Genomic DNA, 56692 nt, shown 5'->3' on the forward strand with positions numbered 1-56692 from the left:
CTGCAAGGTCACCTCCTGAGGGTCTCACCTGTATCCCTTGTGCCCCGCCCGACGCCCCCGCCGCACCCCGGTTCGGCCGGTGGTAGAACGGCGGTATGTCCGCACCGCCCCCCTCCCGCCCTCCTCAACACCCGCCGCCCACGCTCGTCCAGCCGGCTCCCGAGGCGCCCGCAGCGCCCGCACCACGCCGCCGGCTGTGGTGGCACCGGCTGATATTCGGGCTCTGGTACCGGCCGGTGGAGGTCCTGGACGAGGCGCGGGACCGCAGCGCGTGGAGCGCGGCGGTGCTGCTGTCGTTGATCAGCGGCGGCATCGGGGTGCTGTCGGTGCACGCGTTCCGCGGCCAGTGGGCGGCCGACCGCTCGGCCGCGCTGCAGCTCGTCGGGCTGGCCGAGGCCGGGGTGCTGGCGGCGAGCCTGGCACTGGGCGCGGTGACCCATGCGATAGCCCGCACGCTCGGGGGCAGCGGACGGTTCGCGCCGACCGCGAGCCTGTTCATCGTGCTCTTCTGGGTGACGGACCTGCCGCGGCTGGCGATCGTCGCCTGGCTGCCGACCGACGCCACCTTCGTCCAGGCCGCGACCTGGACGACCTGGGGCTTCGGCTACGTCCTCGCGGTGCTGCTGATACGCGGCCAGCACCACCTGCCGACGGGGAAGTCGGCGCTGTCGGTGACGGTGCAGATGCTGGCCGCACTGGCCCTGCTCAGGCTGGGCCCGGTCCGCTGAACCGGGCCGGCACTCGCTCGCCCGTCCCAGGGGCCGGCCGTTCCGGATCCGGCCCCCGCGGCACCGGTCAGCTGCGGCTGGTCAGCTGCCGGACGAGCTCCTCGAACGCCTCCCGCTCCGCGGCGCTCAGCTCCACGCACTCCGCCGGGGGCCCGGCCGGCCCGGTCTGCCGGGGCACCGAGCAGAGCAGCTCCGGCGGTTCGGGGAGCCGCTCGGGGCCGGGCGTCGCGTACCGCATCCGCATCTCGTGCCGGTCGCGCCGCATGGCCGCCTCGTACCGGCCGTTCCGCAGCAGTCTGACGATGCCGACGACCCAAAGCACGGCCACCGCGAGGAGCACGCCGAGGCCGATCTGCTGCAGAATCGATACGGAGGGGAGCATGCGGTCCTCCAGGACGTATGAGGCGCTGGGCTAGAGCCAGTAGACACCACGCATCCACGGTTACAACAGAGGATCTTGGGACTTAAGTCCCGAAGTGACGCATCTCCTATGACATTTCGCTACATTTCTGGCAGGCCTCCGGGTCCGTACGACTGCGTATACGTACCGAAGAGGCCGACCCGTCAGGGTCGGGGACGTGTCCTTGGACACCCCGGACGCTTCCCCGCGGTGCGGCGGGCCGCCCACGATGGCGGCACATCGCCCGCGACGTGAGGAGCACCGCCGTGCCGCAGCCGCCCCGCCCGCCCGCGTCCCCGCCCGCCCGGGCCCTCGACGGCGTCCTCGTCGCGGACTTCAGCCGGGTGCTGGCCGGCCCGCTGGCCGCCGCGACGCTCGCCGACCTCGGCGCCGAGGTGATCAAGGTGGAGCGGCCGGGCACCGGTGACGACACCCGCGCCTGGGGCCCGCCGTTCGGCCCGGACTCCGGCCCCGAGGACCCGGAAGGAAGCAAGGGCGGCGCTCAGCGGAGCCGTACGGCCGCGTACTTCGACGCCGCCAACCGCTCCAAGCGGGGGCTCGCCCTGGACCTCGGCGATCCGGCCGACGCGGCCGCGGCCCGCGAGCTGGCGCGGCGGGCCGACGTACTGATCGAGAACTTCCGCCCCGGCTCGCTCGCCAAATACGGCCTGGACCACACCGCCACCCGCGCCGCCAACCCGGGCCTGGTGCACTGCACCATCACCGGGTTCGGCTCCGGCGCGGGGGCCTCGCTGCCCGGCTACGACTTCGTCGTGCAGGCCGTCGGCGGGCTGATGAGCATCACCGGCGAGCCCGGCGGCCCGCCCCTCAAGGCGGGGGTCGCCCTGGTGGACGTGCTGACCGCCAAGGACGCCACGACCGGCATCCTCGCCGCGCTGCGGCACCGCGACCGCACCGGCCGGGGCCAGCTGGTGGAGGTCAATCTACTGTCGTCCCTGCTCGGTTCGCTGGTCAACCAGGCGTCCGGCCACCTGGCCACCGGCCGCGACCCGGGCCCGATGGGCAACCGCCACCCGAGCATCGCCCCGTACGAGACGCTGGCCTGCCGGGACGGGCGGCCGCTGGCGGTGGCGGCGGGCAACGACCGCCAATTCCGGGCCCTGGCCACGGCGCTGGGCGCCCCGGAGCTGGCCGACGACCCCCGCTTCGCGCGCAACCAGGACCGGGTGCAAAACCGTAGAGACCTCATCAAAGCGCTGGAGGATCGGCTGGCCTCCGACACCCCGGAGAACTGGACCGATCGCCTGCTCGCCGCCTCCGTCCCCTGCGGCCCGGTCAACACCCTCTCGCAGGCCTTGGAGTTGGCCGGACGGCTCGGACTCGACCCGGTCACCCCCGTCGGCGAGGGCCGGATCCCCCAAGTCACCAGCCCGCTCCGGCTCTCGGACACGCCGGTGACGCCACCGACGGCCCCACCCCGCCTGGACGAACACGGCACCGCGCTGCGAACCTGGCTGTCGGGACCGGCCGACCATCCCCTCCCTTCCGAAATGTGACCTTCGTCACAACATGGCCTGACCCGCAACCAAATCTGCCCGTAGATGCTGTTTACCAGCACGGAAATACACAACACCCCTGTATGGAGCAGCTCGTGACATCGCCGGACACCCCCGCGCCCGATCGGTCCCGCACCCCGCACCAGCTGTTCCCGTCAGCCGAGCAGCAGGTGACCGGCGCCCCGCGCCGCACCCGCCGGATGCGTCGCACGCTCGCGGTGACCGCCCTGCTCGCAGCGGGTGCGCTGGCCCTGTCGGCCTGTGGCGGCGACGCCGAGGCCGGGGGCAACGACGACGGGAAGAACGGCCAGGCGGGCGCGGACGCCGCGGCCAAGAAGGACGCCTCGGCCGCCAAGATCACCGTCTCCTCGAAGGACGGCGCCACCGACGCCAGCATCAACGACACCGGTGTGAAGGTCACCGGCGGCAAGTTGACCGACGTCAAGCTCACCGTCGCCGACACGGGCGCCACCGTGGCGGGCGCCATATCGGCCGACGGCACGTCCTGGAAGCCCGGCGTCCAGCTGGAGCGCGGCACCAAGTACAAGATCACGGCGAACGCGAAGGACGCCAAGGGCCGTTCGGCCACCGAGAACGCCACCTTCTCGACCGTCTCGTCGGCCAACAGCTTCATCGGCACCTACACCCCCGACAACGGCAAGACCGTCGGCGTCGGCATGCCGGTGTCCTTCAACTTCGACAAGGTGATCACCAACAAGAAGGACGTCCAGTCCCACATCAAGGTGACCTCCAGCAGCGGCCAGGAGGTCGTCGGCCACTGGTTCGGCGCCCAGCGCCTGGACTTCCGGCCGGAGGACTACTGGAAGGCCGGCTCCAAGGTCACCATGAAGATCGACCTGGACGGCGTGAAGGGCGGCAACGGCATCACCGGCGTGCAGTCCAAGACGGTGTCCTTCACGATCGGCCGCTCGCAGGTCTCCACGGTCGACATGAACACCCAGACCATGACGGTCAAGCGGGACGGCAAGGTCCTCAAGAGGGTCCCGATCTCCGGCGGCAGCCCCGAGCACCCCACCTACAACGGCCAGATGGTGATCTCGGAGAAGTTCGAGCAGACGCGGATGGACGGCTCGACGGTCGGCTTCGGCGGTGAGTACGACATCAAGGACGTCCCGCACGCCATGCGGCTGTCGTCGTCCGGCACCTTCATCCATGGCAACTACTGGGGCTCCCCGTCCGTCTTCGGCAACTCCGGCACCAGCCACGGCTGCGTCGGCCTGCGCGACAGCAAGGGCGGCGGGGGCGACACCCCCGGCAAGTGGTTCTTCAACGAGTCGCTGGTCGGCGACGTCGTCATCGTGAAGAACTCCCACGACAAGATGGTCCAGCCGGACAACGGCCTCAACGGCTGGAACCTCTCCTGGTCCGACTGGAAGGCAGGCAGCGCGACCTGACACGCGCCCCCACCAAGCAAAGCGGTGGCCGGTCCCGGAAGGGGCCGGCCACCGCTTGCTACCCACCAGCTCGCAGGCCCGCCCCCACCCACCGTCTTCCCGCCCCCCAACGGGACGGGACCGCCAGGTACGTGGGCAGGCAGCCCCAGGGGCTCTACCGCATCAACAGCTCCACCACCCCCGCGAACCCCTCGCTCCCGTGGCCGTCCGCCACCCGCCGCTCCATCAGCGCCAGCACCGGTGCCCACAGCTCCGGGCTCACCCCCTGCGCCCGCGAGACGTCCCCGAGGGCGTCGTGCGAGACCTGCATGGCCAGCGGCGACCCGGTGACCGAGTAGTCGCCGGAATCGATCTGCTCCGCCATCGCGGGCAAGCTGCCGGCCATCGCCTGGATCCAGGGCACCAGCAACGTGCTCGTGAAGCCGGTAACCGACCCGCCCGCCGAGCGGATCAACGCCGCGGCGTGCGCGAAGCCGCCGAACATCCCGTACATCCCGCTCAGCAGCGCAAGATCATTGAGCGGTGCGAGCCCGGGCTCCTCCCCCAGGTAGACGCTCCGCGCGAACGCGTCCAGCAGCCCCCGGTGCGTGTCGAAGGCCGTCCGGGACCCGCTGTACAGCACGAACGCCTGCGGCGTCGCCAGCATCTCCGGTACGGCCATGATGCCGCCGTCGAGGTACTCGCCCCCGAGCGCGGTCACCCGCTCCGCCATCTCCCGGGCTTCCTCGGGCGACCCGTTGGTCACATTGACCACCACCCGCCCCTGCAACCCCGCCAGCCCGCCGGCCTGTTCCAGCAGCGGCCCGACATCGCCGTAATCCAGGATGCAGACGATCACGACGTCACAGCCGTCCACCGCCTCGGCCACCGACCCGGCTTCCCGCGCCCCCCGCGCAACGAGCTCCCCGGCCCTCCCCGGCGTACGGTTCCACACCCGCACCGCATGCCCGCCCGCCACCAACGCCCCGGCCAGCGCACTCCCCATGCTCCCCAGCCCCAGCACCGCAACACCGGTCTTCTCCACCGACACGACAGAACTCCCCCTCCACCTGGGTACTCGCGATCTCTCGCTCTCTCGATCTCTCGATCCGTCGCTCAGTCTTGACCCAGGCAAAAGCAGGAACAAGTACCCACTTTTCAGTGCGTACTTACCTGGAGGTGGCCGACTTACTTTCAGGTGAGTGAGGCGCGGAATCCAGAGCCGGCGCCCACTCCTTCACCCCCGTCAGAGCACGTCCTGCAACAGCAGACACAACCCCACGGCGAGCGGATAACACCCCACCCCGACCAGTACCAGCGCCCGCCGCGAGGCCCGCCGCCCGTACCAGACGAGCCCCAACCCCGCGTGCATCACCACCGCCGCGAGCACGGGAAGGTCCTTGCGCAGCCCATAGGCGAACGCGAAATACAGCCACATCCAAGGGATGAGCACCCCGAAGGCCAGGGGGAGGTACGACCAACCACGCACCTGTCGCTGCAGATATTCGTCGGCCGGGTTGGCGGGCTCCAAAGGCGGTAGATCATTGCCACTGCCACCGAAATTCCTTATCATCGCTACAAACTAACAGCGGGCAATATTCGAGTCAAGAGTAAACCAAAAGGGCACGCGTGGAATTTTCGGTCGAACCGGACGATTTGAACGCATTCGGCAAGCAAGTACAGCGAGCGGCCGATGACGTGGAAGAGGCGCGGGACTACATCAAACGTTCTTGCGAGATGTTCGCTTCTGACGTGGGCCCGATTTCAACGGTGGCGCAGCTGTGGGGCGGCGGACACGAAGACGTCGTAGGGCGCGTCCAGAACACCATGAAGGCGCTGCACAAAATCCTGGCCAGCTCTTCGGAAGAATTGCTGAAATCTGCGAGGCATTACGACACTACGGACCGGGAGGAATCCCGGAAGATGGACGCCACATACCCGGCGTCCAAGCGGTGAGCAAGCAGCGGACGAGGGGACAGGCATGGGATTCGCAGACGTGGCCGAGCCGACCAGCCGCCTGGTGGCACCACATGTCGACGCGGACAAAGACGAGCCGGAGGGCGGGGTCGTCAAGGATCTGCTGTCGTTCGGCGACGTATTGAGTCCGTCCTGGTTGATCAGCAAAGGATTGGAGCTCGCCTTCGACTTCAATCCTGTCGACGAGGCCAAGAAATTGATTGCCGGCGACTGGGTCGAATATGCCCAGTGCGCCAAGGCGTGGAAGGCCATGGGGGATTTCTGCGAGGACCTGTCGAAGAATATCGCGGCCGGAAACAAGACCCTGGACTCCTCTTGGAGCGGAAACGCCGCAGACGCCGCGTATATCTATTTCGAGACCCTGGCCAGAGACCTGGACCAGATGAAAGAATCTTTCGTCGCCCTGAAGGAGAACTACGAGAAAACCTATGAAGAGGTTTGGAATGCCGCCGAGGCGTGTGGCGATTTGCTCAGTGGAATTCTCGACACCGCGGCCCTGGTCGGACTGACGGCGCTGGCCGGGGCCTCAACCAGTTTTACACTGTTCGGACCGGTCATCGCGGCAGGTGCAGTGGCCGGAGAAATCATCGCGATGATCAATATGTGGTCCAAACTGACCACCACCATCAGCGCCCTGCAGACCGCGATCAACGGCTCGGTGGGAATCGTGAGCGGCATCAGCGCGTCGATCGAGAGCAAGACCATCAACTTCCCCGTGCCGGGGCGGGCTTACGACAGCCCGGTGGCGTAGCAGACGGGCGTCGGTGAAGAGGGGAGAGTGCAGTGCAGCATGGCAATGAGCAGCGCGAGGTCGGTGACGAGGAGTTCATGAGCCTGGCGCGCGACGAGGCCAAGGCGAGGATGCTCAGGAAGATCATGCAGAATCTTTCCCGGGGCAACGAGGGCGATCCGCTCACGGAGATGGCCAGGGACGTGATGTCGGGGCGCAAGGGGATCCGGGAGGCCATTCGGGAAGCTCCCCAGGACGAGTCCCTCCTCGTAAGGTTCGAGACCTTTCAGCGGCGCTGGGATTCCCTGTCGGAAAGCGACCGTCTGGCGGCCGAACGCGAGGCCAGGAGCTACCTGGAGGAACAGCGTCAGGAAATCGTGACGGAGCGGGAGGCCTCCCAGCGGGCGAGTTCGACTCCCCCGCGGCACAGCGCCCGGCGCTGAGAGCGCTGAGAGTCCGCGGCAAGCAGGCCGGGGCCCGGGCCGCCCGTGGTGGCGGTCCCGGGCCCCGGTGGGGTGGAGGGTCAGGCGGCGGCCGGGACGGGGTGGTCGGGGGACGGGGTTTCGGCCGGGGTGGTGGGGGTGGGCCTGCGGAGGGTCTTGAGGAGGAGGACCAGGGCGGTGCTGACGCAGGTACCGACGGCGATGGCGAGCAGGTAGAGGAGCGGCTGGCTGATCAGCGGGACGACGAAGACGCCGCCGTGCGGGGCCCGCAGGGTGCAGCCGAAGGCCATCGACAGGGCGCCGGTGACCGCGCCGCCGACCATCACGGAGGGGATGACGCGCAGCGGATCGGCGGCCGCGAAGGGGATCGCGCCCTCGGTGATGAAGGACGCCCCGAGCACCCAGGCCGCCTTGCCGTTCTCCCGCTCCGTCTTGGTGAAGAGCCGCCCGCGGACGGTCGTCGCCAGGGCCATCGCCAGCGGCGGGACCATACCGGCGGCCATCACCGCCGCCATCACCTTCAGGCTGCCCTCGTTGGGGTTGGCCAGACCGCCGACCGCGAAGGCGTAGGCGACCTTGTTCAGCGGCCCGCCGAGGTCGAAGCACATCATGAGGCCGAGCAGCGCGCCGAGGATGATCGCGTTGGCCCCGGAGAGGCCGGACAGCCAGTCGGTCAGCCCCTTCTGCAGTGCGGCGATCGGCTTGCCGACCACCAGGAACATCAGGAAACCGACGAGTGCCGAGGACAACAGCGGGATCACCACGACCGGCATGATGCCGCGCAGCGGTGCCGGGACGTTCAGGCGCTGGATCGTCATCACCACCCCGCCCGCGAGGAGACCGGCGATCAGTCCGCCGAGGAAGCCCGCGTTGATGGTGAGCGCGATCGCCCCGCCGACGAACCCGGGGACCAGCCCTGGCCGGTCGGCCATGCCGTACGCGATGAAGCCGGCCAGCACGGGGACGAGGAAGCCGAAGGCGACGCTGCCTATCTGGAACAGCAGGGCCGCCCAGCTGGCGGACTCGGTCCAGAGGAAGTGGTCGGCGACGGACGGCGCCTTGTTGATCGTGTAGCCGCCGATCGCGAAGGCGAGCGCGATGAGCAGACCACCGGCGGCGACGAACGGAACCATGTAACTGACGCCGGTCATCAGCCACTTGCGCAGGCGGGTGGCGTAGCCGTCGGCGGCGTCGGCGCCCCGGTCCAGTGGCACGGCGGCCCGCGCGGCGGTGCCGGTCCCGCCGATCTCACCGGTCTCGCCCCGGGCGGCCTTCTCCCGTACCTCCGCGATGAGTTCGGCGGGGCGGTTGATGCCCGCCTTCACCCCGACGTCGACGATCGGCTTGCCGGCGAACCGCTCCCTGTCCCGTACCTCGACGTCATGGGCGAAGATCACGCCGTCCGCGTCGGCCACGACCTGCGGATCGAGCCGCTTGAACCCGGCCGAGCCCTGCGTCTCGACGAACACCTCGACTCCGGCGGCCCGTCCGGCCTTCTCCAGCGCCTCGGCGGCCATGTAGGTGTGCGCGATGCCGGTGGGGCAGGAGGTGATGGCGATGAGGCGGAAGGGGGCGGGGGTGGGAGTGGGAGTCGGGGCGGGGGGGGTTTCGGGGGCTGCGGGGGTCTCCGGCTTCGGAGCGGCTTCTGGGGCGGCCTCCGGCTCCGGGGCGGCTGCGGGCTCCGGCTCCCGAGCGGCCGTCGGCTCCTCCGCCGCAGCGGCCTCCCCCGGCTCCTCCGGTGTCTCGCCCCGTATCAGCGCCGCCGTGCGGCCCGGCTCGGTGGCGGAGCGCAGGGCTCCGGTGAAGGACTCGTCCATCAGGTGGCGGGCGAGGGTGGAGAGGATCGACAGGTGGTCCGCGTCGCCGCCGGCCGGGGCCGCGATCAGGAAGATCAGGTCGGCCGGGCCGTCCGGCGCCCCGAAGTCGATTCCGGCGGCACTCCGCCCGAAGGCCAGCGTCGGCTCGGTGACGTGCGCGCTGCGGCAGTGCGGGATCCCGATCCCGCCGTCCAGTCCGGTCGGCATCTGGGCCTCGCGCGCGGCCACGTCCGCGAGGAAACCCTCCAGGTCGGTGACGCGACCGGACGCGACCATCCGCTCGGCCAGCGACCGTGCGGCGGCGTCCTTGGTGTCTGCGGACAGGTCGAGATCGACCAGTTCCGCGGTGATCAGCTCGCTCATCGCGGGCTCCCTTCCGTACCGGCCCGAGCGCCTGCCGGGCGACCGACCCTCGCGAACAACTCGTCGGCGGACCGCAGCACGCGCACACACTCCGCGGCTGCCACCGCCCTGCTTCCGCTCCCCCGGCTACTGCTCCCGCTCCCCCGGTTCTTGATGACGCCCGTCCGCCCGTTCATGACACCGGCTCCGTCAGCGGCCGGTCGTACGGCACGTCATCGGTGGTCATGACCGCCGCGGGAGCGAGATCCCGCGGGGTCGGCATCTGGCTGCCGGGCAGTTGGACGGCGGCCGCGCCGTGCGCCACCGCGGCGGCCAGCGCGGCCTTCCCCTTACCGCCGGCCGCGAGGAATCCGGCCAGTGACGCATCGCCGGCCCCCACGTTGCTGCGGACGGCGGCGACCGGCGCGCTGCCGAAGTGGGTGCCGTCCTCGTCGACCAGCAGCTGGCCGTCCGCGCCCAGGGAGGCGAGTACCGCCCGCGCACCGCGCGCCCGCAGCTCCTCGGCGGCCTTGACCGCCTGGCCCACGGTCGCGAGCGGGCGGCCGACGGCCTGTGCCAGCTCCTCGGCGTTCGGCTTGACGACGTCCGGCCGTTCGCGCAGGGCGGCGGTCAGCGACGGGCCGGACGTGTCCAGGGCGATCCGGGCCCCGGCGCCGTGCGCCCGGGCGACCAGCTCCGCGTACCACTCGGGCGCCAGGCCGCGCGGCAGGCTGCCGCAGCAGGCGATCCAGCCGGCGCCCGCCGACCGCTCGCCGACCGTCGCGAGCAGCGCTTCCGACTCGTCGGCGGACAGCTCGGGACCGGTCGCGTTGATCTTGGTGAGGGTGCCGTCGGGTTCGGCGACCGAGATGTTGGAACGGGTCTGGCCGGCCACCGGTACGCCCACCACCTCGATCCCCTCCCCGTTCAGCAGCGCGGCCAGCGCCGCACCCGCGGGGCCGCCCAGGGGCAGTACGGCGAGGGTGCGGTGCCCGGCGGCGGTGAGCGCCCGGGAGACGTTGACGCCCTTGCCGCCGGGGTCGATCCGGTCCGCGGTGGCCCGGAGCACGGCCCCGCGGTCCAGCGCCGGGATCTCGTACGTCCGGTCCAGACTGGGGTTGGGCGTGACGGTGAGGATCATGGGCGCCTTCGAGGGGCTCACGGGCGTCTCGGAGGGGGCCGTGAGCGTCTCGGAGGGGGGCATGGGTGTCTCGGAGGGGGTCATGCGCGTACTACTTCCGTGCCCGCGCGCTCGATGGCGAGGGCGTCGTCGGGGCTCAGCCCGGTGTCGGTGATGAGCAGGTCCACGTCCGAGAGGTCGCCGAAGCGGGCGAAGTGCCGCTGCTCGAACTTGCCGGAGTCGGCGAGCAGGACGACCCGGCGGGCGGCGCGGATCAGCGCCCGCTTGACCGCGGCCTCCGCCAGGTCGGGGGTGGTCAGCCCGCCGTCGAGGGAGAAGCCGTTGGTCGCCAGGAACAGCACGTCGGCGTTGATCTCGCGGTAGGCGCGCAGCGCCCAGTCGTCGACCGCGGCCCGGGTACGGTGCCGGATCCGGCCGCCTACGAGGTGCAGGGTCAGCCCGGGGTGGTCGGCCAGCCGCGCGGCCACCGGAAGGCCGTGGGTGACGACGGTCAGCTCGGCCTCCAGCGGGATCTCGGCGGCGAACCGGGCGGCCGTGGTACCGGCGTCCAGGATCACGCTGCCGAAACCTCGGTCGCGGGGGGCGCCACCGCCGTGCTCGCCGTTCTCGCTGCCCGGGAGCTCGGCGAGGGCGGCGCGGGCGATGCGCACCTTCTCGTCGGCGGCGACGCCGTCCCGCTCGGCGAGGTCCGGCTCGAAGTCCAGCCGGCCGGCCGGGATGGCGCCGCCGTGCACCCTGCGCACCAGACCGGCCCGGTCCAGCGCCTTCAGGTCGCGCCGAACGGTCTCGGCGGTGACCTGGAACTCCTCGGCGAGCGAGAGCACATCGACCCGCCCGCTCTCACGGGCCAGTCTCAGGATCTCCTGCTGCCGCTCCGGTGCGTACATCGCGTTTATGTCCGTTTCCCTGCCCGAACCTGTGGTTTCTCTGTGATGCTACGCCCACATGATGGCTAAGTAAACAGACTCGGGCGTCGGTCGGACTCAAACAGACATCGACGGGGGGCACCCCAGTAGCAGGGGCGGGCCCCGGCGGGCAGGGGCGGGGGCAGGGGCCGCGCCCGCTCGGCCCCCACGCCTGCACCTGCACCCACACCCACACCCACACCCACACCCGCACCCGCACCCGCACCCGCACCCGCACCCGCACCAAGCAACCGGGCGCCGCAACAAAAAAGCGAGCCCCGACGCCGCGAAGGGCGCCAGGGCTCGTCCTGCTTGCCGGGGAGGGGTTACCGGGGTCGGTCGGGGTTACGCGGCCGCGTCGAACCCCGTGTCGTGCGCCATCCGCTTCAGCTCCAGCAGCGCGTGCTTCTCGATCTGCCGGATCCGCTCGCGGGTGAGGCCGTGCTGCTTGCCGACCTCGGTCAGCGTGCGCTCGCGGCCGTCCTCGATGCCGTAGCGCGCCTTGATGATCGACGCGGTGCGGTGGTCGAGGCGGTCGATGAGGTCCTCCAGCTCCTCGCTGCGCAGCAGCGTGAGGACGGACTGCTCGGGCGAGGCCGCGGAGGTGTCCTCCAGCAGGTCGCCGAACTGGGTGTCGCCGTCGTCGTCCACCGACATGTTCAGGCTGACCGGGTCGCGGGCCCAGTCCAGTACGTCGGTGACGCGGGCGGGCGTGGTGCCCAGCTCGCCGGCGACCTCCTCGGGCTCCGGGTCGCGGCCGTTCTCGCGGTTGAACTCGCGCTGCACCCGGCGGATCCGGCCCAGCTCCTCGACGAGGTGCACGGGCAGCCGGATGGTGCGCGACTGGTCGGCGATGGAGCGGGTGATCGCCTGGCGGATCCACCACGTGGCGTACGTCGAGAACTTGAAGCCCTTGGCGTAGTCGAACTTCTCCACGGCCCGCACCAGGCCCGCGTTGCCCTCCTGGATCAGGTCGAGCAGGGGGAGTCCGGCGCGCGGGTAGCGGCGCGCCACCGCGACGACCAGCCGCAGGTTGGAGCGGATGAAGACGTCCTTGGCCTTGGCGGCCTCCGCGGCCAGCGCCTCCAGCTCCTCGCGGCTGGCACCGGCGGCATTGCCGTCGGTCACCTCACCGTCCAGGATCTGCTGGGCGTAGACGCCCGCCTCGATGGTCTGGGACAGCTCGACCTCCTTGGCGGCGTCGAGCAGGGGCGTACGCGCGATCTCGTCGAGGTACATGCCGACCAGGTCGCGGTCGGCGATCTCCCCGCCTACGGCGCGAACACTGTTGGCCCCGTCAGAAGCGCTGGTGCTTTCCTGACGACGGGCGACGGCACGGGTTGCCATGCGTGTGCTCCCTTTGCGATGAGTCGGTCGCGGGACGGTGGGGCGGGCCGGTTGGTGCACCGACGTGCTGCGACGTGTGCGGTGCGACATGCCGCGTCGCACCGGCTGACGTGCGCCGATACCGGTAGGGCATCGACTGCGATGCTTGCCGAGTGGCCCGTCCGAAGGAAACAACGGCTGGAATCCGGACAGAATTCCCACACGGCGCGGCTATTTTTCTGATCATGCAGTACCCTGCGCCCGCAGCGAGGGAGGTCGTATGCCGTTCGGGCAAGGGGAAGTGCAGGTCAGGGCGGGCGTCGAGGCGGACCTTCCGGCCCTTACGGATCTTTACAACCACTACATCCGTGAGACTCCGACCACCTTCGACCTGGAGCCCTTCACCCCGGAGGAGCGCCGCCCCTGGCTGCTCTCCCACCCTCAAGACGGCCCCCACCGCCTTCTGGTTGCGCAGCTACCCGCAGAACGGGGAAAAAACACCCACAACGGGCCGGGCGGGGACCCGGAGGGTCCGCTCCTCGGCTACGCGACCAGCAGCCCCTTCCGTCCCAAGGCGGCCTACGCCCCGTCCGTCGAGGTCACCATCTACTGCGCGCCGGAGGCCGCGGGCCGCGGCGTCGGCACGCTCCTCTACGAGGCCCTGTTCGAGGCGCTGGCCAAGGAGGACGTGCACCGCGCCTACGCGGGCATCACCCGGCCGAACGAGGCGTCCGTCCGCCTGCACACCCGCTTCGGCTTCCGGCACCTCGGTACGTACACGGAGGTGGGCCGCAAATTCGGCCGTTACTGGGACGTGGCCTGGTACCAGAAGGACCTCGGCTGAGACATGTCCGGCTGAGGACCTCGTGAGCACGCCCCCGTGAGGACTCCTAGCGAGGACGCCTGGTGAGGACGCCTCGTAAGGACACCCTGTGAGAACACCTCGTAAGGCCGTTTCGCCGCTCCGGCCGTAGGGCCCCTTCGCTGCTCCGGTTGACGCGGCGGCCGCCCGGGTGTCGCCTGGACAGAAGACGTGCCCGGCAGGCAGGAAGACGCCTGGGCACGCCGGCATACGGGAGTGGGTCCGGGGAACGCGGGCCCAGGACCAGCGGGGCGATCGAGAGGAGCCCGCCATGGACCAGCACGCACGCCGGCACGGCGCGAGGGCCGCCCGCTCACACGGCACGGTCGAGGGTGAACACGGAGCCACCGCCGGCCCCCACCCCGGCTCCGCGGAACGGGCCTCCGACAGCTCGGGGACCTCACGCCTGGCGGCCATGGCCGAGCGCGTCCCGGCCACCGTCACCTGGCCGCTCATCGCGGCGCTCGCCTTCGGCCTGTTCACGATCTTCCGCACCCACACCGCCGGCATCAAGGGCGGACCGGCCCTGCTGTACGGAGTGGCCGCGGCCGTGGTCAGCGGCGTCCTCGGGCTGCTGGTGGCGCGCTACCAGTCGTCCATGCTCACCGAGACCCGGGCGCTCTCCTACGGCGCACTCTTCGGGCTGTCGATGGGCTGGGTGTACAGCCTGGGCGGCGAGTCACTGCTGAAGTCGTGCATCTTCGGGTTCGTCATGGGCGGGATCATGTTCATCTCCGCTCTCTACCTCTTCCGCGCCCACAGCGCCCGCGAACCACACGGCCGGCACCGCCCGCACGAGGCGCAGGACACCCACCGCCGCCGCCTGCCCGCCGCCACACACTGACCCCGCCACCTGCACGGGGGGGCATGGCCTCAGACCTCACCCACACCCGCAACACCTGGCCCCGCAACGTCAACTGATCGTCAGCGTCGCGTCCTCCGACGTCCGCCGTATCGTGCGCAGCGGCCGCCCCGGCGACCAGGTCTCCACCACCACATACGGACTCTCGATGGACGTACGCACCACCTCGGTCACCTCCGCCCGGAACAGCTGGAACGGCTCGGGCGGACGCACCTCCGCGGCATAGCGCGCGATCAGCTCGGGGTCGGTCACCTCGACCGCCCGCCCGGACACCCGTACGTCCCCCAGCTCCGGCACCTCGGCGTCCTGCCCCGGATTGGCCTGGAGCGAGAAGCGGGGATCGCGCCGCAGGTCCAGGACCTTGCGCGAGCCGTTCATCATCCCCAGCCACAGCTCCCCGTCCCGGAAGTCCGCCTCCAGGCCGCTGAGTCGCGGAGCGCCGTCCCTCCGGAGCGTGGCCAGCACGTGGTGCCGGTCCGCCGCGAAACGCGCCCGCACCCGGCCGGCCAACTCGGGCGCCGCCTCCTCGACCACCGACCAGGCGACCCCGGCGATCACCGCGCCACTTCGACTCGTCATGCCGCCACTCATGCCGTCGCTGATGCCGCCACTCATACCGCTGATGCCGTCACTGATGCCGTCGCTCATGACGTCACTCTCCCCCCGATACCCGACACCTCCTGTCGGGATTTCCGTGCCGGATGGATCGGCGCTCCTGCCAGCCGATCCGCCACTGACTTCAGCGTGCCACCGGCCACTGACAATCACCCCGACCGCGGTCGCTCACCCCCGTGCCCGTGCCTCCATCCCCCGCGCCCACAGCCTTACGACCAGCGCCGTAAGCCGAAAGCCCGTTACGTTCCCGCCCGCGGCCGACCTAGCCTCGCTCCATGGAAACGACGAGCGGCACACTCGACGAGGCGTTACAGCGCCTGCACGCATCCGGCCCCGAATTCAAGGGATTTCTGAGCAACCACGGTCCGATGGCCATCGAAGCGATGGTCCGCAACGGCCAGGCCCGCACCGTCCACCGCTGGCTCGACACCTACGAGCACAAGCTGGAGGACGTACCGGTCGCCAAGGCGCCCATCACCGACGCCAACTGGCAGCAGGCACTCGGCGAGACCGACCGGGTCACCGACTGGACCGCGTACTTCACCACGCGGGTCGCCGAACAGACCTGGCGGGACGTCCTCGCCGAGTGGTGGCCGCGGCTGCTCCCCGGTATCGCGGGCGCCGCCACCCACCCGGTCATCCGCCTGGGCCACGCCGTCCGCAGCCTCCTGACGGAGGGTGAGAACGCGCCGCGGCTGGCGGAGTTCGCGCACGCCCTCGGCTACTGGGCCGCCCGGCACCTGCTGCTCCCCACCGCCGTACGCCCCACGGGCCGCGCCACCCCGGCCGAGGCCCTCGCAGCCGTTCCCCGTATTGCCGACCAGCGGGTGGTGCCGGTCCAGGGATACGCCCAACTCCCAGAGACCCACGGGTGGTTGACGACGACCGAGTCGCTGCACGTCCCCGAGGACCCGGAGGCCGCACGGGAGGGCCTGGCCGCGCTCGTCCGGGCCGCCACCCTCAACTACGGCGACTACGGCCACGGGAACGGCATCATGCTGGTCCACGCCGCCACCGCGCCCAACGCGGTCCTGCGCATCCTGCCCGCGCTCCCCCAGCACCTGTGGGCGCCCTCCTTCACGGTGGCCTGGGCGGCCACCTCGGCGATCACCGCCATCTACGCCGCGGACACCCCGCGCCGGGCCCCGGACGCCGGCTCCCTCACCCCGGAGGAGGTCTTCGCGCGGGCGATCGCCAACGGGAACGAGCATGCGATCAAGTTCGCCGACACCGCGCTGGACGTGGCCGCGGCCTCCGAGGACGGCGACACCCGCGCCCTGTCGGCGGCCCTGAACGCCGTGGCGCTGATCGACGTGGACGACTGACCGGACGAGGCCTTCAGCCGGGTCCGCTCGGCCGTCAGCCGTACTGCAGCGACCGCTTCGCCAGCCCCATCCAGAACCCGTCGATCACACTCCGCCCGCTGTCCAGCTGCCCCTGGGCGTCCGCGGCCCCCAGGGTCACGAACAGCGGCGCGAAGTGCTCGGTGCGCGGATGCGCCAGCCGCCCGGCCGGTGCCTTGTGGACGAAGTCGAAGAGGGCATCGAGATCCTGGGCCTCCAGGGCCTGCCGCCCCCAGTCGTCGAACTCCGCCGACCAGGCGGGCGTGCCGTCGTGGGACTGCCGCAGCGCCGCCAGGTTGTGGGTGAAGAACCCGCTGCCGACGATCAGTACGCCCTCGTCGCGTAGTGGGGCGAGCCGGCGGCCGGTCTCGTACAGGAGGCGCGGATCGAGCGTGGGCATCGAGACCTGGAGAACCGGAACATCGGCGTCCGGGTACATCTCGACGAGCGGAACGTACGCGCCGTGGTCGAGCCCCCTGGCGGGGATGTCCACCACCGGGGTGCCCGCGGTCCGCAGCGTCTTCCGTATGCGCTCGGCCAGCTGTGGCGCACCGGGCGCGGGGTACCGGACCTCGTAGTAGTGGCGCGGGAATCCCCAGAAGTCGTAAACGAGCGGCACGGTCTCGGTGGCGCCGAGGGCGATCGGGGCCGCCTCCCAGTGCGCGGAGATGATCAGCACCGCCTTCGGGCGCGGCAGCTGCGCGGACCAGGCGGCCAGTTGGCCCGGCCACAACGGGTCGTCGGCGAGCGGGGGCGCACCATGGCTGAGGTAGAGAGCCGGCATTACGGACATCACATCTCCACGGCGTCACACTGGCGATAGTCGGTGATACAGAGACATCCGGCCACCGCAGACCAATTACTTGAATCTTCAAGCGTCAGGTTTCAGTCTAACCCCGACGTTGTTAAAATTTAAATAACTCTCCGAGCGGTGAGAGAGTGGATGGTATGAGCAACGAACCCGCAGTCGAGCCGCGTTGGCTCAGTGACGAGGAGCAATTCGCCTGGCAGTGCTACCTCCACGCCACCACGCTCCTGGAGGACCACCTCGACCGTCAGCTGCAGCGGGACGCCGGAATGCCGCATGTCTACTACGGGCTGCTCGTCCAGCTCTCCCGGGCACCGCGGCGCCGGATGCGGATGACCGAGCTGGCCCAGAACGCCAAGATCACCCGTTCCCGGCTCTCGCACGCGATCGCCCGCCTGGAAAAGAACGGCTGGGTGCGGCGCGAGAACTGCCCGTCCGACAAGCGCGGCCAGAACGCGTACCTCACGGACGAGGGCATGCGGATGCTGGAGAAGGCCGCCCCGGGACACGTCGCCGCCGTCCGCGCCGCGATCTTCGACCGCCTGTCGCCGGAGCAGGTCGGCCACCTGGCCGAAATCTGCCAGGTGATGACCGAAGGACTGCAACCCCAAGGCGCCGACCTCCCCTGGCTCCGCTGACCGTTCAGCGAAGCCGGGGAAAGCCGGCGCCCTCGGAAGCGTCCGGAAGCCGGGCCCGCCCCCGTAGGGGTGGGTCACCCGTCCGAGCGAGGTAAGCGGCACGTAGGAGTCCGGTAAGAGTCGAGCGCCGCCGCGTCGGTGGGTGTCGGCGCGGAGCGCCTCAGTGGGCCATCACCGGAACCGGGACCTCGTCCACGTCCTCGGCCGCGTGCTTGCCGTCGGCCGAGGAGGCCACCGGCGAACCGGCGCCCGGACGCCCCGTGTTGATGAGGGTGAAGGCGATCGCGCCGGCCAGCAGCAGGATGCCGACCGCCCACCAGATCGCGGAGGTGTAGCCGTGCACCATCGCCTGCAGCTTGAGCAGGTCGCGGGAGCGCGCACCGGCCGCGTGCGAGGTGGCGTACGCCGTGGTGGCGCTCGCCGCGATCGTGTTCAGCAGGGCCGTTCCGATCGCGCCGCCCACCTGCTGCGAGGTGTTGACCATCGCGGAGGCGACACCGGCGTCGCGCGGCTGGACCCCGTGGGTGGCCAGCGACATCGCGGGCATGAACGCCGTACCCATGCCGAGGCCCATCAGCAGGAAGCCGGGCAGGATCAGCGCCGGGTAGGACGTGTCCAGGTCGATCTGGGTCAGCACCAGCATGCCGGTCGCGGCCACCACGAAGCCGGGGGCCATCAGCAGCCGCGGCCGGATCCGGGTCATCAGCCGGGCGCCGATCTGCGTCGAGCCGGTGATCATGCCGACGATCATCGGCAGGAAGGCCAGGCCGGTCGTCACCGGGGTGTAGCCCTTCACGATCTGCAGGTAGTAGGTCAGGAAGAGGAAGAGACCGAACATGCCGATCACGGCCAGGCCCAACGAGGCGTAGACGCCCGCGCGGTTCCGGTCCGTGACCACCCGCAGCGGCAGCAGCGGGGCCTTGACCTTGGACTCGACCAGGACGAAGGTCAGCAGCAGCACGGCGGCCGCGGCGAACAGTCCGAGCGTCGGGCCGGCCAGCCAGCCGTCGGACTCGGCGCGGGTGAACCCGTAGACCAGCGAGACCAGACCGAGCGTGGCCAGGACGACGCCCGGGATGTCCAGCCGGGAGGGGTTGCGGCTGTCCGCGGGCTCCCGGATGACCAGGTAGGCACCGGTCGCGGCAACCACGGCGAACGGGATGTTCACGAAGAAGGTCCAGCGCCAGTTCATGTACTGGGTGAGCACACCGCCGAGGATCAGCCCCACGGCGCCGCCACCACCGGCGATCGCACCGAAGATGCCGAACGCCTTGGCGCGCTCCCTGGCCTCGGTGAAGGTCACGGCGAGCAGGGAGAGGGCGGAGGGCGCCAGCAGCGCGCCGAAGACGCCCTGCAGTGCCCGTGCGCCGAGCAGCACGCCCTCGTTGGCCGCGGCCCCGCCGAGCGCGGAGGCGAGCGCGAATCCGGCCAGCCCGGTGATGAAGGTCCGCTTCCGGCCCCACAGGTCGGCGACCCGCCCACCGAACAGCAGCAGCCCGCCGAAGGCCAGCGCGTAGGCGGTGATCACCCACTGCTTGTTGACGTCGGTGATGCCGAGGTCCTTCTGGGCGGAGGGCAGCGCGATGTTCACGATGGTCGCGTCGAGGACGACCATCAGCTGGGCGAGGGCGATGAATATCAGCGCTTTCCAGCGCCGGGGATCGACGGAGGGGACGGTTTCAGGCATGGCGGGATCCACCTAGTGGGGCGTGAGCGAACAGGAGCGAAGAACGGGACGGGACGGAACGGGTCAAGCAGAACGGGACGGCAAAGAGAGAAGGTGAGGGGAGGTAACGGGCGGTGCGAGGAGGTGTGGCGCGTCAGGGCTTCCGGCGCCTGAGGTCCTCCAACGTGGCGGCACAGCCGGGGAGTTCGGAACGGGCGGGCGCCTGCAGGCCGTCCAGGAACAGCTGCAGGTGCCGGTGGACGAACTTGTCGAAATCGACACAGGAGCTGCCCGGCAGCGGCCGGGTGAGCTGGGTGATCGCGACCATCAGATCACCGACGGCGATGTCGGTGCGCAGCTGACCGCTGTCGCGCGCCGCGCCCATGAGGGCCTCGACGGCCGCCTCCAGGCGATCGCGCGCGGCGAGCAGATCGGGGTGGTCACGGTCGACGCCGTCGGAGAGCAGGGGGCACAGCGCCCCGATCTTCTCCTCCACCGCAGCGTGGACGAAGCGCCTCAGCGCTCGGAAGGCATCGGACTCCTCGGCAAGGACGGATTCCGCCTGGTCCGCGGTACGGGACATGACGGAGAGCGTGACGTGGTGGATCAACTCCAGGCGATCCGCGAAGTGACGATAAAGCGTCGCATTGCCGACCCCCGCGCGTCGAGCGATTTCATCGAAGGGGACATCGGCCCCGAACTCGACCATCGTCTCGCGGGCGGCCGCGATGATCCGCTCCCGATTGCGCACCGCGTCGGCACGCAGTCGGGGTGACGACGCACCGCACTTCGCCGTCTTGGCGCTCGTGGCGCCGACGCCCACGGCCATCCGACTCACCCCTTCCGACTTCCGACGTCGCACTCCAGTGACTCCGACCAACCGGGGTGAGCCTCCCCGTTTCCGTCGGACGACTGGTTAAACGGGGAACCGCTCCCCGGATATTTCACGTCAGCATGTGACCTGAAGCACACGGGGCGGCAAGTGTGCGGCTCGGCAAGCACACCGTGCGGCAGGCTCACGGTGCGGCGCGCGCCGCCCGCCCCTCGCACCCCTCGCGTCCCCAGTGCCCCGGCTGCCCCCGCTGCCCCCGCTGCCCCCGGGTGGCCCGGTGCCTCCGATTGATGTAACTCCGCGCGCGAGCGATCACCCGGCGCTCCAAGGTGATCGTTATGAAGCTCAAGGTATCCGCGGTGCTGGCCGCCGGCGCGGCCACCGCGGCGGCGGCCATAGCGCTGGGTTCACCCCCCAACGCCGTGGCCATACCTCCCGGGCCCGGCGCCCCGCCCAGCGGCCCCTGCGCGCTGCACGGCATCGACAACGACGTCGCCGAATCGGCCGACACCCCCGCCGGTTTCGCCCGCTCGTCCGGCGTCGTACGGGCCCTGACGCTCTTCATCGACTTCCCGGACGCCCGCGCCACGATGCCGGCCAGCGCCCGCTTCGCCGAGTTCTTCCCGGCCACCACGGACTTCTTCCGCACCAGCTCGTACGGCAGGCTGACCTACCTGCCGATGCCGCTGTTCCGGTGGATCCGGATGTCCCGGCCGCTGGCGGCGTACGGCATCCAGCGCGGCACCAACTTCGACCCGGCCTCGGACGGCGGTTACCACGCGCTGTCGCAGGAGGTCGTGCGCGCCGTCGACCCGATCGTCAACTTCCGCGACTACGACGTCATCAACATCATCGCGGCGCCCAATGCAGGGCCTCCCGCCACCCGTACGGTCCTGTCCGTCACCTTCAGCGGGGGCGACATGGGGATGAAGACGGCCGACGGGGTGCCGTTCCGGAACGCGTCCTTCATCTGGAGCCGGCAGTCGGGCCTGAGCGCCTTCCGGGTCCTCAACCACGAGAACGCTCACAGCTTCGGCCTGCCCGACCTCTACTACACGGACGGCCGCCAGGCGCCGCCACCGGTGGGCCACTGGGACCCGATGGACGAGGACTGGGGACCGAACAACGACTTCGTCGGCTGGCACAAGTGGAAGCTCGGCTGGCTGGCACCCCAACAGGTGCACTGCGCGCCGCCTCACGGGACGCCCGGCGAGCACACCCTCACCCCGGTCTCCACGCCAGGCGGCACCAAGATCGTCGTCATCCCGACCTCGCCGCACACCGCCCTGGTGGTCGAGGCCCGCGGCCGCGGCCTGCTCGAACCCGCGGTCTGCCGGCCGGGCATCCTGATCTACCGTGTCGCCACCGACGTGCCCTCGGGCCGCGGCCCGCTCCGGATCGTGGACGCCACCCCGCACAGCGGCGGCTGCTACCGGGACAGCCCCTACGTCGACCCGGAACTGACCGATGCGACGTTCCTCCCCGGCGAGACCTACACCGACCACGCCACCGGGGCCGCGGTCACCGTCCTCACGGAAAACCAGGACGGCACCTACCGCGTCCGCGTCACCCCCGCCCGCGCCTGACCACGGTGCACCCTCAGGAGAGGTCCCCCTCCTCCTGCCAGTGCTGCCGCCCGATGCTGATCAGCCGCAGCTGGCGGCGCGCCGTCAGCACCACCTGGTCGGCGGCCCCGGGCGCCCCGTCCTCGTCGGCGTCGAGCAGCGCCGCGGCCGTCGTGACCAGCCGGTCCACGTACAGCTCGGCCAGCATCCGGATGTCGTCATCGCGCCATCCCTCCGACACCGGCTGGGACTTGAGCGCCGCCGCGACCTCCTCGGCGAACCGGTCGAGTTCGTCCGCGATGGCCTGCCGTACGGCCCGTACGCCGCCGTGCCGCTCGCGGGCGATGAACCGGATGTGCAGCGGGTACGCCCGTACGTGCCGCTCGACGACCGCGACCGTCCGGTCTATCCGTTCCTCGGCGCCGTCCTGTTCGGCGAGGATCGCCCGCACCATCACATGCAGGCTGCCGAGCGCCTCCTCGACCAGTGCGACGCCGAGTTCCCCCAGGTCCTTGAAGTGCCGGTAGAACGCGGCCGGGGCGATCCCCACCACCCGCGTCACCTCCCGCAGGCCCAGGCTGCTCAGGCTCTGCTCCGCCAACAGGCCGAGCGCCGCGTCGAGCAGCGCCTGACGGGTCTTCTGTTTCTGGGCCTGGCGGACCCCAAGAGTGTGACTCATGCCATCCAGTAAACAACCGTTCTCTTAACTTCTCCACCCATGGACCGCCGTATGCTGGAGGCACTGAGTGAACAAGTGTCCTCCGAGTGGAAAAGGCAGATCATGCTCTTCCTCGTCGCAGCCCTCCTCCTGATGGGGATCATGCTGGGCACCGCGGCACACCTCCCCGTCCCCGTCACCCTCATCGCGGCCGCCGTCATCAGCGGCTGGCTGCTCGTCTTCTTCCTCCGCGAACGCCGCCACAAGACCGAGGTGACCTCCCGATGACCGCGCTCAGCGAAGCCCCGCGGACGACCTCCCCCGCGCCGGCCGCCGCCACCCGCGCCGCCCGCCCGCACGCCGACGGCATGGCCGTGGCCTCCTTCATCCTCGGCCTGCTCGGCACCCTGGTCCTCAACCTCGTCCTCGGCCCCTGTGCCCTGATCCTCGGCGGCCTCGCGCTGGCCCGCGGCACCACCCGCCGCGGCCGCGCCCTCCTGGGCCTCGCCCTCGGCGCCACGGACCTCCTCCTGCTCGCCCTCCTCGTCACCACGGACGGCACGGTGAGCTGGCACATCGCCGGCTGACCCACCCCACAGGGTGGCTCCCGCACCCCCGCCGCGCCCCCGCAACCCCCCTGCCACGACCCCGCCGCGACCACGCTGACCTGCGAAAACGCAAACCTTGCAAGCGTGGATCCCTTATCCGCTAGGCTAGTCGCCGGATCACGCCGTGATCCACGCCTCCGTAGCTCAGGGGATAGAGCACCGCTCTCCTAAAGCGGGTGTCGCAGGTTCGAATCCTGCCGGGGGCACCGCGTATCACCGCTCCGACCTGGAGGTTTCTCCCCAGGGAGGGGTTCTGCTCGGCCAATCAGCACTATCTGGCATGGACTCCGGGCCGGGCTTCTCCGCATCATCGGCCTCGGGCTCCGCTTCGGGGGCGGCGTTCTCGGAGGTGGCGCGTGCGCGCGGTACGAGCCGGGCTGCAGCCTCGGCGATCGCCAGATCCGCCTCGCAGCAGACTCGTGTATGTGTCGGCCGTGATGGTGATCGAGGAGTGGCCGAGCATCTCCTGGATGTCCTTCAGGTCGGCCCCCGCCGCGTGGGCCAAGGTCGCGGCACCGTGACGCAAATCGTGGAGCCGGATTGGCGGGAGACCGATCTCCTCGTACAGCTCGATGAAGCGGCGGGTGACGTTGGCCGGGTGGAGCATCTCGCCGTTCTCACGCGTGAAGACGCGGCCGGTCTCCACCCAGGCGGTGCCCCACTCCTTGCGGTCCTTGTCCTGCTGGGCGCGGTGCAGCTTGAGGGTCTGGACCGTGTCGGAGTCGAGGGCGATGGTGCGCGCGCCGGCATCGGTCTTGGGGTCGTCCCCGTACACCTCCCAGCCGTCCACGACGAGTTGCTTGGCAACGGTGAGGAGACCGGCGTCCAGGTGGGTGTCAGTCCACTTCTGCCCACACGCCTCGCCCCGTCGCAGCCCGCGGAACGCGATCAGGTGGAACAGGGCGTACAGGCGGTCCTCCGCGACATGGTCGAGGAAGAGGCCGGTGTGCTCCGGCGTCCAGACCATCACCGGCGACGGCTTCTCGACCGTGCGCTTCCAGTGAAGGATGCGCTCTTCGGTCCACACCAGCGCCTTGGGGCGCTTACCGGCCTCCAACTCGACACTAGCGGCCGGGTTGAAGGTGATCAGCTGCTGGGCGATCGCGGCGTTCAGCGCGGCCCGCAGCGTGGAGCGGACGCGCTGGCGCGTAGCCGGACCGACGATGCGGCGGTAGGGCTCCATCTCTGCGATAGACGCCTTCATCGCCTTGCGGCGGGCGCGGTGCTCGCGCCCCTTCCAGGGAATCTGGGAGAGGTCCTCGACCGCCTTGCGCCGTGCAGCGTTGGCCTCGGCGATCGCCTCGAACATCTCCGACAGACGGGTGACCCGTAGCCGGTCGAGCCGGTAGTGCCCGATCCGCGGTTTGAGGTGGACGCGGATGTTGCTCTCGTCGCGGCTGATGGCGCTCTGCCGCCCCTTCTTGCCCGCCAACCACATGGCGAGCCACTCGCCGACCGTGAGTCGACTCGTCAGGTCCAGGCCGTGGCTGAGGCGCCTGCGGGTCGCCTCGATGTCCGGCAGCGCGGCCTTCTCGTCGGCCACGTTCTCCAGCAGCGCGGCGATCTGAGCCAGCCCTTCGGCATCGTCGGATTCGGCGAGGCCGAGGAGCGCGCGTATGTGGTCAAGGTCCGCCTGGGCGGCGTTGAGGGTCTCGTAGCCGGCACGGCTGAAGGAACGGCGGCTGCCGTCCTCACGGGGCGGGAGTTCCTGGCGTACCGAGTACGAGCCGTGCTTACGGCTCGTGAGCTTGGGGCAGGTCTTGCCGAGCGGCTTGCCGGTGTGGGGGTCGCGGCAGTAGCAGCGGCGGTGGGTGGAGCCCTTCAAAGAGTGTCCTCCTCAGTGGTGTTGCCGACGGGAGGGTCCACGTCGGCCAGTGCGGTGGGCAGGTGGGGTGGTGTGCCGCCGCCTTCACGGATGGCGATGCGGAGTTGGCGGAGCCGGTACTTGGCGAGTACGGCTTTTTCGGCGTAGTCGGCCTGGGCGCGCTGGGCCTCGTCCCTTTCGGCGTGGGTGGCGGAGGTCTCCGCGTTCCAGCGTTCGCGTTTCTCGCCTTCCAGGGCAGCCAGGGCAACGCGTTGATCGCGGGCGTGGGCGCGGAAGCGGCTGAGCATGGAGTGCTTCGTGTCGCGGTCATCGGTGTTGCCGGTGAACCAGGCCATCCCCTGCCAGGGCGATACGCCTTCCTGGGAGGGGAGTTGGCGGAACTGGTCGACGTATCCGATCGGGTAGAGCAGGCAGATCGGGGGCGTGCGCAGAGCCTTGGCAAGGACCATGACCTCGACCAGGGAGAGGACGGCGCGGCGGCCGGACTCCATGTTGGCGATCACATTGCGGGGGATCGGGTAGCCGATCTCCGCGCAGGCGTCGGCCAGGTCCTGGGCACTCATGCGCAACTCCTAACGGAGGCCATGGCCAGCCGCTGGGGCTACTATCGCCCGCCTCAGCACGTCGGAAATGTTGTCTGGGCTGAGGTGCCCACCCAGCCGTTTGGTGATTGTCGCGACAAGGCTGGCAATCCTTAACGGCACAACCGCCCAGAGGGCTAATCGGACGGCACTCCTGAGGTGAACGCGGTTGTTGGAAGCGCTGTCTACTCGGCCACGTTGCGGCGGAGACGCTCGACTTCGTCCCTGAGCGCGAAGTTCTCCTCCTCCAGTTCGGCCTTCGTGCCGCGACCAGTGGCACCACGACGTGACTCCGTGGCCTCAGACATTGTCTGCAGCGCTTTCGGCGGCTCAGGCCAACGCTCGACTAGGCCACTGAAACTCCGTCGAACCCATGGTATGACCGCTAATTAGTAACCGCATTGCAAGGAGCAGCCAAGGGAGGCTCACCAAGTGCACAACTGGAATGGTCACGCCAAATCTGGCGAGGGAACTGCTAGACCACCAGCGGGCATTTCACCTGCCTCTAATGCCCTCGGATGGAATCAGCCCGTTGCAGGCTCAGCAGGCGAGGTCGACAGCAGAGGCAGCGTAGTCGTCCTCAAGCAGCTGGGGAGCGTCGTCCCTCGCCTGCAGAACGCCAGCGTCGAAGAGCTTGGAGGTCAGCGCCTCGGTCAGAGGCGGGGGTACGGCGTTGCCGATGATGACCTGAACCTCGGTGCGAGTCAGCTCGTAGCGAGGCTTGGCCCTCTCGTCGACGAACTTGAAATAGTCTGGAAAGCCCTGGATACGCGCGGCCTCGTGGGCGGTCAAACATCGGGGGACACCAGGATGGACAAACCGTCCGCGACCCATCGTCGCGAAACCGCTGGTAATGGTCTGAGACGGACGGTCCCACCACAAGCGGCCATACATTGAGGTGTAATTGTGCTTGCCCTGGTGACACTCGGGGCGCTCTTCGTTCGGCAGATTGTGCTCGTCGTTGTCGAAGAGATACTTCATACGCCGCTGGTTATCCGCGTTGGGTATGGCAGCTTCATCGAAGAAAGACTTCGGTCGAACATCGAGCAGGTCGCCGATCGCCCAACGCAGGTCATGAGGTGTGGCATCGTGGTCTTCGATCTGCAGCAGGTCAGCAGCCGAAAAGCCAAAAGGCAGCGCGTCTTCGCGGACGGCCAGTAGTATGTGGCGCTTGCGCGTCTGGGCGACCCCGAGCTTGAGTAGGTCGATACGACTGGTGGCGACATCGTATCCAAGCTTCTTAAGGTGAACGATGGCGCGGGAGACCACCTGCTGCTTGTCATTGACAACGGCCAGCACGTTCTCGATGACGACTGCACAGGGGCGCAGAACCTCTGTGGCGCGAGCCATACGCAGGTACAGCCGGTTCTTGGGATCATCGCGGCGGGTGTGGTTGTTGAGGTTACTGTGCCCCTGGCACGGCGGCCCGCCGATCAGTAGCCCCACCTCACCCACCATGGAGAGAGTCTCGGCCTCCTGAGCGGTCAACGAGGCGCCGAGGTCACCGTCGAAGTAGGACTCGACGGTTCCCTCTCGGACGTTAGCCTTGGGAAAGTTAGCCTTGAAGACCTTCGTGGGAGCTGCCTCGAAGTCAACTGCGAGACGAACTTCGAGCGAGACGCCATGCTTGTGCGCTGCCTGGGCTATGCCGAGGGTGAGGCCACCGCAGCCGGCGAAGAGGTCCACGACTCGCAGGGAGCCGACGCCCTCCTCAAACTTCGGCCGCCGCTTGGCCCGCAAGGGGTACCGCTCACCCACGTGTGACCCCCATCTGCACTTGCTCGTAGAACCGTCGGAACGAGCGGTCATCGTACTCGATCAAGGATGAGCGCGCGCGGTAGACCGAGATACCTTAAGAGTCGCCTGACGTGCCGATCACGACGGTTCTACGCCTCACCTTCCGGCATCACGGGCACCCCGAACGAGCTCGTCAACAGCCATCAGCTGCAGCGCAGTTGCTACCACGGCGTCGACAAGGCCCACGTCCCTCACGTCCTAAACGCGATCGCAGTCAACATCGAGCGCCTCAGCACCAAGCACGACGATCAAGGATCCTCAAGATTCCCGACACAGTCACGCGCTGGCGAACCAGGCGTACTTCGGCGCTATGACATGGCATTTGATCTACCGTTAGGAGCGCTGCCAGCTAGAATTCCGGAGCGCTCCCGGCCCGGTCGACGAAGGACAGCAGCATGCCGCTAGAGGTCAACAAACACGTCCAACGGATACGTCGTTACCAGCCGTTCGACGTCGACACCTCTGAGATGATCTACGAGCTGCAGGCAGACTGGACGCAGTCCCTGTTCCCCGTCGTGACGCTGGACTACCTGCTGAACGCCATCGAGCGACCGACCACGAAGACCATCGTCCTCACCGGGGACGCCGGGCATGGCAAGACGAGCCTGTGCGCCAGCATTCTGGCCGAGCGGATCGATGCCGAGACGATCACACCAGATGTCCGGAAGGCAGTTTTCCGCGAGCTGTCCGAGGCCGGAGACGCCAGCCGCCCTATCGGCCGGACCCGTAGCGGACGCCCGCTGTACATACTCAGGGATCTCAGCGAGCTCAGCCTGCAGGCGGGCGCTCACAAGCTCGTGGAGCTGCTTGACCCTCCTGACGAGGGCGTCGCGATCATCTGCGCAAATGAGGGCCAGCTACGTAAGTGCGTCGCCGAAGACGACAACCACAACAGAGGCGGCACCGGGCGCGCCAAGATTCTAGTGGAGACCCTCACGGGAGGTATTGTCCGCGGGCAGGTCAGCGACCCCGATGGCACAGTCATCGTCATCAACCTCAACTACCAGTCCGTAGCTGCCGACAGTTCCAACGGCGGGCTCATACCTTGGGTACTGAAGCAGTGGACGACGACGCAATGGTCGCGGTGGAAGCCTTGCGAGACCTGTGATGCGCGGAACGTCTGCCCAATCCTGGCCAACCGCAACGAGCTAAGCGATCCCACACGCGGGCCTCAGCGCCGGGCCGCGATCCGAGATGTGTTCGCCGCAGCCGAGCGCACCGGGGCCGTAGTCACGACCCGGCAGGCGCTGTCGGTGACCAGCTACATGCTCACTGGCGGCCTGTCCTGCGAAAACGTCCATGCCAAGTACCAGCGGTCGCACTCGAACAGGTTCTGGCAGGCTCCCCACTTGTACCACCAGGCGCTCTTCGGTGACGGGTTGACCCAGCAACAGCGTCGTCTGGTTCCTGCCTTCTTCGCGCTACGAAAGCTGGACCCGGGCAAGGTTTCCCGTCGCCAGGTCGACGACCGGCTGGACCCGGACACGGCCGGCGACTTCCCTCCCGCGGACGCCAGCAGCTACCTGCAGAAGGTCCGTACGAATCGCGACGTCCAGAAGCAGGCCGAACAGTTGCGGGGCTTGTACACGTTCCTGCGACGAGCTGACTTCTTCAACAGCGACGACAACACGGACCGGTTCGCCCGCATGGGCCTGCAGGCCGGCGACGACTTCGTCCTTGTCCAGGACAAGAACCGGGACCCGGCAGACACCAGGGTGCGAGACCGCTTCCTCAAGGGCCTGGAGGCCGTCCAGGGCATCCACCGGGCGGGGAGCAACCCTGACTTCTTCATACTTGACCCTGCCTTCTTCTCCCACCGCGCCCGCGCGGCCGTGATCTCCCGGCGAGTGCCCAGCAAGGGCGTCGAGGTCGTCGACCAGGTCACCCAGTGGCAAGAGGAAGGCCGCACGGGCGTCACCCCCGAGATGCAGAACGCCGTCGAATGGCTCAACCGGGCCATATACATCCGTATCCCGGCTGTCGCCCCTGACCAGGACGCAGTCTCGGTAGAAGCGGACCTTCTGCGCTTCGAGTTGCTGACACGGTGGGCCGCAGGTCTGCGTAGCGAGGTCCAGCACGAGGCAGAGATCCGCGGCCTGAGTGGATCCTTGGCAGAGCTGGCTGACTCCTCAAACAAGGACGACGAGATCCAGGTACTGGTGGGCGACGTCATGAGAAAGCTCATGATCGACGTCGGCAACAAGATCAGGTCGGTGCGTGCGTGATGGCTGACCGTTCCAAGGCAGAGGTCGTCCTTCGTCTCTTCGGGGTGAATCTCGAACAGCAGGGCCGCGGTTTCTACGTCCCGCTTGAGATGCTCGCGATCGCCCGCGGCGTCTACCTGGCACATAAGGAAGACCCGGAGAAGTTCGCAGGACTCCTGGACAACGGAGCCGACACAGCTTATAAGAGGACCTCGCACGACCTGGCCCGGCGGATAGCGACCAAGGCCCGCATCGTCGAGGGCGACGAGGAACTCGGCAAGGCCGTCGAGCTGGACTCCCCCGAGACGATGGAAACGCTCCACGCCTTGTTCTCGTCCCTGCTGGTCGAGATCCCCGGGCGTCGTAGCCAGCCCAGTTGGTTCGGCGCGCACATCTATCCGTTCGTCGGTGAGCTCATCCACTACGACGCAGTCGAACGGCGAATCAAGCAAAGCGATGCCTCCCCCAAGAAGAGCGCAAAGAAGCGCAAGCAGGCCGACAAGGTCGCTGCTGGCATTAACGCTCCGAGTATCGAGCGCTACCTCTTCCGCGATGGTGGCAGCTGGGCCTACAAGGTCTTACGCAGCGACTCTGAGCCTGACCGCAAGGAAGCGACCCGACAGGGCCTGCGCGATCTCGTGCAGGACAGCGGCACCCCGCTGGGCAACCTTGCCAAGGCCCTCAGCGCGCACGACTTCGACTACGACGAAGCACCCGTGGAGGGCTCAGACGCAGAAATCAAGCTGCACGAGGATCTCAGCCCGTGGCCTGATCTGCTGAGGGAAGGGGCTCGCAACATCGTCGCTCGGACTGCGACGGTCCCCAGGGCCAAGCGCACCGAGAGCCTCATGCACTGGGTTCCCTACTGCTTGGCACGCCACCAGCTGCAACTCGCACGCCAGAAGCTCGGAGCTACCGATCGCGAGTCGATCCTGTTGGACTTCGGCAACGAGGCAACCCCGCTGCGCAGAGAGTCGCAGAAGAACCTCACCGGCTTCCGCAATGACATCGTCAACGCGATCAACGTCCAGGCTCGGGAAATGATCGACGAAATCAAAGCCGAAGGCGACGAGGCCAGGAAGCGCCGCTACGAAAGATTCACCAAGGAGGCCGGCAACGCGGTCGCCTCGCCCCGAGCGTTCTTCAGCGAGACCCTCGCCGCTGTGGGAGCCCTGAACGCGACGGTCGGGCGCCGACACTTCACCATGAAGCCCCCGATGCTTGAGGGTCTGGTATCTGCCACCGTCCCGCAGGGCACGGAGATGGAGTTCGACCAGTTCTGCGCGCTGTTGTACGAGAAGTACGGGCTCGTGGTGGAGAACAAGGTCGCGGCTGCGAGCCCGTTGGCCTACGAGGTCGATCCATCGGTCCTTGACCACAACGGCAAGGCGTTCCGGGAGAAGCTGGCCGCTATCGGTCTGCTCACTCAATATTCAGATGCAACCAGCATGGTTCGAGGGGAGCCCCGGTGACGGACAGCAGCATCCGAGCGCTCGGTCGGTTCGTCGCCGACGAAGCACTCCGCAAGGTCACTGAGATCAGCGGAGCCCGTGCCGTCCTGCGAGTCAGCGGTTTCGACCGGCCGACCGTGGCCGAGGCTCTCCGTCGCACGGCTCAGAGGCTGTCGGAGTCGCCGGACCGTCAGGTTGTCGTCAAGGTCGGCACCTCAGAGCCAATCGAAGGCGTACCTGTTGATTACCTGCTGGATCCGCAGGACCAGCTGACCAAGTGGCGAAATTCCGGACAGGGTACGGCGGTGTTGCTCTTCGAGTGGGGGCAGTCTCCGGACGCACAGGGACTGGCGGCCATGAACGCCCTTGACGATGCCACGATCCTGGGCGACTACCACGACGCCTCCGGCGAGCGCGGGTTCGACAGGTTCATGGCAGAAGCATGGCGGGAGGCGGGTGGCATCGGCACCGTTCCGGCCCTGATGGTCACCTTTCTGCCGGAGATCTGGCGTGCCATCACTGGTGAGGAGCCCCGGTCCTTGCACCGCTGGGCGGCCTTCCTGGTCGAGACCGCGCAGAAGGTCGCAGCAACTCAGGTCCACACCCCTGACGTGGTCTACCCCGAGATCTCTGCAGCCCTGCCCGCTCTTGACCTCTTCCCGGACCGAGGACTCTTCATCAAGCCCGCCGCACTGCCCGCCCGGATCAAGAAGAACGTCTCGGTCAGTGCCTTCAAACAGCCCACCGGCAAGGAGATCGCCGAGGACGACCTGATAGACCGCATCACCACGACCGAGTTCAGTGAGGAGTCCCTGGACCACATCGGTACAGACTCCGAGACTGCCAAAACGCGCATGCGCAGCCTCGTACTCAACCTCAATCGCAGTGGTTCTACCCCGCAGGATCCTCGCCAGCTGCGCTGCGAGCAGGACCTGACCCTCTGGCTTGAAGTCTTCGAGCAGAAGTCCAAGAAGATCGGCCTAGGCCAGCAGGTCCGGCAGGAGATCGAGAGGACCGACGCAGAGCGGGTCGACGAGTTCGACGCCATGATGATCGAGGACGCGCTCGACCGCGGAGACCAGGAATCCGCACAGCGCTTCCTTGACGAGGCTCCCGTCGGTGGGGCCGAACCGCTGGCCGATCTGCTGTCCAAGCGGTCGCGCCGCAAAGTCGAGAAGCTTGCCTTTCCGGACTCTCAGTTCGTCCAGGACCCACTGCGTGCCCTGCTGCGCGAGCTGACCTACTTCTCCGACGAAGAGGAAGGCGCCGTCGTCGTCGGGCTTGAAGGCAACCAGGAAGCCGGGCGGTGGAGCCGCTGGCTGTTCGCCTTCCTGTATGCACGCACCCTGCGTGATGTCCAGGATTCCACCGGTCTTCGCCTGACCCTGGAGGTCAAGGACTGCCTGCTGGACCTGACCAAGCCACCCCTGCCGGAGGAGGACGAGCCGTTTGACCCGAACACCGAGTGGGCCCCGCTTCGCATCCTGGTCGAGATGGACGGCGCCGCCCAGCGACGCTTTCGCTGGGACCCCCTGGGCATCCCTGGGCAGATCGCACTGGTGGCCCTCATCCACGGCTGGCGAACCCCCCCTGGCCATGCCACCAATCTGACCTTCGACACCTTCCTCGAGAAGTTCAATGACCCCCGGCAGTGGCAGGTCGACGAGCCCGCGCCCGTCCCCACATCACATTTCGCCGGTCAGCTGGAGTGCCTCAAACTGGAACACTTCGAGCGGTTCTCCGACGGGCTTGACGCCGGGAACATCAATGATTACGTACGCGAGTGGGAAGGCATACTCCGCGAAGCTCGCACCACCCTGGTCCCTGACAACGCTCCGAACGCAGACCTTGAGGCCGTCGTCCTGACCGATGTCGTCGGGCTGGCCGATCACCGCATGATGATGCTGGCCACCCACCCGCTGAAGCTGCGCTGGCTGGCAAGGAACTACGCGGAGGCCGCCGACAGCATCGAGACCGCCCTGAACAAGGAGGGAGGTCTGAGCCTCAACCAGGAGAACGAGGACCTCTTCTTCGACGCCATCGACCGTATCTCCCCACATGGAACACCGGCGGTCCTCGTCGGGCCCGGCGGCACGATCGCCATCCCGATGCGTGAATCGGCCGGGCACGAGGAGTACGCCCCGGTCCGCCACGGCGGCAACGAGTCCAAGGAATGGCTCTCCAGCGTTGACGAGACCGCGATCGACGAGATGGTCCGCGTCATCACCGACTACCTGACGACCTACCCCCACAAGCTTGACGGCCTACGCGTACTGCTTCTGGACCGCAATGGCGACCCTATCCTGCCAATGCGCGTGGCCAAGCAGGTGCGGGCCAAGAACCCTCGTCTGAAAGTTGATCTGGTCGTGCTGGCTCCCCAGGCCACCCATCACGAGATCATCCAGGGTTTCGACCTGCAGTTCTCCGGTGCGGAGATGTCCGAGGACAGCTTCCTGCCCGACGTCCAACTCATTCTGCAGGCATGGGAGCCCGACCAGGAAGCAGACCTGTCAGGGCTGGAAAACACCATCGACCTCGCCCTGGCTCCGGCGCTGTTCGGCACCCAGACCAGTATCAAGGAGAGCACCAAGAAGGAATCCTTGTCGGGCTCCTTCAACCCCTGGAAGCACCCGGCCTCACACAACCTGGCTCAGACCAGCGAGAACGTCGTGAGAGCACTGTTGCCCGAAACCGCAGACGAGACTCTTGAGTCCTGGTCCACCCTGTGCGTGCGCTACGACCGCCGTTCCCCGGTCTCCCGGGAGAGTGTCGACGGCATCGACTACTTCGAGATGCAGGTGCAGTTCGACCAGCACCTGGACTTGTTCACCACTCTGCACCGCGTGGCCCACTGGGTCGTCACCCTCGACAGCTTCATCGGCCGTGAGCAGATCGATGCCCTTCGCAACCGCCCTGACGTCATCCTCGTCAAGCCCAGTGTCGGCAAGAACGAGTCCTACACCCTCATTGTCAGCTCGCAGACCGGCCGGCAGTTCGTCGTCCAGCGACTGCGGCGCCGCCTGGAGCAGATCGGCGTCGTCACCCCGCAGGACTCCGAAGGCACCTCTAAGCGGGTCTACGAGGTCGGCCGCAACGTGGCCCCTGGCGCCGTGCTGCGCTCCCTCGGCATCGGCACCACGGTTAACGAAGTCGTCGGCCTTGTCGCCACGCGGTTTGTCATCGACCAGCAGTTTCCTGTCCCTCGACAGGGCACGAGCCTGGTCACCTGGATCAGCTTCGACGAGCACCACCGCTGGTTCGGTCGCGGACACAAAACCCGTGCCGATCTGGGCCGGTTCGTGCTGACCGTTCAGGACGACGGCTCGGTTCGCCTGGATGTCCTGGTCGCCGAGTCCAAGTTCCGCCAGACCTTCGATGTCGGCTCTGCTGAGGAACAGCTCAACCGCACCACCGACCTGTGCGAGGATGCCTTCCGCTCGGGCGGCGAGGCTCGCCACGACCGTCCCTTCTGGCTGGACGAACTTGCCGCCGCGATCGCTCAGACCAGTGGAAACGCCCTACAGGCCGCAGACCTTCCAGCTCGTACCATGATCGGTAACGACGACCACCGTCAGGTTGAGGCGAAGGTCCTCGACGCCCTGCGCTCCGAGGATGTCCAGCTCGGTCAAGTCACCGGCGTCGTCGTGGCCATCTCAGCCGAGGACGACCAGCCGGCCCCCGCGGTCGGAAGCCTCGGCGAGCACACTCTGGTGAGGCTGAACAAGCACGAGCTGCTGGACCTCATCGGCGCTCTGCGCGCCAACCAGGACCCCACCGATGCCGATCCCCTTGTTGACTCTGGGGACCTCAATGGGACCGTGAAGATCCCAGACACTATCGTCAAGGCCCCCTCAGTGGGCACTTCCGCCGAACTGCCCACTCCGGAAGAACCGGCGGCATCTGTCGAGGCTGTCGGAGCGACTGCTCCGACGACCCTGCCGAGCCCGGTTGTTGCACGTCACCCTGCCGCAGAGGTAGATCCTGTCCCTCTGAAAGCTCACCGCGGTGGGCTCCACGAGGAGGAGCTGAAACTTCGATACAACAAGGTCGTCGATGTCTTCGCCCGCCACAAGGTCGAGGTCATCGCCCCGGAGAGCGGCAAGTGGCAGGAAGGACCAGGCTTCTACATCTTCCGTTTCATCCCCCGTCCTGGGGTCACTGTGGACAAGCTGACCAACCGACGCGACGAAATCTTCCTGGCCCTGGCGTTGCCCTCCGGGTTCAGCATTCGCACCCGCAACGACCGCGGCTCCGTGCTCTTCGAGATCCCCAAGATCGACGACGAGAAGTACGGGGTCGACGCCAAGGCGCTGTGGCAGCGGTGCCCGGCCGATCCTGAGAGCCTCATCGCCCCGCTGGGCGCCGACATCGAAGGCAACCCGGTCACCATCGACCTGTCCTCCGCGGACTCACCGCACTTGCTGGTGGCCGGTACTACCGGATCAGGAAAGTCCGTCGCCCTGGACACGATTCTCAAGGGCCTGGTCCGGTACGACAAGAGCACCCTGCGACTCCGCCTTGTCGATCCCAAGGGCACCGAGCTTGTCGATTTCGAGGACGACCCTCACCTTGATGGCCTGATCGGTATGGACGCCGCCGACGCCATCGAGATTCTTGAGGAAACCGTCGAAGAGATGGCCGTGCGCTACAAGGACATGAAGGCGATCCGCACACGCAAGCTCGTCGAGTACAACGCCAAGGTCGACAAAGCAGACCGAAAGCCCTGGATCGTCATCGTCCTGGACGAGTACGCCGACCTCACCAGCGATCCCGAAGAGAAGAAGCAAATCGAAGCGCTGCTCAAGCGCCTGACGCAGAAGGCCCGCGCTGCGGGCATCCACGTCATCGCAGCCACACAGCGCCCGAGCGCGGACGTTATCTCGACGACCATCCGCTCCAACTTCCCCGCCCAACTCGCCCTGCGGGTCAAGACCGCGACCGACAGCCGCATCATTCTGGACGAGACCGGAGCCGAAGCTCTGGCCGGACAGGGCGACGCCTTTCTGCACACGGCCAAGGGCACCATACGAGTGCAGGTTGCCTACGATGGGAGCTGACCAGGCCGGGCCATGTTTGATCGGCTCCATCTCGCAGAGGCCGACCTCGGATTCCATGAGCGCATCGTCCAGGGCATCGCCGACGACGCCGATCAAGGCGTCGATGCCGCCTTGATCAGGTGCGCGATGAAAGCGACGAAATCGCGTTGCTGTGTGCGCAGGGCCACGGGGTGCGCGAGGTGGCCCGGCACCTGAACCGCTCGCCCTCGACGATCTCCCGAGAGCTGACGCGGAGCGCCGCTACCCGCAGCAATCAGCTCGCGCATCGGGCCTTGTTCCTCTCAGGGAATCGAGCCTCCACCAGACCCAGACTGGTTCAGCTGCCGTTCCGGAACCCCACCTGTCGTTGGAGGCACTCCGGAGTCCGCTCGATGGGTGACCGGGGGTTCCTTCACACACCCCGGGGGAGGATCTGTGGACCGAGGGGCTACCTCAGAGAAAGACTGCTGATACGAGGGGGACATGAACCAGTTCGAACTGCGTCGCGTAGAGCATCAGCTCCGCGCAGCTCTACAGGACACCGCTCTGAGTTGGGTGCTCGACGATGTCGACGCGGCAATCGCCGCGGGAGTGCCCGAGGAAAAGATCCTCCGCCGGCGCCAACAGCGCCGCGGTGATGACTCCTCTGCTGCGAGTCCGGCCGCGGCAGCGCTTCGATATGAGGTCGTGGACCGCAGCGTGCTTGGTCTCGTCGAGTTCGAGGCATCACGCAAGCGGGGAACGCTGGTCATCGCGACGCGAGCCATGACGGATGAAGAACGTGTCCAGCTCCTCCTGGATGCGGTGAGGCGAGTACTCGTCGAACTGCCTGAAATGGAACTGGAGGTGCTGAAGACGCTCCGGACCGAACCCGAGGGCGACGCCGGAAGCCGGAGCATCGCCGGGGCGGTCGTGTTCGAGCCGGACGAAAGCGCTCGATCGCGCCGTAGCCGAACGGAGTTCCAGGGAGATCGGACGTCGGCTGAACGACGTAACCACGTCAGCCAACTGCTGGCCGACGTGGCGAGGGAGGTTGTCAGTTGAGCGCGGTCGACAGCCTGGTCAACGAGATCAAGAGCCTTCTGGCGGCAGGGGCAGTGTCGTACAACTCCGCTTCGAAGCCTTCCGACATCTATGAGGGTTTCATCTTCTCCCTGATCGTCGCCACTGCGAGTCGGCACGGTGCCACTGTCACCTACGAGGACGTCTACGGGGCGAAGGCCAGCAGCCTTGTCTTCCGGACGGGCCCTGGTCATCTCTACGGCAACAGCCAGCCCTTCACCCATGCTGTGATCGAGTTCGACGGCGCTCCCGCCGTTGAGGTCCACCTCGGCGTGTATGTGACCGGTACATCGGGCGTCCTGCACGAGTGCGACGTGCTGGTGCTGCCGGCCGAGGAAGCTGCTCTGAGCCGAGCACAGGGCATCGCGCCACGAGGCAGTCAGTGCGTCCTCATCGTCGAGTGCAAGTACTACGTCTCCAACCTCGGCATCGATCTCGCACGGAACTTCGAGGGACTGCGCGCGGACATTCGCACCCAGAACGAGCTCTTCGTCTCCAACACCAGGTCGTCGAGCATCGTGCGGTACCTTGATGCCCGAAAGAGAGGCTTCGAGCCGGACGTGGTGCCCAACTCACCGCAGGCGGGCTACCTCCAGGCGGAGATCAGGAAGACCTTCAAGAGCTACCTGAGTAAGCACGCACCCTCGACGGTGATCTGAGCCCTCCGGACAAGCGTCGCGCGCCGCGGACTGCGCACAAGCCGATACGGCGGGACAGTCGGCGTCAGCGGCCGTCAGCTGGGAGCCGACCCGCCCCCAAGCCCCTTCGACACCAATCGGAACCGCCCCACCCCAACGCCCTGACCAGGTGAAATAGCAAACCACCCGGTGTCGATCTTGCCCGAACTTCATTGGGGACGAAGAGGTCGTGGGTTCAAGCCCCGTAGCGCTGAAAGCTCTCTGCGCGTGAGCGATGCGTGAGCGGATGGTGGAACACGAGGCCCCCCCGCGAAGGACTCAGCATCAGGCTGGGTGGTGCTGACCTGCAAGGACAGCACCACCCAGCACGAGCGAACACCCCCGATCAGGAATTCGACCCCACTCCTAAAGCGGGTGTCGCAGGTTCGAATCCTGCCGGGGGCACCGCGTATCACCGCTCCGACCTGGAGGTTTCTCCCCAGGGAGGGGTTCTGCTCGGCCTCGCTTCGGCGTCGCTGCGGAAGCAGGCTTCTCGCGGAGTTCAGCGCGACAGTACGTGCGCCGCCGTCGGTCTCGGAGTCGTCCTCGTGAACTTCCCAGCCGCCCACGACCAGTTGCTTCGCGGCGGTGATGAGACCGGCGCCCAGGGGCGCGCCAGATCATGCCGCGGGCGAGGGTGCCCGCGGCGGCGGGCGTGTGCCCGTCGAGGAAGGCATGGCCGATCGACCGCCCCCGGCCCCTCGCGCAGCGAGCGCAGTTGGTCTCCTTCGGCTTGTTTCATGCCGGGCTTTTCATCCAAGAGACGAGCCGGGCCCACCAGCCGCCCGACGATCGGCCCCGCGAACCGTCCGGGCTTCGAGGAACAGGCGCCGGCTTCGGCCCCGTTCGAGTCATCGGCTCCCCCGAGCGTGCAGGCTCGGGCTTCGCAGGCTCACACGTGCACCGCTGAGGTGTGGGCACGTCGGCGAGCACTTGCTCCACGTGTCTTCCGCAGCCCTCATAGGTGATCTTCCGGCACAACCGGCAGACAGCACGTTGGCACATGATTTCCCTCCCATAACGTCCCCGCTTACGACCAGCGACATCAACAGTTTCGTCACAGTCGAATTCACAATTTCGCCATAACCAACATCGATATGCGCACGGTCTTCACGAACAACTGACTCCCGCCACCAGGAGTGTGAGCCATGAGGCCGCGGCGCGCTTCAAGCGGTCTCCTTATCGGCCGCGAATATCCGGATATGAGAGCCATAGAGCATAAACACGGCGTGACGATTCTTACTGAGTGATGTCATGTGGTCACGGTCGGATTCCCCCTTGAGGTTGCTCGGGGCGGCGAAACAGTGGTTCCATCACGCCCGGTCGAAGGAGTGGAGGGCACGGTTCCGCATTGTGACAGGCCGTCATTGCGTCGCTTTGAGATCGACCCTGACGCGGCGAAGGCCCGAATTCGAGAACGGCAACCACCCTCACCGAGTGGGTGGTACGCGCCGCTCAGAAGGGAGCAACGTGGGTTGCTCGCACGCCGCAGGATGCCCCCTTTTCCCGCTGCTCAGGGCGAGCTTGCAAGGCTGGCGCGACTACTACTGCGACAGCGGGGATCAGTGGCTCGGCTGTGCCCGCTACCAGATGTCACTCACCGGCGAGCGCGTGCCGATCAGCCTGCTGCCCAACGGAGCCAGCGCGCGACACCTCGAAGCCGCTGCCCCCGACGCAGACCGCTCCAGCGCCCCCACACCGGAGCAGAGACCCCGGCAAGCCCACCCACCACAGCACTATCAATGGTCACCGGAGAGCGCGTCCTGGTCCCAGCCGGCACCGGCTGCCCGGCCATCAGAGCCGTCAGAGCCGTCAGAACCCGTGACCGCGGCACCGGAGACCACGGCTCGGTTCGGGGCGGCATCTCCGCCGATACCGGTCTCGCATGACCAGCCGTCACCACCCCCAGAGGGTCCGCTGCCTCCAGACCGCCCGTCTCGGCACTCTCGGCAGGCGCCCGGCTCGAAGCGCGGCTGGTGGGCCCGATTCACCGAATGGATGGGAGGCCCCGCATGAGTAACTACTGGCCCTGGTGGGCCGGCGCTGCCGGGCTCGCTCTGATCACCATCAACTACGCCCTCACCACGGACCGGTCTTTCGGCGTGTCGTCCGCGTGGGATCGCGTGTTGCACTGGCGCAGGGAGCGCCGCCTAGAACGGATGGACGAGGAGTTCACCGACGAGCGTGCTCTCGCTGACGCTCTCGCCGCAGCTACAGCGGAGCATTTCGGCACCGGCCCCGCCGCGCCCGCCGGGCCACCGGCTCCGTACGAGGCGTCGCAACGGCTCGAAACGGACGTCGAATCGACGGCGGGTGAGGACACCCCGGTCGTGGCCCCGAGCCCGGCCCCGCTGGTCACCCAGGCTGCCCTGCTGGTATCGATCTTCACCGGTGGATTGATCGCCGCGATCACCTCCGGGCGGTTCCACCTCCGCTTCGATATGGGCCCGGGATTCCGGAACGTGGTCACCGCACATCCGATCACCATGGTCGCCCTGCTGTTCGTCGGAGGCGTGCTGGTCGGCTTCGGCACTCGGCTGGCCGGTGGGTGCAGCTCCGGCCACGGACTCAACGGCTGCGGCCGTCTGCGCCCGGTCAGCCTCGTCGCGACCGCCGTGTTCTTCGGCACCGCCGTCGCGGTGTCGTTCCTGCTGTGGAAGGTGATCTGATGCGTACTCGTGGTGCGATTCTGCTGGCCAACATCATCACCGGCCTCACCCTCGGCTATACCGTCTCCAACATCGGCTTCGGCGACTACACCGAGCTGAACCGCATGTTCACCTTCCAGGACCTGCGCATGCTCCTCTCCTTCGCCGGCGCCGTCGTGATCATCGTGTGCGCGTTCGCTCTGCTGCGGGTCCGCCGCACCCCAGGGCGCATCCACGCCGGCGTGGTCCCCGGAGCAGTGATGTTCGGTACGGGCTGGGCGATCTCAGGCGGGTGCCCGGCAATCCCGATCGTCCAGGTCGCCAGCGGATACCTGCCCGCCCTGGTCACCATCGTCGGCGTCACCGTCGGCATCCGGCTGTGCCGCTGGGCCAACGCCCGGTACTTCCACCTCGACCGCGGCTCCTGCGGGCTGTGACCAAGGGCGCCTGCCGGCACACCCCGCCGGAGCGGCCCGTGCTGCGGCACGGCTCGGTGCCTCGTGACGGACGCTGACGCTGGGCAATCGCGGCGTCGCCCGCCGGCCATGCCTGCGACGGCCCCTTGGGAAAACTCCTGAAGCGAATGTCGCTGGTGCGAATCCTGCCGGGGGCACCCCGAGAAGGGCCGGTCACGCGAGTTGATCCTCGCGGACCGGCCCTTTTGCATGGGCGGGGACAGGCGCCCGGGCCGCTCCCGGCCGGGTGCGTGCGGCGCTCTACCGCACCGGCCACCGGTGGTGCCGGGGAGGCCGAGCCGAGAGTTATCCACAGGGGCCGCGGGGAGGGGCGCGGAGCTCGTAGGCTTTCGGGGTGGCTCTGACGGACGTGGGAATGGTCGAGGACATGGATGCAGCAGACGCTCCGGAGGCGGGCGAGGCGGTGCAGGTGCTGCGCCGCGTCTTCGGGTACGACGCGTTCCGGGGCAGCCAGCAGGAGATCATCGAGCACGTCATAGGGGGCGGCGACGCCGTCGTCCTGATGCCGACCGGTGGCGGCAAGTCGCTCTGCTATCAGATTCCTTCGCTGGTCAGGCCGGGTGTCGGGGTCGTGATCTCGCCCTTGATCGCGCTGATGCAGGACCAGGTCGACGCCCTGCGGGCGCTCGGGGTGCGGGCCGGATTCCTCAATTCGACGCAGGACCTGGAGGAGCGGCGGCTCGTCGAGGCGGAGTTCCTGGCCGGTGAGCTGGACCTGCTGTATCTGGCGCCGGAGCGGCTGCGGGTGGAGCAGACGCTGAGCCTGCTGGACCGGGGCAAGATCTCCCTCTTCGCGATCGACGAGGCGCACTGCGTGGCGCAGTGGGGGCACGACTTCCGGCCCGACTATCTGGCGCTGTCGATGCTGCACGAGCGCTGGCCCGACGTACCGCGGATCGCGCTGACCGCCACGGCGACCGACGCCACGCACGCCGAGATCACCTCCCGGCTGAAGATGGCGGAGGCCCGGCACTTCGTGGCGAGCTTCGACCGGCCGAACATCCAGTACCGGATCGTCGCCAAGAGCGAGCCCAAGCGGCAGCTGCTGGAGCTGCTGCGCAGCGAGCACGACGGGGACGCCGGGATCGTCTACTGCCTCTCGCGGGCCTCCGTGGAGAAGACCGCCCAGTTCCTGGTGGACAACGGCATCGCCGCGGTGCCGTACCACGCCGGCCTCGACGCCCGTACGCGAGCCGAGCACCAGGCGCGGTTCCTGCGGGAGGACGGGCTGGTGGTGGTCGCCACCATCGCGTTCGGGATGGGGATCGACAAGCCGGACGTGCGGTTCGTGGCGCATCTGGACCTGCCGAAGTCGGTGGAGGGCTACTACCAGGAGACCGGGCGCGCCGGGCGGGACGGCCAGCCGTCGACGGCCTGGCTGGCGTACGGGCTGCAGGACGTGGTCCAGCAGCGGAAGATGATCGACGGTTCGGAGGGCGACGAGGCGCACCGGCGGCGGCTGTCCGCCCATCTCGACGCGATGCTGGCGCTGTGCGAGACGGTGCAGTGCCGGCGGGTCCGGCTGCTGGCCTACTTCGGGCAGGAGAGCGCCGGCACCACCTGCGGCAACTGCGACACGTGCCTGGCCCCGCCGCAGACCTGGGACGGCACGGTCGCCGCGCAGAAGCTGCTGTCGACGGTCGTACGGCTGCAGCGTGAGCGCGGGCAGAAGTTCGGCGCGGGCCAGATCATCGACATCCTGATGGGGAAGAAGACCGCGAAGGTCATCCAGTTCGATCATGATGCGCTGAGCGTCTTCGGGGTGGGCGCCGACCTCCGCGAGGCCGAATGGCGTGGTGTCGTACGGCAGTTGCTGGCGCAGGGACTGCTCGCCGTGGAGGGTGACTACGGCACGCTGGTGCTCACGGAGACGAGCGGCGAGGTGCTGGGCGGCCGGCGCGAGGTGCCGATGCGGCGGGAGCCGGAGAAGGCCGCGCGGGCCGCGAAGGCGAAGACCGCGAAGGGCAAGCGGGCGCCGGTGGATCTGCCCGAGGAGGCGCTGCCGGTCTTCGAGGCGCTGCGGAGCTGGCGGGCCCGTACGGCCAAGGAGCAGGGCGTGCCCGCGTATGTGATCTTCCATGACGCGACGCTGCGGGAGATCGCCCTCCTGGGGCCGGCGACGACGGCCGAACTCGGCACGGTCAACGGCGTCGGCGAGAACAAGCTCGTGAAGTACGGCCAGCCGATCCTGGACGTGCTGGCGGGACGGGAGAGCGACGGGGAGGACACGGGCGGTGGGCGCGCGGTGGCGGTCGCCGAGCCCGAGCCCGGGGCGGGACCCGGGCCCACGGACGAGGAGGTGCTGCCGGAGCCGCCGGACGACATCGACTGGTGAGCGGACCCGGCCGGCCGGTGATCAGGCGACATTGACCGGTGGGACGCTCAGGGCCGGTGAGCCGCCCAGCGGCAGTGAGCCACTCAGCGCCGGTGGGCCGATCAAGGCCGGTGGGCCGCTCAGGGAGGCGCCGGGGTGTCTTCCCGGGGGAGGCGGAGGACCGCGCGGGCGCCGCCGTCGGGGGCGTTGGTGAAGCGGAGGTCGATGCCCAGGACGGCGGCCTGGCCGACGGCGATGGTCAGGCCGAGACCGTGGCCCCTGCCCCGGCCGGGCGCGTCGGTGCGGAAGCGCTGCGGGCCGTGGTGCAGCAGGTCGACGGGGTAGCCCGGGCCGTGGTCGCGGACCTCGATGGTCGGTGGGCCGCCGGGCGGGATGTCGACGGTGACCACGACCGGCGGCCGGCCGTGCCGGTGCGCGTTGAGGACGAGGTTGGCGAGGATGCGGTCGAGCCGGCGCCGGTCCGTCTCGACGACGGTGTCCGCGGCGACCCGTACGTCGCTGTCGAGGCCGGTGGCGCGCACGGAGCGGGTGACCAGCGCGCCCAGATCGTACGCGGCGAGATCGGCGTGTTCGGCGCCGGCGTCCAGCCGGGAGATCTCCAGCAGGTCCTCGGTGAGGCGGTGCAGCGCCCGCAGCCGGTCGTTGATCATCTCCTTCGGCCGGCCTTCGGGAAGCAGTTCGGCCGAGGCGAGGATGCCGGTGAGCGGCGTACGGAGTTCATGGGCCACATCGGCGGTGAACCGCTGTTCGGCCCGCAGCCGGCTCTGCAGGGAGCCGGCCACCGAGTCGAGGGCGGCGGCCACCGCCGCCACCTCGTCCCGCGCCGCCGGTCCGCCGCCCGCCTTCCGGCCGCCGCCCGCGCCGCCACCGTCACCCTCACCTCCACTGCCACTGCCACTGCCACCACCACCGACCCGGGCGTCCAGATCGCCGGCGGTGATGCGGCGGGCGACCGCCGCCGTGGTGGCCAGCCGGCGGCTGATGCGGTGCGCGAGGAACAGCCCGGCGAGCGCGACGACCGCGGCGGCGAGGACGGCCGAGCCGAGGATCGCGGTGTCGAAGTTCTCCAGCGAGCGGCGGGTGTTGCCGTACGGCGACCAGACGGCCATGACCTGGCCGTCGGCAGGCGCCGCGGCCCACATGACCGGGTGGCCGCGATACGTCCCGACCATGCTGCCGCGCTGCCCCGAACGCGCCAACTCCCGCAGCGGCTGCGGCAATTCGATCGGGTCGAGGAGGGAGTTGATGCCCTCGCGCGAGGTGCCGTACTCGAAGAGGTCCAGCGCGGTGTCGAGGTTCGCGCGGGTCTCCTTCCGTACCTGCCCCACGGTCTGACGGGCCACCGCATTGTGGACGAGCACGCCGAGGACGGCGGCGACCGCGCAGCTCACCGCCATCACGGTCAGCGCGATCTTCCAGCGGAGGGAGACCGCCGGGCGCCTCATGGACCGCTCCCGGCACTCCCGTTGCTCCCCCCGGGCCCCCTGCTCCCCCGGCCCGCCCTGCTCCTCCTGCTCCCGCTGCCGCCGCCGGCCTGGCGGGTCTGGTGTCTGCGGACCTCGTCGAGGGTGAGGTCCCACAGGGCCATCGCCCTGCCGTCCCAGACCAGGTCGGTGACGCTCACGTAGCGCGGGTCCTTGGTGGGCTCACGCACCGCCAGGTGACCGGCCGCCAGCTCGACGCCGGCCAGCACGCCGCGCAGCACCAGCACCCGGGTCACCACCGTCTTCCGCACGCTGTAGACGCGGAGTTCGCTGGTGCGCGGATCGAGGTCGATGACGGTGATCAGGTCGGGTTTGCCGTCGTCGGTGAGGTCGTGCAGCTCGGGGCGGCGAACGGCTTGAGGGGCGGGCGGATGCTGCCCCTCCGCGGAGATGTCCGCGTCGAGGACGGCGAGCGGGTCGGCGTCGGCCATGCTGCCGCTCGGGACGTGCGGCACACCGGCCACGGGCCTGAGGGCGGCCGGGTTGTCCTCCCGGCCGAGCGGGGCGGGGGTGTACTCCGGCCAGAGCGCGAGCGGCGCCTTGACGTCGCGGGCCGGTCCGTCACTCTCCAGGCCCTCCAGACCGGCGCATCCGGCGAGGAGCGGGAGCGCACAGAGGGCGGTGGCGCGGCAGATGCACCGCCAGGGACCGTTGCGCCACCGCGAGCTGACTCGCCGCCACGGGCGGAAGCGTCTTCGCGCGCAGCCGTCCTCGCCGCCTCGCATCCCGTCGTCACCGCCTCCCGTCGGGCCCGTTCCTCAAGCTATCCAAAGCGGCGGGCGGGGGAATCTTCGGCGCGGCCATCCGACGACGAGGCGCGGGCGACCTGGCCGGCGCCCGGCCGAAGTTCCGCCGGTGCCCGGCGAAGCACCGCCGACGACCCGACCGCCTTGCCGGGGTTGCGGCCTTTGGACCGGACTGGCGGGCGCATCGTCACGGGACCGATCCCAGAGATCTTGCTGACTGTTACACAACGTACGGATTGCCGTTAAGGACGCTCCGTAAGGTGCCTCCCGTACCGTGACCCAGGGCGGCCCGAGCCGCCCCCGACGAGGAGTACCCATGCGGGCCCAGCGCCGCTCCATGATCCGTACCGCCACCGTCGCCGCCGGTGCGCTCGCCGTCCTGCTGCTGCCCACGGGCGCCGCCTTCGCCGCGGACTCCACCGCGCCCACGGAAAGCCGTACGTCGATCATGCTCCCCGACGACGGGCTGGCCGGCCTGGCCGAGAAGGCCGGGCACCTGCCCAAGGCGGGCCTGATCGGTGGCGCGGGCGCACTGGGTGTGGCGGGCGCGGCCGTCGCCGTCCACCGCCGCCGCCAGGCGGGCCGGGGCCGGCAGGTCTGAGCGCCGGGAGCAGGGGGACCTACTCCCCCTGCTCCTCCCCCACCATCCGCTGGACGTCCTCGTACATGAGCGCCGCGCCGCCTGGCTCCGGCAGTGGCTGCCCCGTGCGGATCGCCTCCGCCGTCCCCAGGGTGGCCTGCAGGGCCGTACGGAAGAGCAGCGAACCGGTGCTGATCCGGCGCACGCCGAGTTCCGCCAGCCGGGCGAGGGTGTGCCGGCCCGGCGTGAAGAGGATGTTCAGCGGGGCCTGGACCTCGCGGACCAGCACCGCGATGTCCTCGTCGGCGACGATCCCCGGGACGAACACCCCGTCCGCGCCCGCCGCCAGATAGCTCTCGGCGCGGGCCAGCGTCTCCGACAGCGGGGGCGGGGTGGTCACCCGCCAATGGGTGTCGATCCGGGCGTTCAGGAACAGCCCGGGCGCCCGCTGCTTCACCGCCGCCAGCACCTCGGCCTGCCGCGCCATTTCCTGCAGCCCCCCGCCACCGGGCAGCCCGTCCTCCAGATTGAGCCCCGCCGCACCGGCCTCCGCCAGCGCCCCCGCCAGATCCGCCACCTCCTGCGGCCCGCCACCGAACCCGCCCTCGATGTCGACGGTGTACGGGCAGGTCAGCCGGCCGTTGAGGCGCAGCGCCAAGGCGAGAGTGGCGTCCTTGACCTCGGCGAGCCCACGGCCGTCCGGATAGCCGTGGGCCGCCGCGACCCCCAGGCTCGTCGTGCCGACCGCCGCGAATCCGGCCGCGGCGAGGGCGACCGCCGACGCGACATCCCAGGCGTTGGGAAGCAGCAGCGGCTGGTCGGCGTGGTGCAACGCGTGGAAGTGGAAGGTGGCGTACTCCGGGGAGGTGCTCATACGGGCACCGTAGGCACGAGTCCCTTCGGTACGCACCGAAGACTCGCGGCGGACAATCGAGTCATGACCACTCCGGCGTACAGCACCGCGACGAACCGGACCGCGGCGAACCAGGCGGTGACGGACCGGACCGCGACGCACCGCACCCCGGCGGCCGGCACTCCGCCGTACAGCACCGAGCTCGCACGGCTGGCCGCGCTGCTCGCGGACCGCACCCGGGCCGCCTTCTGTCTGGCCCTGCTCGACGGGCGGGCCTGGACGGCCGGCGAACTGGCCGCGTACGCGCAGGTCGCGCCGTCGACGGCGAGCGAGCACCTGACCCGGCTGACCGAGGGCGGGCTGCTCGTCGAACGGCGCCAGGGCCGCCACCGCTACCTCCAGCTCGCCGGCCCGCACGTCGCCGAGCTGCTGGAATCCCTGACCGCGCACCTCGATCCGCCGCAGGGCGCGCCGCGCGGGCTGCGCGCGGTGTCCGCCTCCGCGGCGCTGGCCCGGGGCCGCACCTGTTACGACCACCTCGCCGGCCGGCTCGGCGTGGCGATCACCGACGCGATGACCGCCCGCGGGCTGGTCGACCAGGACGGCGGCTTCGCGCTCACCGACGCCGGCCGGGACTGGTTCACCGACGCGCTGGGCGTCGAACCGGCCGACCTGCGTACCGGCCGCCGGCCCCAGGCCCGCGGCTGCCTGGACTGGACCGAGCGCCGCAACCACCTCGCGGGCACGGCCGGCGCCCGGCTCTGCGACGGGCTGCTCGACCGCCGCTGGGTCCGCCGGATCGGCAGCGGCAGGGCGGTACGCCTCACCGACGCCGGCGCGGCGGCCCTCCAGGAGCTGCTGGGGCTCGACGGGGCGGCGGCCGGGCTGCGGTGAGGGGCCCGGGGGGCCCGGTTCAGGCTGGGGCTTCCTGTCCGGTGCCCTAGCGGGCGGCTCCCGTCCCGCACGCCCCGGCCCGCCCGTACACCGTGATGCGGGCGCCGCGGACCTCCGTGGTGCCGCAGACCTCGAAGGCGTCGCGCAGGGTGGCCCGTTTGGCGATTTCCTGGTCGTTGTCGTCGGCGGGCTGGCCGTCCGGGTCGCCGGCGACCACGATCCGGCGGCTGGCCAGCATCCGGGCGCGGATGGCGTCGCCGGAGCGTTCGGTGCCGTAGAGGGTGTGGGAGGCCAACGGGCTCTTGTCCAGGGCGAGATCGGTCAGGCCGCGGAAGTCGTGCGGCCGGGTCGCCGTCCAGATCCGCCGCCGGGCCGGCATGAAGAGCAGGCCGTCGCCCGGCTCCGCCACCGCGCGCACGGCCCGGGCGACCGCGGTGACGTCGTCGACCCGGCTGTCCGGGCTGCGCAGATGGACGTCGATGGGCAGCAGGGCGGCCAGCACCAGCGCGACGGCCGCGGTCCGGCGCAGCCGGCGGGTCCGGGTCTGCCCCGCTTCGCCGGCCGGGCGCAGCAGCCGGGCCAGCGCGGCGCCGGCGAGCAGGGCGAAGCCGACGACGTAGTAGAGGACGTAGCGGTCGACGTAGGCCGGTTCGACGTGCGAGAGCAGCAGCAGGAGGAGGGTGGGCAGGAGCAGCAGCGGGATGCCCAGGGCGCGCAGGCCGATCGGGCCGCGGGAGCGGATCCGCACGCGGGCGCAGGCCAGGCCGAGGACCGCGAGCACGGCGAAGGTCAGCAGCTGCAGCGGGTCCGGCCACATCAGCCAGCTGATCTGCGCCGACTGCCGGGTGCTGAAGACCGCGAGCGGGGCCAGCCCGGCGAGGACGGTGGCCGCGGACAGCGCCCAGGCACGCAGTACGCGGCGGGGCAGCCGGGCGAGGATCAGTGCGGCGGCGTGGACGGGCAGCACCAGGCACGCGAACTCGTGCAGCAGGCAGGCGGCCAGCATGAGCGCCGTGTAGCCGAGCCACAGCCGGGGGCGCGGGTGCGGAGACGCGTGCGGGGGTGCCGCCGCGGCCGCGGTCAGGACCAGCAGGTACGTGGCCCAGACGACCAGTGCGCAGACGGTGGCGTACGAGCGTCCCTCCTGCGCGTACTGCTGGACGACGGGGATGCACGCGAACGTGAAGCCGGCCAGCAGGCCCGCCCGCCGGCCGACGAGGCGGTGCCCGAGCAGGGCGACGCCCGCGGTGGCGGCGGTCATCGCGGCCACCGACGGCAGCCGCAGCCCCACCACCTCGCCGAACGTCCCGTCGAGGGTGGCGTCGTAGGCCCGGAACCAGACGTGCATCAGGGCGTAGTACAGGCCGTGGACGACATCAGCGTGCAGCAGCGTGTGCCACAGGTCGGGCAGGCTGCGGTGGGCCATGTCGTAGCTGACCGCCTCGTCGCGCCAGATGGCGTCCTGGCGGCGGATCCCCCACGCCCCCAGGAGCAGCATCACCCCGGAGGGCATCAGCATCACCGCGCCCCGCGCCGCCCACGCTCGGCGTGTGGCGACGACGGACGCATAGGCCGGCTTCGGTGCTTGCGCTACGTCGATGGCGGGCTCCGGTCACGTACGGGACGGAGGAGGACGGGCGAGCACACTGTAAGCCGCAGCGCGCCCGGGTTCCGGGCGCGCCGCGTGGAGCTGGACGTCCGAGGCTCGTTGAGGTGGGCCGGCCCAAGTCGCCACGCACGGCCGCCCGGCGTGCGACGGCCGGAGCAGCAGGAGGGTGGGAGGGAGAAGCCGGGGGACGCCCAAGGCGCGTATGCCGAGGGGCCGCGGGTCGGACGCCCGCGGCCCCTCGGCAGCCGGCTCAGGTGATGCGGACCAGCTTCGCTCCGAACGAAGGCTCGACCAGGTCCTCCTTCAGGGCGACCGGCACCTTCTGGATGCTTTCGCCGTTGCCGACGGTCAGCACACCGACCTCGGTGCCGGCCTTCGCGGTGTGCGGGACGGTCTTGCCGCCGTCACCGACACTCAGCTTCAGCTTCTGGCCCGGAACGCCCACCGCCTTCAGGTCCTTGGTGGCGACGACCGGCGTGAGGCCGTTCAGGCCGTCGTCGACATAGCCGACGACCTGGCCCTTCTTCACCGCCGGCGCAGAGGTCAGCGCGTTGCGTACGGCCTCGATGACCTTCTGGCTGTTCTGCTTGACCAGGGTGAGGCTGTTGGCACCGTCAGGGTCCAGGCCCTTGAAGTGCTGGTCCATCATCGTGCCCAGGATCAGCCGGTCCTTACCGTCGACGGTCTTGTAGGCCGCCCAGGAGAGCGTGCCGCCGGCCGCCGTGCTGGAGCCGGTCTTGATGCCCTTGATGCTGAGGCCGGCCAGCAGCAGGTTGTCGATGTTGCTGTTGATCCGCTGCGACAGGCCCGGGATGTCGGCGTTCGTCATGGCGACGATCGGCCGGAAGGCGTCGAACTTCATCACGGCCTCGGCCAGCTTGAGCTGGTCGACCGCGGTGCTGACGGTCTTGGGGTCCAGGCCGCTGGGGTCCGTGTAGGTGGTGTTCTTCATGCCCAGGTCCTTGGCGGCGGCGTTCATCTTCTTGACGAACGCCGCCTCGTTGTCGGACTTGGAGTCCCAACGGGCCAGCAGCCGGGCGATGTTGTTGCCGGACGGGATCATCAGCATCTTGAGCATGTTCTGCTGGCTGAACTTCTGCCCGGCCTTCAGCCCCTCGATCCGGGACTCGTGCCTGGAACCGCCCTCGGTCACCGCCTTGGCGTCGACCTCGATCTGCGGGCCCCCCTCGTCCTTCTTGAGCGGGTGGTCCCGGAGGATGACGTAGGCCGTCATGATCTTGGCCACGCTCGCGGTCGGCACCGGCTTCTGCGGCCCGAACGTCCCCAGGTCACCGGAGCCCACCACCTTGATTGCCGCCTGGCCCTGCGCGGGCCACGGGATGGTGAGCTTGCCGCCCTCGAAGGTGAACGAGGACGGGGCGTCGCCGACGGTGAGCGTCGGGTTGGGCAGCGGGCGCACGCCCTGGACGATCACGAAGATGATCGCCAGCAGCACCACCAGCGGGGTCCAGATCTTGAACCGGCGGACGACGATGCGCAGCGGGGTCTCGGGCGGCGGCGGGGTGTTGGTGAGCTTCGCCAGGAGGTCGAGCGGCGGCAGCGGCTGCTGCTTGGTCCGCTCGGACTCGGGCAGCGCGTCGGGACGGGCCGGCGCGCCGGCACCCGTCGGGGCGGCGGGCGGCAGGGCACCGGGCGGACCGGCGGGCTTGGACGGGGCGGCGGGCGCGGCGGACGCGGCGGCCGGCTGGGCTCCGGAGGTCTTCTCCTTCGTCCCGGCCTTGTCCGCGGGCTTGTCCGTCGTCTTGTCGGCGGGCTTGTCCGTCGTCTTCTCCCCCGCCTTGCCGGCGGGCTTGCCGGGCGTCCCGAGGGGGGTGCGGGGCGCCGTCTTGCCGAGGGACTTGCCGGCCGTACCGTCGTCCGCCGACTTCAGCGCCACGAACTGGCTGGTCCGCTCCGCGTCACTCTCGGCAGCGGGCGCCTTGGTGTCCTTCTTGGCGCCCTCCTTGGCGTCCTTCCCGTTCTCGCTCTTGCCGGAGCCCTTGCCGGAGTCCTTCGCCGAGTCCTTCTCGGAATCCTTCCCGGAGTCGGAGTCCTTGGCGGCGGCCGTGGTGGTGGACTTGGTGGGGGCCTTGGTCGGGGCCTTGGCAGGCGGGTTGATCTTCAGAGTGGTGGTCGCCTGGTCGACCGGGGCGGACGCGTCGGTGGAGGCGCTCTTCCCCTTGACCTTCGCAACAGCGAACACCCGGGTCGCGTCATCCACTGCCGACCCGTCGGCCCCGCCCTCCTCGTCGGCCGCCTCTACGGGCTTGCTCTTCTGCGGCCCGACGGTCTTGAACACGGCGGTCGGCTGATCAACAACCTCGGACTTGGCCTCGGACTTGGCCTTCGACGTGGACCGGGCCTTGGCCTCGGACTCAGGCTTCGCCTCGGACTTGGCCTCGTCCGCCGAGCCCTTGGGCTCAGACTTGTCGCCACCCTCGGACTCGTCCGCACCGGGCTCAGCGTCAGCCGCGGCCGCGGCATCGGCCTCCGGCTTTGCGGAAGCGTCGCCCGTCTCCGCGCGCGCCTCGTCATCCTTCGAGCCCCCGCCACCGGTCTCGGCGCGGCCCTCGGCACCGGCTTCGGTACCGCCCTCGGTGTCCTCGTCGCCCTTCCCGGCGACCCAGGCGGCGACAGCCGTCCGCAGACGCTCGTCGCCGGCTTCCGGGCCCTCCTCGTCGCCGGCGTCCTTCTGCGCCCCGTCGGACGCCTCCGGAGCCTCGACATCCCCGTTCAGCTCGGATGCCTCGCCCGTCTCGCCCGCCCCGGACGCCTCGGACGGCTCGGACGGATTCGAGTCCTCGCCCTCGCCCGTCGCCGCTTCCTCCGCCGGCTCGGCCGGCTCCCTTCGGAGGACGGACAGGCGCGGATCACGTTCGCTCCGCGCCGTCTCCCCCGACGACTGCTTCTTGTCCGACTTGTCGGGGGACTCGCCCGCCACCGATGTCTCCTTCATATGTCGCACTGCCGCATTGGCCCAGTGTTTCCAAGTGTCCTGTGTTCCCGTGGCAACACCTCGCCGCCACGCGAATCGGTACGCGCCGCACCCCACGGATAGATGTCGCCAACGTGCAAGACGAGAACGACATACCTACCGGTTCCCTACCGAACCCCCCACGCACTCTCGACAGATGAATGTGAGAGGGGTCACCCTGTCATTCATCCACGCGGGGAGGCATGGATGGGCAGGAGCCGCAGAACAATTCCGGAGGAGCTTCTGCTGCTCGCTTTGGACCCGGCGACGGGCACCACAGCGCAGCCGCAGTCGCTCGACCTCGGCCTGGCCGGGGCCCAGCTAGTAGAGCTGGCTCTGGCAGGACGGATAGCCCCAGACGGGGATCGTATCGCCGTGGTGATGGCACGGCCGACAGGAGATCCGACTCTGGACTCCGCGCTCGAACTGCTGCGCCGACGCGGCAGTCCGGTGCGCGCGGTCCACTGGATCGGCGGGCCCCGGCTGGGGCTGCGCCAGACGTACCTCACGCATCTCGAACGGTGCGGCATGGTGCATGCCGTGGCGGGCCAGATGTGCGGGGTGCTGCCGACGACGCGCTACCAAGCGACGGAGTCGGCCATCAGCCGGGAAATCAGGTCCCGGCTGGACAACGCGATCCGCACCGGCGTACCCCCGGACCCGCGGACCGCGGCGCTCGCCGCGCTGGCACATGCGGTCGGACTCGGCAAGCACCTCTACCCAGGGAACGAGGGGCGGTCATCGCGCTCCCGTCTCCGGGATCTGATCCGGCACGACCCCATGGGCGGGCTGGTGGCCCACGCGGTCATGGACGTGCAGAACGGCGCCGCGGCGCAACCACGGCGGGCGCAGGCCGCCGCCGGCGGTGCCGTACGGCAACCCGCGGCCCGGGCCACGGCGAACGCGTCCGGCACCCCGGGCCAATCGCGGCACGGTCACGGCAGGATGGCCCGCGTGGGCGCCCGCTGACGCCCTGAAGGGCCCGTACGACCGGGTGCCCTGTCAGGACGCCCCACGGTCCACCAGTGCCGCACCAGCACCACCGGCGCACCACCGTCCCACGATCCCGTTCGGGAGCCGCAGCAAGGAAGCGCGGGGTGGCGGGCCGGCCGTTACGGACGACGGCCGGCCCGCCACCCCGCGCACACGCTCGCTCGCCTTGTGTGCGCATTTCACTGCGCGGTGTCACTCCGGAGTGGCAGTCTGCTGACCAGGAAATGACAGCAGTACGGAGCCGGAGGTGCACATCCCGTGGCGTCCCACGTCAATCCCACCGTCAGGCGACGCCGGCTGGGCCAGGAGCTGCGCAGGCTCCGCGAGCTCAAGGGCATGACGGCGGAAGAGGTGGCCGAGCGGCTGCTGGTCTCGCAATCGAAGATCAGCAGACTCGAGAACGGCCGCCGCAGCATCAGCCAGCGTGATGTCCGCGATCTCTGCGGGGTCTATGAGGTCGAGGACCACCGGATAGTCGATTCGCTGATGCAGATGGCGAAGGACTCCCGCCAGCAGGGCTGGTGGCACGCCTTCGGCGACATCCCGTACAGCGTCTACATCGGTCTGGAGACCGAGGCTGCCTCGCTGCGGATCTACGAGTCGCTGCTCGTGCCCGGGCTGCTGCAGACGCCCGGTTACGCCGAGGCGGTCATCCCCGGCACCGTCCCCGAGCTGGCGCCGGACCATTTGGAGAAGCGCATCCAGGTACGGATGCGCCGCCAGGAGCGGGTCAACGAGCCCGAGCGCCCGCTGCGGCTGTGGGTCGTACTGGACGAGAGCGCGCTGCGGCGGGTGGTCGGCAGCCACCTGATCATGCGCGAACAGCTCGACCATCTCGTCGAGGTGAGCCATCTCCCGCATGTGACCGTGCAGGTGCTCCCTTATGACGCCGGTGCGCACGCCGGAATGTCGGGGACGTTCTCCATCCTGGAATTCGACGATGCCGCGGATTCCAGCGTGGTGTACATCGAGGGCGTCACCAGTGACCTCTATCTGGAGAAAACCAATGATGTGCACAAATACACGATCATGTACGAGCATTTGCGGGCCCAGGCCCTGAGTGCGGAAGCGAGCCGGGAGTTCATCGCGGAGGCGGCGAAATCCCATGCGGACGCGATGGGGTGACCCGAAGCGAGGTGACCGGAGGTGAGGTGAGACCGGAACAGCGGACCGGCACGACGGACCGGGCATGGCGGAAATGGGGCGGAATGCGAGGTTCCGGATTGCGGGTTCGCACGGTACACCTGCCCCTGCTGCCGTGAAAAGAGATCAAGGAATATGCCATTCGGACGGGTGAACGGCCCCTGCGGTTGGTGATGTTGGCGCGTAGCGTCATGACTACCGAATCCGCGGTAACTCAGAGTAAGTTGGAGTGAACATGGCCGTGCAGCCGAATTCCGCATTCTCCTGGACCAAGTCCTCGTACTCCGGTGGTAACGGCGCCTGTGTGGAAATCGCCGTACCGACCACCGCCGCCATCGCGGTGCGCGACTCCAAGGACCCTGAGGGGCCGCGCCTCACGTTCGACAACGCCTCCTGGAGCCGTTTCCTGTCGGACGTCGCCGATGGCGGGTTCGACGTCGCGTGACCTGAGCCGACACGCTCCACAGTCCGCATCCGCGGATACGAGCCCTCTCGACTGGATCGCCGTCCCGGCCGAGGGGGCTCGGCCTTGCCCGCCCTCCACGCATGCCCTCCCGCCGTCGTTACCGCGCGTCAGCATTCGTCAGCGCAATTCGGCCACGTACCGGTCCGTCCCGGGCACGGTCGGCACGAACGGCGCCACCAGCTCCACCCGTCCGAGCCCCTCGTCCGCGACCTCCTCCCCGAGGCCCGCGAAGTGCGCCGCCCAGTCGTCGCGGGGATCCCGCTCCAGGAACCACAGCAGCGTCAGCCGGGTGTCGACGCCCTCGACCTGCCGTACGTACGACATCCGGTCACCGGGCAGCGGGGTCGGCCGGAAGACCGTGACCATCGCCGCGGGTGAGCCGGCCAGCCGCCGCGGCAGCTGCCGGTCCCGCAGCCACTCCAGCAACTCGCCCCGCTCCTCCGGCCCGGCCGCGTCGACCACCTCCAGCACCAGGCCCGCATAGGGGTGGTCCAGCGCATGGAAGTCCCGGGGGCCCACCGCGCCGTCCCGGTAGACGGTCGCCAGGTGGTCCTGGAAGGCCGTGAAGACGTGTGTACGGTCCTGGTGGACCCGGCCGTCCCGGTTGAGGCGCCGGTTGATCGCCACCGTCCACCGCATGTGCTCGTCATAGCGGCCTTCGGTGAGCCAGTACGTGGAGAGGTAGCAGCCGGCCGTGACCGGACGGGCGACGGCGGACTCCTGGGGATAGCGCAGGAGTTGCAGGTCTCGGGTGGCGACCCAGCGGCGGCCCGCGAACATCCAGGGCATCGCCATGGCGCCGGCGATGTAGTGGTCGTCCTCGTACCAGCGGTTGTAGGCGTACTCATGGCCGGGGTGCGGTTCGACCATGGTGATCAGCGCATGCCCGGGGCGGACGCCGTAGGGGCCGACGGAGGCCAGCGCGGCATAGGCGGCGAGGGGGTCGGCGGCGAGGGGTGTGGCGGGGGTGTCCTTTGGCGTGGGCCTGTTCGTGCGCTCGCTGTCTGCGGTCATGGGGAACAGATGTAGCTGACGTAGCGTCAGAACGGGAGGGGTCCGGCATGCTCACCATGTGGGCATCCCTGCACACCCGTTCCCCTCTTGCCTAAGCTGCCTGGCACTTACAGCTAACGCGGGTTAACCCGCGGCCCGGAGTGATGGGAGTCGCCATGCCGGATGCGATCCTCGCCGATGCCCGTACGCCCCTCCGCACGCCCGACCGTGCGCCGGTCCCCGAGCTCGCCGCGCGGGCGGCGCGCACCGGCAGCTCGCCCGTACGCGACATCCTGGCGCTCACCGCCCGGCCCGAGGTCATCTCGTTCGCCGGCGGGCTGCCCGCTCCGGAACTGTTCGACGCCGCGGGGATGGCCGCAGCCTTCCAGCACGTGCTCACCGACGACCCGCGGCGCACCCTGCAGTACTCCACCAGCGAGGGCGACCCGGCGTTGCGCGCGGCCGTCGCGGCGCGCACCACCGCCCGCGGGCTGCCCACCGACCCCGACGAGCTGCTGGTGACCACCGGCTCCCAGCAGGGACTGTCGCTGCTGGCCACCGTCCTGCTGGAGCCGGGCGACACGGTGCTGGTCGAGGACCCCTGCTATCTGGCGGCGCTGCAGATCTTCTCGCTGGCGGGCGCCCGGGTGGTGCCGGTGCCCACCAACGACGAGGGGATCGACCCGGC

Annotated in this window: 51 protein-coding genes, 1 tRNA gene and 1 pseudogene (2 of these 53 cut by a window edge); 29 read left to right on the plus strand and 24 right to left on the minus strand. The window is 69.2% G+C overall.

Going from position 1 to position 56692, the window contains the following annotated elements; genetic code table 11:
* A protein-coding gene (locus IG62_RS0121570; RefSeq protein WP_030805579.1) for a VIT1/CCC1 transporter family protein crosses the window boundary here: on the minus strand, nt 1-12 show its start. It extends 705 nt beyond the left edge of the window; 12 of the gene's 717 nt are visible here — the first part of the coding sequence; its start codon is at nt 10-12; the stop codon falls past the left edge of the window.
* An 83-nt stretch (nt 13-95) separates the two neighbouring features.
* Here IG62_RS0121570 and IG62_RS0121575 point away from each other — a divergent pair, with 83 nt between their 5' ends.
* Entirely contained in the window at nt 96-728 is a 633-nt protein-coding gene (locus tag IG62_RS0121575; protein WP_234326661.1) for a YIP1 family protein, read from the plus strand.
* Nucleotides 729-795: 67 nt separating this feature from the next.
* On the opposite strand, the gene IG62_RS0121580 is transcribed toward IG62_RS0121575, so the two are convergent.
* Nucleotides 796-1110, minus strand: coding sequence for a hypothetical protein (locus IG62_RS0121580; protein WP_030805585.1), 315 nt, complete (start codon nt 1108-1110; stop codon nt 796-798).
* 284 nt (nt 1111-1394) lie between these two features.
* Between IG62_RS0121580 and IG62_RS0121585 the strand changes: the two genes are divergently transcribed.
* Together IG62_RS0121585 and IG62_RS0121590 are read left to right on the plus strand one after the other, a co-directional pair.
* Complete coding sequence (locus tag IG62_RS0121585; protein WP_030805588.1) at nt 1395-2645, plus strand: CaiB/BaiF CoA transferase family protein; 1251 nt, start codon at nt 1395-1397, stop codon at nt 2643-2645.
* 83 nt (nt 2646-2728) lie between these two features.
* On the plus strand, nt 2729-4060 hold the full coding sequence (locus tag IG62_RS0121590; protein WP_030805590.1) for a L,D-transpeptidase: 1332 nt from the start codon (nt 2729-2731) through the stop codon (nt 4058-4060).
* 154 nt (nt 4061-4214) lie between these two features.
* Here the strand turns inward: IG62_RS0121590 and IG62_RS0121595 are convergent, their stop codons facing one another.
* Together IG62_RS0121595 and IG62_RS0121600 are read right to left on the minus strand one after the other, a co-directional pair.
* Nucleotides 4215-5090 carry an NAD(P)-binding domain-containing protein gene (locus tag IG62_RS0121595; RefSeq protein ID WP_030805592.1) on the minus strand — a complete coding sequence of 292 codons (876 nt, stop codon included), beginning with the start codon at nt 5088-5090 and terminating at the stop codon, nt 4215-4217.
* A 195-nt stretch (nt 5091-5285) separates the two neighbouring features.
* Nucleotides 5286-5612, minus strand: a complete 327-nt coding sequence (locus IG62_RS0121600) for a hypothetical protein (protein ID WP_158795072.1) — start codon at nt 5610-5612, stop codon at nt 5286-5288.
* A gap of 56 nt (nt 5613-5668) precedes the next feature.
* Here IG62_RS0121600 and IG62_RS0121605 point away from each other — a divergent pair, with 56 nt between their 5' ends.
* Genes IG62_RS0121605 through IG62_RS0121615 form a run of 3 tightly spaced genes read left to right on the plus strand, consistent with a single transcriptional unit; the run spans nt 5669 to nt 7189 of the window.
* Nucleotides 5669-5995, plus strand: coding sequence for a type VII secretion target (locus IG62_RS0121605; RefSeq protein WP_078872136.1), 327 nt, complete (start codon nt 5669-5671; stop codon nt 5993-5995).
* A gap of 25 nt (nt 5996-6020) precedes the next feature.
* On the plus strand, nt 6021-6767 hold the full coding sequence (locus tag IG62_RS0121610; protein ID WP_030805598.1) for a hypothetical protein: 747 nt from the start codon (nt 6021-6023) through the stop codon (nt 6765-6767).
* A 32-nt stretch (nt 6768-6799) separates the two neighbouring features.
* Entirely contained in the window at nt 6800-7189 is a 390-nt protein-coding gene (locus tag IG62_RS0121615) for a hypothetical protein (protein WP_051798388.1), read from the plus strand.
* A gap of 80 nt (nt 7190-7269) precedes the next feature.
* Here the strand turns inward: IG62_RS0121615 and IG62_RS0121620 are convergent, their stop codons facing one another.
* From IG62_RS0121620 to IG62_RS0121635, 4 genes are all read right to left on the minus strand, one after another.
* The gene (locus IG62_RS0121620) at nt 7270-9369 is read right to left on the minus strand and encodes a PTS fructose transporter subunit IIABC (protein WP_030805602.1); all 2100 of its coding nucleotides are present in this window, start codon (nt 9367-9369) and stop codon (nt 7270-7272) included.
* 172 nt (nt 9370-9541) lie between these two features.
* Nucleotides 9542-10489, minus strand: coding sequence for a 1-phosphofructokinase (gene pfkB, locus IG62_RS0121625; protein ID WP_030805604.1), 948 nt, complete (start codon nt 10487-10489; stop codon nt 9542-9544).
* A gap of 80 nt (nt 10490-10569) precedes the next feature.
* Nucleotides 10570-11376, minus strand: coding sequence for a DeoR/GlpR family DNA-binding transcription regulator (locus IG62_RS0121630; protein WP_030805606.1), 807 nt, complete (start codon nt 11374-11376; stop codon nt 10570-10572).
* A gap of 363 nt (nt 11377-11739) precedes the next feature.
* The gene (locus IG62_RS0121635; RefSeq protein WP_030805608.1) at nt 11740-12741 is read right to left on the minus strand and encodes a sigma-70 family RNA polymerase sigma factor; all 1002 of its coding nucleotides are present in this window, start codon (nt 12739-12741) and stop codon (nt 11740-11742) included.
* 259 nt (nt 12742-13000) lie between these two features.
* Between IG62_RS0121635 and IG62_RS0121640 the strand changes: the two genes are divergently transcribed.
* Together IG62_RS0121640 and IG62_RS0121645 are read left to right on the plus strand one after the other, a co-directional pair.
* Nucleotides 13001-13564: a GNAT family N-acetyltransferase gene (locus tag IG62_RS0121640; RefSeq protein WP_030805610.1), complete on the plus strand. Its 564-nt coding sequence runs from the start codon at nt 13001-13003 to the stop codon at nt 13562-13564.
* Nucleotides 13565-13853: 289 nt separating this feature from the next.
* On the plus strand, nt 13854-14426 hold the full coding sequence (locus IG62_RS0121645) for a hypothetical protein (protein ID WP_030805612.1): 573 nt from the start codon (nt 13854-13856) through the stop codon (nt 14424-14426).
* Nucleotides 14427-14495: 69 nt separating this feature from the next.
* Here IG62_RS0121645 and IG62_RS0121650 read toward each other — a convergent pair whose 3' ends face one another.
* Entirely contained in the window at nt 14496-15023 is a 528-nt protein-coding gene (locus IG62_RS0121650) for a pyridoxamine 5'-phosphate oxidase family protein (protein WP_234326672.1), read from the minus strand.
* Nucleotides 15024-15334: 311 nt separating this feature from the next.
* On the opposite strand from IG62_RS0121650, the gene IG62_RS0121655 reads away from it, so the two are divergent.
* Nucleotides 15335-16384 (plus strand): questin oxidase family protein, encoded by a 1050-nt coding sequence (locus IG62_RS0121655; RefSeq protein ID WP_030805621.1) that lies wholly within the window; start codon nt 15335-15337, stop codon nt 16382-16384.
* Nucleotides 16385-16418: 34 nt separating this feature from the next.
* Here the strand turns inward: IG62_RS0121655 and IG62_RS0121660 are convergent, their stop codons facing one another.
* The gene (locus IG62_RS0121660) at nt 16419-17195 is read right to left on the minus strand and encodes a dioxygenase (RefSeq protein ID WP_030805625.1); all 777 of its coding nucleotides are present in this window, start codon (nt 17193-17195) and stop codon (nt 16419-16421) included.
* 155 nt (nt 17196-17350) lie between these two features.
* Here IG62_RS0121660 and IG62_RS0121665 point away from each other — a divergent pair, with 155 nt between their 5' ends.
* Nucleotides 17351-17848 (plus strand): MarR family winged helix-turn-helix transcriptional regulator, encoded by a 498-nt coding sequence (locus IG62_RS0121665; RefSeq protein WP_030416731.1) that lies wholly within the window; start codon nt 17351-17353, stop codon nt 17846-17848.
* Between the two features lie 160 nt (nt 17849-18008).
* On the opposite strand, the gene IG62_RS0121670 is transcribed toward IG62_RS0121665, so the two are convergent.
* Complete coding sequence (locus IG62_RS0121670; RefSeq protein WP_030805630.1) at nt 18009-19535, minus strand: MFS transporter; 1527 nt, start codon at nt 19533-19535, stop codon at nt 18009-18011.
* Nucleotides 19536-19668: 133 nt separating this feature from the next.
* Nucleotides 19669-20343: a TetR/AcrR family transcriptional regulator gene (locus tag IG62_RS0121675; protein WP_030805633.1), complete on the minus strand. Its 675-nt coding sequence runs from the start codon at nt 20341-20343 to the stop codon at nt 19669-19671.
* 341 nt (nt 20344-20684) lie between these two features.
* On the opposite strand from IG62_RS0121675, the gene IG62_RS0121680 reads away from it, so the two are divergent.
* A complete protein-coding gene (locus tag IG62_RS0121680; protein WP_030805636.1) occupies nt 20685-21932 on the plus strand; it encodes a M6 family metalloprotease domain-containing protein in 1248 nt (415 codons plus the stop codon).
* Between the two features lie 13 nt (nt 21933-21945).
* Here the strand turns inward: IG62_RS0121680 and IG62_RS0121685 are convergent, their stop codons facing one another.
* Nucleotides 21946-22590 carry a TetR family transcriptional regulator gene (locus IG62_RS0121685; protein WP_030805639.1) on the minus strand — a complete coding sequence of 215 codons (645 nt, stop codon included), beginning with the start codon at nt 22588-22590 and terminating at the stop codon, nt 21946-21948.
* Nucleotides 22591-22629: 39 nt separating this feature from the next.
* On the opposite strand from IG62_RS0121685, the gene IG62_RS0121690 reads away from it, so the two are divergent.
* The 3 genes from IG62_RS0121690 (at nt 22630) to IG62_RS0121700 (ending at nt 23383) form a co-directional block, all read left to right on the plus strand.
* Complete coding sequence (locus IG62_RS0121690; RefSeq protein WP_158795073.1) at nt 22630-22857, plus strand: hypothetical protein; 228 nt, start codon at nt 22630-22632, stop codon at nt 22855-22857.
* Nucleotides 22854-23156, plus strand: coding sequence for a hypothetical protein (locus tag IG62_RS0121695; protein ID WP_030805642.1), 303 nt, complete (start codon nt 22854-22856; stop codon nt 23154-23156). The genes IG62_RS0121690 and IG62_RS0121695 overlap by 4 nt, the downstream gene beginning before the upstream one ends.
* Nucleotides 23157-23310: 154 nt before the next feature.
* Nucleotides 23311-23383 (plus strand) — tRNA-Arg (locus IG62_RS0121700).
* A gap of 7 nt (nt 23384-23390) precedes the next feature.
* On the opposite strand, the pseudogene IG62_RS42105 reads toward IG62_RS0121700, so the two are convergent.
* From IG62_RS42105 to IG62_RS0121715, 4 genes and pseudogenes are all read right to left on the minus strand, one after another.
* A pseudogene (locus tag IG62_RS42105) lies at nt 23391-25002 on the minus strand (site-specific integrase).
* Entirely contained in the window at nt 24999-25565 is a 567-nt protein-coding gene (locus IG62_RS42110; RefSeq protein ID WP_051798392.1) for a hypothetical protein, read from the minus strand. The pseudogene IG62_RS42105 and the gene IG62_RS42110 overlap by 4 nt, the downstream one beginning before the upstream one ends.
* A 203-nt stretch (nt 25566-25768) precedes the next feature.
* Entirely contained in the window at nt 25769-25891 is a 123-nt protein-coding gene (locus tag IG62_RS49595) for a hypothetical protein (protein WP_267887897.1), read from the minus strand.
* Between the two features lie 232 nt (nt 25892-26123).
* Nucleotides 26124-27269 (minus strand): DNA cytosine methyltransferase, encoded by a 1146-nt coding sequence (locus IG62_RS0121715; RefSeq protein WP_051798393.1) that lies wholly within the window; start codon nt 27267-27269, stop codon nt 26124-26126.
* Nucleotides 27270-27775: 506 nt separating this feature from the next.
* Here IG62_RS0121715 and IG62_RS0121720 point away from each other — a divergent pair.
* Genes IG62_RS0121720 through IG62_RS0121730 form a run of 3 tightly spaced genes read left to right on the plus strand, consistent with a single transcriptional unit; the run spans nt 27776 to nt 36092 of the window.
* Entirely contained in the window at nt 27776-29605 is a 1830-nt protein-coding gene (locus IG62_RS0121720) for a hypothetical protein (RefSeq protein ID WP_030805648.1), read from the plus strand.
* Entirely contained in the window at nt 29605-31056 is a 1452-nt protein-coding gene (locus IG62_RS0121725; RefSeq protein ID WP_158795074.1) for a hypothetical protein, read from the plus strand. The genes IG62_RS0121720 and IG62_RS0121725 overlap by 1 nt, the downstream gene beginning before the upstream one ends.
* A complete protein-coding gene (locus tag IG62_RS0121730; RefSeq protein ID WP_030805654.1) occupies nt 31053-36092 on the plus strand; it encodes an FtsK/SpoIIIE domain-containing protein in 5040 nt (1679 codons plus the stop codon). Before IG62_RS0121725 ends, IG62_RS0121730 begins: the two co-directional genes overlap by 4 nt.
* Nucleotides 36093-36184: 92 nt before the next feature.
* Here the strand turns inward: IG62_RS0121730 and IG62_RS50195 are convergent, their stop codons facing one another.
* Complete coding sequence (locus IG62_RS50195; RefSeq protein WP_420711091.1) at nt 36185-36358, minus strand: hypothetical protein; 174 nt, start codon at nt 36356-36358, stop codon at nt 36185-36187.
* Here IG62_RS50195 and IG62_RS50200 point away from each other — a divergent pair.
* The 6 genes from IG62_RS50200 to recQ all read left to right on the plus strand — a co-directional run bounded on the left by IG62_RS50200 (nt 36272) and on the right by recQ (nt 43269).
* Nucleotides 36272-36709 (plus strand): helix-turn-helix domain-containing protein, encoded by a 438-nt coding sequence (locus tag IG62_RS50200; RefSeq protein ID WP_420711089.1) that lies wholly within the window; start codon nt 36272-36274, stop codon nt 36707-36709. The two genes, IG62_RS50195 and IG62_RS50200, sit on opposite strands and share 87 nt — an antisense overlap.
* 49 nt (nt 36710-36758) lie before the next feature.
* Nucleotides 36759-37115 (plus strand): hypothetical protein, encoded by a 357-nt coding sequence (locus IG62_RS50205; RefSeq protein ID WP_078872139.1) that lies wholly within the window; start codon nt 36759-36761, stop codon nt 37113-37115.
* Entirely contained in the window at nt 37112-37792 is a 681-nt protein-coding gene (locus IG62_RS43325; protein ID WP_051798395.1) for a hypothetical protein, read from the plus strand. Before IG62_RS50205 ends, IG62_RS43325 begins: the two co-directional genes overlap by 4 nt.
* A 2030-nt stretch (nt 37793-39822) precedes the next feature.
* Entirely contained in the window at nt 39823-40479 is a 657-nt protein-coding gene (locus IG62_RS0121750) for a YeeE/YedE thiosulfate transporter family protein (RefSeq protein WP_030805664.1), read from the plus strand.
* Nucleotides 40479-40895, plus strand: coding sequence for a YeeE/YedE thiosulfate transporter family protein (locus tag IG62_RS0121755; protein WP_030805668.1), 417 nt, complete (start codon nt 40479-40481; stop codon nt 40893-40895). Before IG62_RS0121750 ends, IG62_RS0121755 begins: the two co-directional genes overlap by 1 nt.
* 394 nt (nt 40896-41289) lie before the next feature.
* Nucleotides 41290-43269 (plus strand): DNA helicase RecQ, encoded by a 1980-nt coding sequence (gene recQ, locus IG62_RS0121760; protein ID WP_420711090.1) that lies wholly within the window; start codon nt 41290-41292, stop codon nt 43267-43269.
* A 119-nt stretch (nt 43270-43388) separates the two neighbouring features.
* Here the strand turns inward: recQ and IG62_RS0121765 are convergent, their stop codons facing one another.
* A complete protein-coding gene (locus IG62_RS0121765) occupies nt 43389-44714 on the minus strand; it encodes a sensor histidine kinase (protein ID WP_030805675.1) in 1326 nt (441 codons plus the stop codon).
* Nucleotides 44711-45478 (minus strand): hypothetical protein, encoded by a 768-nt coding sequence (locus tag IG62_RS0121770; protein WP_234326663.1) that lies wholly within the window; start codon nt 45476-45478, stop codon nt 44711-44713. The genes IG62_RS0121765 and IG62_RS0121770 overlap by 4 nt, the downstream gene beginning before the upstream one ends.
* Before the next feature lie 337 nt (nt 45479-45815).
* Between IG62_RS0121770 and IG62_RS0121775 the strand changes: the two genes are divergently transcribed.
* Nucleotides 45816-46100 carry a hypothetical protein gene (locus IG62_RS0121775; protein ID WP_030805681.1) on the plus strand — a complete coding sequence of 95 codons (285 nt, stop codon included), beginning with the start codon at nt 45816-45818 and terminating at the stop codon, nt 46098-46100.
* A 19-nt stretch (nt 46101-46119) separates the two neighbouring features.
* Here the strand turns inward: IG62_RS0121775 and IG62_RS0121780 are convergent, their stop codons facing one another.
* A complete protein-coding gene (locus IG62_RS0121780) occupies nt 46120-46953 on the minus strand; it encodes an isocitrate lyase/PEP mutase family protein (RefSeq protein WP_030805684.1) in 834 nt (277 codons plus the stop codon).
* A 63-nt stretch (nt 46954-47016) separates the two neighbouring features.
* Here IG62_RS0121780 and IG62_RS0121785 point away from each other — a divergent pair, with 63 nt between their 5' ends.
* Nucleotides 47017-47826, plus strand: coding sequence for an ArsR/SmtB family transcription factor (locus IG62_RS0121785; protein WP_078872142.1), 810 nt, complete (start codon nt 47017-47019; stop codon nt 47824-47826).
* 46 nt (nt 47827-47872) lie between these two features.
* On the opposite strand, the gene IG62_RS0121790 is transcribed toward IG62_RS0121785, so the two are convergent.
* Nucleotides 47873-49345, minus strand: coding sequence for a glycosyltransferase family 39 protein (locus IG62_RS0121790; RefSeq protein ID WP_234326665.1), 1473 nt, complete (start codon nt 49343-49345; stop codon nt 47873-47875).
* A gap of 340 nt (nt 49346-49685) precedes the next feature.
* On the minus strand, nt 49686-52376 hold the full coding sequence (locus tag IG62_RS0121795; RefSeq protein ID WP_030805691.1) for a D-alanyl-D-alanine carboxypeptidase: 2691 nt from the start codon (nt 52374-52376) through the stop codon (nt 49686-49688).
* A gap of 240 nt (nt 52377-52616) precedes the next feature.
* On the opposite strand from IG62_RS0121795, the gene IG62_RS0121800 reads away from it, so the two are divergent.
* From IG62_RS0121800 to IG62_RS0121810, 3 genes are all read left to right on the plus strand, one after another.
* Nucleotides 52617-53378 (plus strand): GOLPH3/VPS74 family protein, encoded by a 762-nt coding sequence (locus tag IG62_RS0121800; protein ID WP_030805693.1) that lies wholly within the window; start codon nt 52617-52619, stop codon nt 53376-53378.
* 282 nt (nt 53379-53660) lie between these two features.
* A complete protein-coding gene (locus IG62_RS0121805; RefSeq protein WP_030415567.1) occupies nt 53661-54527 on the plus strand; it encodes a helix-turn-helix domain-containing protein in 867 nt (288 codons plus the stop codon).
* A 253-nt stretch (nt 54528-54780) separates the two neighbouring features.
* The gene (locus IG62_RS0121810) at nt 54781-54990 is read left to right on the plus strand and encodes a DUF397 domain-containing protein (RefSeq protein WP_030415568.1); all 210 of its coding nucleotides are present in this window, start codon (nt 54781-54783) and stop codon (nt 54988-54990) included.
* Between the two features lie 138 nt (nt 54991-55128).
* Here the strand turns inward: IG62_RS0121810 and IG62_RS0121815 are convergent, their stop codons facing one another.
* Nucleotides 55129-56025 (minus strand): hypothetical protein, encoded by an 897-nt coding sequence (locus tag IG62_RS0121815; RefSeq protein ID WP_030805695.1) that lies wholly within the window; start codon nt 56023-56025, stop codon nt 55129-55131.
* A 155-nt stretch (nt 56026-56180) separates the two neighbouring features.
* Here IG62_RS0121815 and IG62_RS0121820 point away from each other — a divergent pair, with 155 nt between their 5' ends.
* Nucleotides 56181-56692 carry the start of a PLP-dependent aminotransferase family protein gene (locus IG62_RS0121820; RefSeq protein WP_030805697.1) on the plus strand. Its footprint extends 736 nt past the window's final position, so 512 of the gene's 1248 nt are visible here — the first part of the coding sequence; it begins with the start codon at nt 56181-56183; its stop codon lies off the right edge, out of view.

It is taken from the genome of Streptomyces sp. NRRL S-337 (genome assembly GCF_000720175.1).
Taxonomy (GTDB): domain Bacteria; phylum Actinomycetota; class Actinomycetes; order Streptomycetales; family Streptomycetaceae; genus Streptomyces; species Streptomyces siderophoricus.

What these genes read in the sequence shown, in the direction of transcription:
- IG62_RS0121775 (WP_030805681.1), top strand. Translation starts at nt 45,816, where the DNA reads ATGCGGGCCCAGCGCCGCTCCATGATCCGTACCGCCACCGTCGCCGCC.
- IG62_RS0121765 (WP_030805675.1), bottom strand. Translation starts at nt 44,714, where the DNA reads ATGAGGCGCCCGGCGGTCTCCCTCCGCTGGAAGATCGCGCTGACCGTG.
- pfkB (WP_030805604.1), bottom strand. Translation starts at nt 10,489, where the DNA reads ATGATCCTCACCGTCACGCCCAACCCCAGTCTGGACCGGACGTACGAG.
- IG62_RS0121800 (WP_030805693.1), top strand. Translation starts at nt 52,617, where the DNA reads ATGGGCAGGAGCCGCAGAACAATTCCGGAGGAGCTTCTGCTGCTCGCT.
- IG62_RS50195 (WP_420711091.1), bottom strand. Translation starts at nt 36,358, where the DNA reads ATGCGCGAGCTGATTGCTGCGGGTAGCGGCGCTCCGCGTCAGCTCTCG.
- IG62_RS0121785 (WP_078872142.1), top strand. Translation starts at nt 47,017, where the DNA reads ATGACCACTCCGGCGTACAGCACCGCGACGAACCGGACCGCGGCGAAC.
- IG62_RS0121580 (WP_030805585.1), bottom strand. Translation starts at nt 1,110, where the DNA reads ATGCTCCCCTCCGTATCGATTCTGCAGCAGATCGGCCTCGGCGTGCTC.
- IG62_RS0121725 (WP_158795074.1), top strand. Translation starts at nt 29,605, where the DNA reads ATGGCTGACCGTTCCAAGGCAGAGGTCGTCCTTCGTCTCTTCGGGGTG.
- IG62_RS0121650 (WP_234326672.1), bottom strand. Translation starts at nt 15,023, where the DNA reads ATGACGAGTCGAAGTGGCGCGGTGATCGCCGGGGTCGCCTGGTCGGTG.
- IG62_RS0121750 (WP_030805664.1), top strand. Translation starts at nt 39,823, where the DNA reads ATGAGTAACTACTGGCCCTGGTGGGCCGGCGCTGCCGGGCTCGCTCTG.
- IG62_RS0121695 (WP_030805642.1), top strand. Translation starts at nt 22,854, where the DNA reads ATGACCGCGCTCAGCGAAGCCCCGCGGACGACCTCCCCCGCGCCGGCC.
- IG62_RS0121675 (WP_030805633.1), bottom strand. Translation starts at nt 20,343, where the DNA reads ATGGCCGTGGGCGTCGGCGCCACGAGCGCCAAGACGGCGAAGTGCGGT.
- IG62_RS0121630 (WP_030805606.1), bottom strand. Translation starts at nt 11,376, where the DNA reads ATGTACGCACCGGAGCGGCAGCAGGAGATCCTGAGACTGGCCCGTGAG.
- IG62_RS0121685 (WP_030805639.1), bottom strand. Translation starts at nt 22,590, where the DNA reads ATGAGTCACACTCTTGGGGTCCGCCAGGCCCAGAAACAGAAGACCCGT.
- IG62_RS0121670 (WP_030805630.1), bottom strand. Translation starts at nt 19,535, where the DNA reads ATGCCTGAAACCGTCCCCTCCGTCGATCCCCGGCGCTGGAAAGCGCTG.
- IG62_RS0121620 (WP_030805602.1), bottom strand. Translation starts at nt 9,369, where the DNA reads ATGAGCGAGCTGATCACCGCGGAACTGGTCGATCTCGACCTGTCCGCA.
- IG62_RS0121770 (WP_234326663.1), bottom strand. Translation starts at nt 45,478, where the DNA reads ATGCGAGGCGGCGAGGACGGCTGCGCGCGAAGACGCTTCCGCCCGTGG.
- IG62_RS0121655 (WP_030805621.1), top strand. Translation starts at nt 15,335, where the DNA reads ATGGAAACGACGAGCGGCACACTCGACGAGGCGTTACAGCGCCTGCAC.
- IG62_RS0121755 (WP_030805668.1), top strand. Translation starts at nt 40,479, where the DNA reads ATGCGTACTCGTGGTGCGATTCTGCTGGCCAACATCATCACCGGCCTC.
- IG62_RS0121665 (WP_030416731.1), top strand. Translation starts at nt 17,351, where the DNA reads ATGAGCAACGAACCCGCAGTCGAGCCGCGTTGGCTCAGTGACGAGGAG.
- IG62_RS0121590 (WP_030805590.1), top strand. Translation starts at nt 2,729, where the DNA reads ATGGAGCAGCTCGTGACATCGCCGGACACCCCCGCGCCCGATCGGTCC.
- recQ (WP_420711090.1), top strand. Translation starts at nt 41,290, where the DNA reads ATGGTCGAGGACATGGATGCAGCAGACGCTCCGGAGGCGGGCGAGGCG.
- IG62_RS0121810 (WP_030415568.1), top strand. Translation starts at nt 54,781, where the DNA reads ATGGCCGTGCAGCCGAATTCCGCATTCTCCTGGACCAAGTCCTCGTAC.
- IG62_RS42110 (WP_051798392.1), bottom strand. Translation starts at nt 25,565, where the DNA reads ATGAGTGCCCAGGACCTGGCCGACGCCTGCGCGGAGATCGGCTACCCG.
- IG62_RS0121645 (WP_030805612.1), top strand. Translation starts at nt 13,854, where the DNA reads ATGGACCAGCACGCACGCCGGCACGGCGCGAGGGCCGCCCGCTCACAC.
- IG62_RS0121660 (WP_030805625.1), bottom strand. Translation starts at nt 17,195, where the DNA reads ATGTCCGTAATGCCGGCTCTCTACCTCAGCCATGGTGCGCCCCCGCTC.
- IG62_RS0121600 (WP_158795072.1), bottom strand. Translation starts at nt 5,612, where the DNA reads ATGATAAGGAATTTCGGTGGCAGTGGCAATGATCTACCGCCTTTGGAG.
- IG62_RS0121635 (WP_030805608.1), bottom strand. Translation starts at nt 12,741, where the DNA reads ATGGCAACCCGTGCCGTCGCCCGTCGTCAGGAAAGCACCAGCGCTTCT.
- IG62_RS0121815 (WP_030805695.1), bottom strand. Translation starts at nt 56,025, where the DNA reads ATGACCGCAGACAGCGAGCGCACGAACAGGCCCACGCCAAAGGACACC.
- IG62_RS0121575 (WP_234326661.1), top strand. Translation starts at nt 96, where the DNA reads ATGTCCGCACCGCCCCCCTCCCGCCCTCCTCAACACCCGCCGCCCACG.
- IG62_RS0121610 (WP_030805598.1), top strand. Translation starts at nt 6,021, where the DNA reads ATGGGATTCGCAGACGTGGCCGAGCCGACCAGCCGCCTGGTGGCACCA.
- IG62_RS0121720 (WP_030805648.1), top strand. Translation starts at nt 27,776, where the DNA reads ATGCCGCTAGAGGTCAACAAACACGTCCAACGGATACGTCGTTACCAG.
- IG62_RS0121640 (WP_030805610.1), top strand. Translation starts at nt 13,001, where the DNA reads ATGCCGTTCGGGCAAGGGGAAGTGCAGGTCAGGGCGGGCGTCGAGGCG.
- IG62_RS49595 (WP_267887897.1), bottom strand. Translation starts at nt 25,891, where the DNA reads ATGTCTGAGGCCACGGAGTCACGTCGTGGTGCCACTGGTCGCGGCACG.
- IG62_RS0121790 (WP_234326665.1), bottom strand. Translation starts at nt 49,345, where the DNA reads ATGCTGATGCCCTCCGGGGTGATGCTGCTCCTGGGGGCGTGGGGGATC.
- IG62_RS0121680 (WP_030805636.1), top strand. Translation starts at nt 20,685, where the DNA reads ATGAAGCTCAAGGTATCCGCGGTGCTGGCCGCCGGCGCGGCCACCGCG.
- IG62_RS0121780 (WP_030805684.1), bottom strand. Translation starts at nt 46,953, where the DNA reads ATGAGCACCTCCCCGGAGTACGCCACCTTCCACTTCCACGCGTTGCAC.
- IG62_RS0121690 (WP_158795073.1), top strand. Translation starts at nt 22,630, where the DNA reads ATGGACCGCCGTATGCTGGAGGCACTGAGTGAACAAGTGTCCTCCGAG.